Below are 55,065 nucleotides of genomic sequence, written 5' to 3' on the forward strand. Positions count from 1 at the left end.
CGGTGTCCGCAGCGCGGCGACGATCACCTCGTTCAGCCGCGCCAGCACCGGGGCGGGCGTCGCCGCCGGGGCGACGATGCCGGTCCAGGAGGTGGAGACATGCTCCGGCAGGCCCTGCTCCGCCATGGTCCGCACATCCGGCAGCATCGGGAAGCGGTTCGGGCCGCAGATGGCGATGCCGCGCAGCCGGCCCTCCCGCACATGCGCCCCCACCGTCGCCGCGTTCAGCACGGCCATGGGCACGGTGTTCTGGATGACGGAGGTCGCCGCCGCAGGGCCGCCGGCGAAGGGCACCGGCAGGGCCTCGGTCTGGGTCAGCAGCTTGAACAACTCCATGCCGAGCTGTTCAGAGGAGCCGACGCCGGAGGAGGCATAGGCCGGACCGCCCGGGACGGTCTTCATCCAGGCCACCAGCTCCGCCACATTGGTCGCGGGGATGGCGGGGTTCACCACCACCATGTTGGGCGCCGTCATCACCAGCGTCACCGGCGCGAAGTCCTTCTCCACGTCATAGCCCGGATTGCGCATCACCACCGGGTTGATGGTCAGCGTGCCGCTGGCCGCGACCAGCAGCGTGTGGCCATCCGCAGGCTGCTGCGCGACGTGGCGCGAGCCGATGGCGCCGGTCGCACCCGGGCGGTTTTCCACCACCACGGGCTGGCCGAGCGCGCTGGACATGCCCTGCTGGATGACGCGTGCGGCGAGGTCGGTCGGCCCGCCGGGCGGGAAGGGCACCACCAGGCTGATGGGACGTGTCGGCGCCCAGGGCGCCTGGGCGCCCGCCATCCGCGGCAGCAGGAAGGGCGCGGCGAGCAGCGACAGCGCATGGCGGCGAGGGAGCATGGGGAGGATCCTGTTCTTCCTGTTTGACAGGACAATACTGGCCCGAACCGCGCCGATTGCGCCACCCCCGCCCGTTGACCCGTCGGGCAAGGCGTGCGGAGGATCGCCGCATGACACGCGATCCCGACGACATCCGCGCTGCCCTCGAAGCCATCCGCGCCGCGCGCGGCTTCGTGCTGCCGCATCACGGCGCCATGGCTGCCGCCCTGCCGGAACTGCACACGAGCTATGAGGCGATGTATCGCGCGCTGACGCTGGAACAGCGCCACTTGGCGCCGCTGGAGAAGGAGGTGGTGTGGCTGGCGATCCTCGCCGCCTGCGAGGAGCCGGTGGGCACGCATCACGTGCACAAATTCAAGCAGGCCGGCGGCGGTGATGCGCTGGCCGCCGCGGTGTTCCGGCTGGCGGGTTTCGCGGCGGGCGCGCGGCGCTACGCCTGTTTCGCTGCGCATTGGCAGGCTCAATTCGTGGCGCTGCCGGCAGCGGTCGAATATCAGCAAGGCATCGATGCGCTGATCGCCGGCACGCCGCTCTCGCCCGCCTTGGCGCGGCTTGCGCTGATCGGCGTGCATACGGCGGAGGAGGAATTATGGGGTCTGCGCGTTGCGCTGGAATCAGCCTATGCGCTCGGCGTCGATGAAGCGCGCATGGCGGAGGCGATGAGCCTGGCTATCTGGCCGCGCGGCGTGAACCGCTTCGTCAAGGCGACGGCGGTGTGGCTCGACCTGCTGCAATCCGGCCGCGTCACGCCCTCTCCGGCCTTTCGCGCCTGGGCGGAGGTGGCGGGGCAGGGTGCCTTCGTGCCGCCGCCCCAGGTTTGACGCGCGCCGCGCCGCGTTCCTATCCTGCGGCGGTTGAGGAGTCCCCGATGGTCGAGGCGTTGCAGGTCCCCACGCATCTGACCGTGGCGAATGCGGATTTCAGCCGCGCGCTGGGCTTCATCGACGGCGCGGTGGTGCCGCTGGCGGAGGCCCGCATTCCCGTCCGCGACCTCGGCCTGATGTATGCCGACATGACCTATGACGTGGTGCATGTCTGGCAGGGCGGATTCTTCCGGCTGGAGGATCACCTCGACCGCTTCTTCGCCTCCCTGGCCGGGCTGCGGCTGGATGCGGGCATGGACCGCGATGCGATGCGGCGCGTGCTGGCCGATCTGGTGCGGCAGAGCGGGTTGCCCGACGCGCTGGTCTATTTCGCCTGCACCCGCGGCATGACGGTGCCCGGCACGCGCGACCCGACCAAGGCGACCAACCGCTTCTTCGCCACCGTCACCCCGCTGATCCTGCGCGGCCAGCCGGCGGAGATGGAGCGTGGCCAGAATGCGATGCTGGTGCGCGATGTGGCGCGGATTCCGGCCTCCGCCGTGAATCCCGTGTGGAAGAACACCCATTGGGGCGACTTCATCCGCGCCGCCTTCCTGGCGAAGGATGCCGGCTGCGACGTGCCGATCCTCTGCGCCACGGACGGCGCCGTGGCGGAAGCGCCGGGCTTCAACGTGGTCGCCGTGATCGATGGAGGGCTGGTGGCGCCGGAGGCCGGGGTGCTGGAGGGGATTTCCTGCCGCAGCATGTTCGAGATCGCGGCCGATCTGGGCATTCCCGCCCGCTATGGCCGGCTGATGCCGGAGGATCTGGCGGCGGCCCAGGAAGCCTTCCTGACCGCCACCTCCTGCGGCTTGTTCCCGCTGACGCGGCTGGATGGCGCGCCGATCGGGGCCGGGGTGCCGGGGCCCATCACGACGCGCTTGCTCAATACCTATTACGCCAGGAAGAATGCCGGCTGGCACATAACGCCGGTGGATGCCATTCCGCCACCCTGACACCCCGGAGACTGCCGATGCGGCGCTTTCTTGCCCCCCTCGCGGCCATGATGCTGGGCCTGTTCGCGACGCCCCTGCTGGCGCGGGACCTGACGGTTGTCGCCGGTGGCGGCGCGCTGCAGGACCATATGCGCGCCACGCTGTTTTCCACCTTCGCCAACGGGCCGGTGGTGGACACGGCCTATGACTACAATGTCGGCCCGATCCGGGCGATGGTGCAGGCGCGCAACGTCACCTGGGATGTGGTGATGGTGGAAGCGCCGGACCTGGTGCGCGGCTGCGAGGACGGAATCTTCGAGCGCATCGACTGGTCCGTGGTGAACCGCGACAAGTTCATGCCGGGCGGCGCCACCACCTGCGGCGCGGGCGCCATCGGCTGGGGCGTTTCCGTCTTTTACGACGAGGCGCGGCACCCGACGGGCCCCGCCAACTTCGTGGAATTCTGGGACACCCAGCGCTTCCCCGGCCGCCGCAGCCTGCGGCGCGGCGCGCGGATGACGCTGGAGATCGCGCTGATGGGCGATGGCGTGCCGGCGGCCGAGGTCTACAAGGTGCTGGCGACCCCCGCCGGCCAGCAGCGCGCCTTCGCGGCGCTCGACCGGCTGCGGCCCAACCTGACCTTCTGGACCGGCGGCCAGCAGCCGATCGAGCTGGTGAACAGCGGGGAGGTCGCCTATGCGGTCGCCTTCGTCGGCCGCGTCGCCAATGGCATCCGCGCCGGGCAGCGCTACGCCCTGCGCTGGCCGACCCTGCTCTACGCCTATGACAGCTGGGCGGTGGTGCGTGGTTCGGCCAATGCGGCGGCCGGCATGCAATTGATCGAGCACATCACCAATCCCGCGCCGCTTCTGGCGCTGACGCGGCTCTGGCCGATCAATCCGGTGAACCAGGCGGTGGCGGATGACCCGGATGTGCGTGCGCGCAATCCGCTGATGATGACCAACCACCAGGCCGGCGGGCTGGAGATCGACACCGAGTTCTGGCTGGAGCATGGGCCGGACCTGGAACAGCGCTTCGCCGCCTGGCTGAATCGTTGAGGCGAACCAACTGGCTGGCGGCGCTGCTGATCGCGCCGCTGCTGCTGCTGATCCTCGGCAGCTTTCTCGTGCCTGTGGGCCTGACGCTGTTCCGTGCGGTGCAGGACCGGGAGGTGGCGCAGGCGCTGCCGGAGACCAGCGCAATCCTCGCCGCATGGGATGGGCAGGGGCTGCCGCCGGAGGCCGCCTTCGCCGCCGTGGCGCGCGAGCTGGGCGCGGCGCTGGAGGCGCGGCGCATCGGCGATGTGGCGCAGCGCATGAATTTCGCTCGCACCGGTATGCGCAGCACGTTGCTGCGCACGGCCCGCGCCGCGGAGCGGCTGCGTGCGCCCTATGCGGCCTCGCTGGTGGCGCTGGATGCGCGCTGGGGGCAGGCGGAGACCTGGCTGCTGCTGCGGAGTGCCGGCGGCCCGGTGACCTCGCTGTACCTGCTGCGGGCGATGGATTTTACGCAGACGCCGGATGGAGGCGTGGTGCAGGCGCCGACGGACGAAAGACTGTACCGCACGCTGTTCCTGCGGACCTTCGGCATCAGCCTGCTGGTCACCGCCATCTGCGTGCTGCTGGCCTATCCGGTGGCCTATACGATCGCGCGGCTGCGCGCGCCCTGGTCCTCCATCGCGCTGACGCTGGTGCTGATTCCCTTCTGGTCCTCCGTGCTGGTGCGCACCACGGCCTGGTTCGTGCTGCTCCAAAGGGAGGGGCCGGTGAATGGCGCGCTGCTGGGGATGGGGTTGCTGGAGGCGCCGGCGCAGGTCATCGGCACGCGCATCGCCGTGGTGCTGGCGCTGGTGCATGTGCTGCTGCCCTTCGCCATCCTGCCGATGCACAGTGTGATGACGCGGCTGGACGCCACCTATCTGCGCGCCGCGGCCTCGCTGGGTGCCAATGGCATGCAGCGCTTCCTGCGCGTCTGGCTGCCGCTGAGCCTGCCCGGCGTGCTGGCGGGCGGCGCCATGGTCTTCCTGCTGGCGGTCGGGATGTATACGGCGCCGGCGTTGGTGGGCGGGGACCGGGACCAGATGGTGGCCTGGTTCATCGCCAACTTCCTCAATCGCGACGTGAACTGGGGCATGGCGGCCGCACTCTCCGCCTATCTGCTGGCGATGACCGGCGCCATCGTCGCGCTCGCGCGCATCCTGACCGGCGGCATGGTGGGGGCGCGGGGCTGATGCGCGAACACCCGCTCGCGCGCATCCTGCTGCGCGGCGCCACGGCGCTGGTGCTGCTGTTCCTGCTGGCGCCGATGGTGGCAGTGGTGGTGCTGTCCTTCTCCCCGACCGAGTTGATGGTGCTGCCGCCGGGCGGATTCTCGCTGCGCTGGTATGAGGATTTTCTGACCGCAGGACGCTGGGTGCTGGCCACACGCAACAGTTTTGTTGTCGCCATCGCCACCACGTTGCTGGCGACATTGCTGGGCACCATGGCGGCGATCGGGCTGCAGCTCGGGCGTTTTCGCGGCAAGGCGGTGCTGGTGACGCTGCTGACGCTGCCGATGGTCACGCCCTATATCGTCACCGCCGCCGCCATGTTCTTCGCCTATGCCATCATCGGGCTGACGGGATCGCTGCTGGGGCTGGTGCTGGCGCATACGGTGGTGGCGGTGCCCTTCGTGGTGGTGGCGGTGCTGGCCACCCTGCAGACCTTCGATGCCAATCTGCTGCGCGCCGCCGCCTCGCTGGGTGCGCCGCCGATGCTGGCCTTGCTGCGGGTGATGGTGCCGAATATCTGGCCGGGCATCGCGGCCGGCGCGGTCTTCGCCTTCGCGACATCGCTGGATGAATTCGTCATCACCCTGTTCATGGCTGGCCCCGGCCAGTTCACCCTGCCGCGCCAGATGTATGCCTCCGTGCGGGAATCGCTGACGCCCACCATCCTGGCCGCCGCCACGCTGCTGTTCCTGTGTTCCCTGCTGTTCCTGCTGGCCAGCGAGGTCTTGCGGCTGCGCGCCGCGCGGAAGCTGCGTGCATGAGCGAGATTCTGGTCAGCTTCCGCGATGTGACGAAGAGCTATGACGGCCGCGTGCCGGTTGTCGCCGCGCTGAACCTCGATGTGCATCGCGGCGAATTCCTGACGCTGCTCGGCCCCTCCGGCTCCGGCAAGACCACCACGCTGATGATGCTGGCCGGCTTCGAGGATCCCTCCTCCGGCAGCATCGCGCTGGAGGGCACGCGCATCGACACGGTGCCGCCGCACCGGCGCGGCATCGGCGTGGTGTTCCAGAACTACGCGCTGTTTCCGCATATGACGGTCGCGCAGAACCTCGCCTTCCCGCTGTCGATCCGTCGCCTGCCCAAGGCCGAGATCGCCGCCCGCATCGCCCGCGCGCTGGAGATGGTGCGCCTGCCGGCTTTCGGCGACCGCAAGCCGTCGCAGCTTTCCGGCGGCCAGCAGCAGCGCGTGGCACTCGCCCGCGCGCTGATCTTCGAGCCGAAGCTGGTGCTGCTGGACGAACCGCTGGGCGCGCTCGACAAGCAGTTGCGGGAGGAGTTGCAGGCCGAAATCCGCCACATCCACGCGCGGCTCGGCGTCACCATGGTCTATGTCACGCATGACCAGGCGGAAGCGCTGACGCTGTCCGACCGCATCGCCATTTTCCACGAAGGCCGCATCCAGCAGATCGACACGCCGGAGGCGGTGTATGAGCGTCCCGCCAATCCCTTCGTCGCCGGCTTCATCGGGGAGAGCAATCGCCTGACGGTGCAGGTCGTGGACACAACGCGGCTGCGGCTGGAGGATGGCTCGCTGCTGGCGACCCTGCCGCATGCGCTGCCGCCCGGCACCGCGGCACTGGTTTCGATTCGGCCGGAGCGTGTGGTGATCGGCGCGCAGGGTCCGGGCAATGCGGTGGTGGAGGAAGTGGTCTATCTCGGCGACCATTGCCGTCTGCGCCTCGCACATGCAGGTCGTGCGGATTTCATCGCCAAACTGCCCCGCCAGGATGCGATGGCGGTGCCCACGCCCGGCACGCGGATCACCATCGGTATCCCCGCCGATGCCGTCACGGTGTTTCCCGCCGGCTGACCATGTTTGCGCTTGACAGGAAGCGCCGTCCCGCGTGGCATCGGGGTGAAATTTGCTGTGGCGCACCCGCGAAAGGGAAAACCCATGCTCAACCTGACCCGTCGTCATCTGCTGGGCGCCGCCGCGAGCCTCGGTGCCGCGCCGCTTCTCACCAACCCGGCCCGTGCGCAGCAGCGACCTGGGGTCATCCGCATGGGCCTGTCGGCCTGGCCGCCCAACCTGCAGCCCTGGCCCTCCACCGGCGCCTCCGCCGGCACGGTGAAGATGCTGATCCACCGCCGGCTGACGCGCTTTGACGAGAAGGGTGAACTGCACGGCGAGCTGGCACGGGAATTCGCGCTGGATGCGGAAGGCGCCTGGGTCTTCAAGCTGCGGCCGGAAGCCGTGTTCCACAATGGCGAGAAGGTCACCGCCGAGGATGTGAAGTGGTGCATCGAGCAGATCGCCGGTGAACGCTCCACCGCCTATTACCGCGCCCAGATGCAGCAGATCGCGCGGGTCGAGACGCCGGATGCGACGACGGTGCGGCTGGTGATGAAGGAACCAACGGCGACGGTGCCGCTATGGTTCGCCAACTACAACATGCCGATCATCTCCCGCGCCAGCCGCGACATGAACGCCGCCATCGGCTGCGGCCCCTATCGCGTCGCTTCGCAGGAACGGGGGTCCTGGATCCAGTTGGAGAAGGCGAACAACTACTGGGTGCCCGGCCTGCCGCGCACCCACACCATCCGCATGACCATCTATGCCGATGAGAACCTGCGCCTCGCCGCGCTGCAATCCGGCGATGTGGACATGATCGAATACGTGCCCTGGGCCGGCATGGCAGCGGTGGATGCCGATCCGCGCCTGAAGCTGGATGCGCAGATGGGTCCCTTCATGGACATCCTGTTCAACGGCACGCGCCCGCCTTTCAACAACCCGCTGGTGCGCCGCGCCGTGGCGCATGCAGTGAAGCGGGAGGATATTGTGCGGGTCGCCTTCTCCGGTCGCGGCAAGCCGATCGAGGGGATGCCGATCGTCGAAGGGACGCCCTGGTACGACGCCGAGCTCGCCAAGGGCCATGCCTACAATCCGGAACGCGCCAAGGCGTTGCTGGCGGAGGCGGGCTTCCCGAACGGCTTCTCCACCACGCTGCTGGCGACATCGCAATTCGGCATGCACAAGGACAGCGCCGAGATCACCCAGCAATATCTGGCGGCCATCGGCATCCAGGCGGAGCTTCGGCTGACCGACTGGTCCACCCGCGTCTCCGCCGGCATTCGCGGGCAATATGACATCGCGGTGCATGGCGTCTCCGCCGACTTCAACGATCCGGACGGGCTGACCGTGGTGCTCGACACCTCGCTCTCCGACGCTCATGGCCGCTCCTTCCGCCTGTCCACGCCGCGCACGGTGGAGTTGTTGCGCAAGGGCCGCGCGGAATTCGATACGGCGAAGCGCATCGAGATCTACAAGGACATGCAGCGCGCGGCGCTGGAGGAAGTGCCCGTGGTTGGGCTCGCCTGGCGCGAGCAGGGCTATGGCTTCGACCGGCGCATCACCGGCTTCGCCAACCTGCCGGGGGCGCTGACCACCTCCTCAGGCGCGATGCTGGAGTTCGCGGCCTTCGGCTGATGTGGTGGCTGGCCCGGCGCATCGGGATTTCGCTGCTGCTCATGTGGGTGGTGGCGACCATCGTCTTCCTCGCGCTGCACATGGTGCCGGGCGATCCGGCGGAGATGCTGCTCTCCACCGGCGGCGCCATGCCGGATGCCTATGCGATCGCGGAACTGCGCGAACGGCTGGGGCTGAACCGGCCGATCCTGGAGCAATATGGCGCCTTCCTGATCGGGTTGAGCCAGGGCGATCTCGGCACCTCGCTGGTCGATGACTATCCGGTGGCGGAGGAAATCGCGCTGCGCCTGCCACGCACGCTGGAACTGATCGTGGCCGGCACGCTGCTGGCGGTGGCTATCGCCCTGCCGGCGGGCACCTTCGCCGCCGTGAGGCAGGGTGGCGCTTTCGACCGCGTGTCCTCGGCGCTGGCGGCGGTGTTGCAGGCCGTGCCGGTCTTCGTGCTCGGCACGCTGCTGATCCTGGTGCTGGCGCAATGGCTGCGCTGGATGCCGGCGGGCGGCTACACGCCCTTCGCGGAAGACCCCGTGCGGCATCTGGTGCTGCTGTCGCTGCCCGCCGTCGCGGTGGCCAAGGGCCTCGCCGCCACCATCTTCCGCATGACGCGCGCTTCCGTGCTGGATGCGCTGTCGCGCGACCATGTGCGCACGGCGCGCGCCAAGGGGCTGACGCCGCAGCGTGTGCTGCGCCGGCATGTGGTGCGCAATGCGCTGATCCCTGTCACCACCGTGCTCGGTCTGCAGATGGGCACGCTGCTGGGCGGCACGGTGCTGGTGGAATACGTCTTCAACTGGCCCGGCCTGTCCACGCCGCTGCTGCGCGCGGTGGAGGCGCGGGACTATCCGATGGTCGTCGGCATCGTCATCACCGTCTCCGGCCTGTTCCTGCTCATCAACCTGGCGATGGACCTGATCTATGCGGCGCTCGACCCGCGGATCACCCGGTCATGAGGAAGCTCTGGATACCTGGTGCCGTTGTCGCGCTGATCGTGCTGATCGCCATCGCCGCGCCGGTGCTGCCGCTGATGGACCCGATCCGGCAGGACGTGGCGAACCGGCTGGCCGCCTATGTGCCGGGCAGCCCGATGGGGCGGGACGAGTTCGGGCGGGATGTGTTTTCCCGGCTGATCTGGGGCGCGCGATCCTCCCTCGCTGTCGCCTTCGCCTCCGCCACCATCGCGGCGGTGATCGGCACGGCGCTGGGGCTGCTGGGCGGGTGGTTTCGCGGCGTGGTGGAGTTCCTGGCGATCCGCGGCGCCGATGTGGTGCTGTGCTTCCCGCCGGTGCTGCTGGCGCTGCTGGTGGTGACGCTGCTCGGGCCGGGCACCGCCACGCTGATCCTGGTGCTATCCGTGCTGTATCTGCCGGGCTTCATCCGGGTGAGCTTCGCGGAGGTGCTTTCGGCGCGCTCGCAGGATTATGTGGAAGCCGTGCGCGCGCTGGGCGCTCGTACGCCCCGCATCCTACTGCGCACGGTGCTGCCGAACATCGCCGGGCCGGTGCTGGTGCAGCTTTCGCTGGCCGTGGCCTCCGCCGTGGTGCTGGAAAGCGGGCTGTCCTTCCTGGGTCTCGGCGTGGTGCCGCCGACGCCGAGCTGGGGGCTGATGATCCGCGGCGCGCGCGCCACCATGGAACAGGCGCCGATGCTGCTGCTCTGGCCCTGCCTGGCGCTGACGGTGACCATCCTGGCGATGAACCTGCTGTGTGATGCCGTGCGCGACGTGGCCGACAAGCGCGGCGGCGGCGGGGCGAAGAAGCTGCGGCTGGTGGACCGGCTGCTGCCCGGCCTGTTCCCGGCACCCGCCGCGCCGCAGCCGCTGCTGGATGTGCAGGGGCTGACGGTGGAAATCGCCACGCCGGGCGGCATCATCCGCCCGGTGGAGGACATGGCCTTCCGCCTCGATGCCGGGCGCACCTTGGCGATCGTGGGCGAAAGCGGCTCCGGCAAATCCATGGCGGCCACGGCCATCATGGGCCTGCTGCCGCCCGCCGCGCGCGTGGCCGATGGCGTGGCGCGCTTCGAGGGCGACGACCTGCTGCGGATGCCGGAACCCGCGCGGCGAAAACTGCGTGGCGGTGCCATGGCGATGGTCTTCCAGGACCCGATGAGCAGCCTGAACCCGGTGCACCGCATCGGCGACCAGGTGGCGGAGGCGATCCGCGCGCATCGGGACGTGCCCGCCGGCAAGGCCGCCGCCGAGGCGGTGGAATTGCTGAAGCGCGTCGGCATCGCCGATCCCGAGCGTCGCGCCCGCGCCTATCCGCACGAATTGTCGGGCGGCATGCGCCAGCGCGTGATGATCGCCATGGCCATCGCCAACCGACCGCGCCTGCTGATCGCCGACGAGCCGACCACGGCGCTGGATGTGACGGTGCAGGCCGCCATCCTGGAACTGCTGGCGGAGCTGCGGCGGGCGGAGGGGATGGGCGTCGTGCTCATCACCCATTCGCTCGGCGTTGTGGCGGAAGTCGCGGAGGATGTGGTGGTGATGTACGCCGCGCAGGTGGTGGAAAGCGGCCCCGTCGCCGAGGTTTTTGCCAGGCCGCTGCATCCCTATACGCGGGCGCTGCTGGCCGCCGTGCCGGATGGCGATATCGAGCCGGAGGGGATTCCCGGCGTCGTGCCGCGCCCCGATGCCTGGCCGCCCGGCTGCCGCTTCGCGCCGCGCTGCGGCTTCGCGACGGAGGCCTGCGCCACGCCGCCGCCGCTGGAAGAATTCGAGAACCACGCCGTGCGCTGCATCCGCTGGCGGGAGCTGAGCGCGTGACCGAACCGCTGGTCGTCGCCGAGGCGGTGGAGATGAGCTTCGCGCCTCGCGGTATCCTGGCCCGCGGCAGACCGGTGCGCGCCGTCGCGGGCGTCGATGCGACCGTGGCGCGGGGGGAGGCGCTGGGCGTCGTCGGCGAGAGCGGCAGCGGCAAGTCCACCCTCGGCCGCGTGCTGCTCGGCCTGCTGGCGGCCACGGGCGGCGCGGTGCGCTTCGATGGCCAGCCGCTGCCAAAGCCCGGCAGCAACGCCTGGCGGGCGCTGCGCGCGCGGATGGGCATCGTCTTCCAGGACCCCTTTGGCAGCCTCGATGCGCGGCGCACCATCGGCGCGCAGGTGGAGGACGGGCTGGCGATCCACACAGACCTCTCCGCCGCGGAACGGCGCGCGAAACTGACCGAGATGTTCGTGCGGGTGGGGCTCGATCCGCAGCGGCTCGGTGCCTATCCGCATGAGTTCTCCGGCGGGCAGCGGCAGCGGCTGGGAATCGCCCGGGCGCTGGCGACCAACCCGGATTTCCTTGTGGCGGATGAGCCGGTCTCGGCGCTGGATGTCTCGATCCAGGCGCAGGTGGTGCGGCTGCTGGCCGATCTGCGGCGCGACCTGGGTCTGGCCATGCTGTTCATCAGCCATGACTTGCCGGTGGTGCGGCACCTGTGCGACCGCGTCATCGTCATGTATCTGGGGCGGGTGATGGAGGAGGGGCCGGTGGCGGAGGTGTTTGCCAGGCCCTCGCACCCCTATACGCGGGCGCTGCTTTCGGCGACGCCGCGGCTCGATCCGGCGAAGCGCCTGTCGCGGGTGATCCTGCCTGGGGAGCCGCCCAGCCCAACCAACCCGCCTTCCGGCTGCGTCTTCCGCACCCGCTGTGCCCTGGCATTGCCGGCCTGTGCGGAGGCCGTGCCCCCCCTTCGCGAAATCGGCGGAGCGGCGCATCGTGTCGCCTGCATCCGTGCCGATGAGATCAACTGAGGAACCCGCCAGCATGACCGACATATCGCCAACGAAAGTCCGCATGGGCGAGATCACGGGCGATGAGGCCCGCACGCTCTACCCGCAGAACCCGGTGATCCTGCTGCCCATGGGCAGCCATGAGGACCAGGGGCCGCATGCGCCGATGGGCGATTATTTCCTGGCCGAGAAGATGGCGGAGCTGATCGCGCTGCGCGCCACGGCGGAAGGCACGCGCACCGTGGTCGCGCCGGTGCTGCCCTTCGGCAAGGGCGACTTCTTCGGCCCGATGCCGGGCGGCATCGCCCTGTCCGCCGCCACCTTCCGCGCCGTGCTGGACGAGATGTTCGGGGAGTTGCTGCGCCACAAGCTCACGAAGCTGATCGTCATCAATGGCCATGGCGGCAACGTCAACGTCATCAACGAGGCGACGCGCGCCGTGATGCACAGGACCGGCCTGGTGATCCCGGCGCTGTATCTCTGGCGCATCGCCTATGCCGAGATGCCGAAGCTGCTGGGCGCGGAGAAGGCGAAGGCGGTGTCCAGCCATGGCGCGGACCCGCTGACCAGCCTGGGGATGCACCTGTTCCCGGAGCGCATCCGGACGGACCTGATCCCGGAACCGCGCAGCGGCAACCCGACGGCGCTGGGTCTGCCCTTCCAGGGCTGGGGCTCGCTGAGCTTCAATGGCGCCGAAGTGACGGTGCCGATCGAATACGACGCGGTCAGCCCGAACGGCCTCGGCACCGGCGATCCGCGCCTCTGCAGCGCGGAATCCGGCAAGCTGATCGCGGACCGGCTGACGGAAATCGGCGCCGGCTTCTGCCACCACTACGCCAAGCAGTAGCGGCAGAAGGGTGGGGCCGCGTCACACCACGCGGTCCTGCTCCGGAATCGGCTCGCCCTTCGAAACGCGCACCATATTGCCCAGCCAGTGCTGGATGCTGCGGCGGCTGTTCTCATAGGCCGTGCTGGCGCAGTGCGGCGTGACGATCACATTGTCCATGTGCAGCAGCGGGTGGTCGGCCGGCGGCGGTTCCTGGTCAAAGACATCTACGGCGGCGGCGCGGATGGTGCCGTTCCGCAGCGCGTCGACGAGATCCGCCTCCACCACCACGCCGCCGCGCGCGACGTTGATGATCATCGCGCTCGGCTTCATCTTGGCCAGGGCGGCAGCGTTGATCATGCCGGCGGTCTCCGGCGTCAGCGGGCAGTTCAGGGACAGGAAGTCGACCTCCGCCAGCAGGTCATCCAGCGCGCGATATTCCACGCCGAGTGCCTTGGCCTGGTCCTCCGGCAGCCGCGTGCGGGAATAGTACAGCACGCGACAGTCAAAACCCTGCAGGCGCTTGGCGACGCCCTTGCCGATGGCACCCAGCCCGATGATGCCCACGGTCTTGCCCGTCAGCATCACCGACTGCTTCCAGACCTCGTTCTTGGCCCAGCCGCCGGCGGCGGTGCTGTTATGGGCGGGCACGATGCGGCGGGCGAGGGCCAGCATCAGGCCGATGGTGAAGTCGGCGACGGGGGCGGCGTTGCTGCCGGTGGTGCGCGCCACCTGGATGCCATGGGCGCGGCAATACTCCAGGTCGATATTGTCGATGCCGACGCCCCATTTGTGCAGCAGCTTCAGCTTCGGTCCGGCGGCCAGGACCTCGGCCGGCACGGGCACGTCCCACCACAGGGCGTAGTCGGCATCGGCCACTTCGGCCTTCAGATCCTCGACGCTGCGGCCCTTCACGGCGGTGGCCGAAAAACCCTCGGGCAGAAGCGATTGGATGATCTCGGCCATCTCGCCGGCGATGGGCTGCAGCAGGGCGATTTTCTGGGTCATGCGATTGTCCTGGGGAGGGTCAAGCGGAAGGGGTTGTGGTGGCGGTTTCCAGCACGAAGCGCACGCCGGCGCGCGCCAGCCCGCCGCCGAGCGCCACCACGGAGCCATCGGCGCGCCAGCAGGCGGCGCCCGTCATCGTGCCGTCGTCGTTGAAGGCGATGCCGTTCATGCCGCCGCCAAGCGTGGCCGCGCGCTTGACGACATGGCCGCGCGCGGCCAGCGCCGCCGCGACCTCCGTCGGCACGCCGGGTTCCAGTTCCAGCGCCAGGCCTTGCGTCCAGATGCGCGGCGCCTCGACGGCCTGTTGCAACGTCATGCCGTGGTCGATCAGGTTCAGCACCGCCTGGAAGGCGGAGGGGAAGATGCGCAGCCCGCCCGGCAGGCCGAGCGCGAAGGCGGGCTTGCCACCCCGCAGCGCGATGGTCGGCGCCATGGAGGTATAGACCCGCTTGCCCGGCTGCACGGACAAGGCGAGCCCCGGCCGCGGGTCGAAATTGTGCATGTAGTTGTTGGCGATCAGCCCGGTGCCGGGGATCGCCATGCGGGCGCCGAACAGAGCGTTGATGGTCTGCGTCGTGGCGACGATATTGCCCGTCGCATCGGCCACCGTGACATGGGTGGTGCAGTTGGACTCGCCCAGCGAGGGATGCGCGGACCACGCCTTGGCGCGCGCCATGTCGATCTCCGCCCGGCGCAGATCGGCATAGCGGCGGGAGGTGAGAAGCTCGACCGGCACATGGACGAAATCCGGATCGGCGGTGGCGGCCGAACGGTCGGCGAAGGCCATCTTCAGCGCCTCCGCCACCAGGTGCCAGGACTCCACGGTGCCGAAGCCCATGGCGGCGACGTCGAACCCTTCCAGCACGTTCAGCATCTGCGCGACATGCACACCGGCGGAGGCCGGGGGCGGCGGGGCGAAGACGTCGAAGCCGCGATAGCTGCCATGGATCGGCGCACGCTCGATCGGGCGGCTGGCGGCGAGATCGGCGCGGGTGACGATGCCGCCGGCCTGCGCCAGCGCATCGGCGACCATGCCGCCGAGCGCGCCTTCGTGCAGAAGGTCCGGCCCTTCCTTGGCGATGGCGCGCAGCGTGTCGGCATAGGCGCCCTGGACGAAGCGGCTGCCGGCGGCGAGCTTGGTGCCACCCGGCAGGAAGCGCGCGGCGAGGTCGGCATCCCGCGCCAGGTCGGCCGCCGCATCACCGATGCAGTCCGACAGGTAGGGCGTGACGCGAAAACCCTCGGCGGCGAGCTGGATGGCGGGCGCCATCACATCCGCCAGCGACCAGCTTCCGAAGCGCGCCAGCGTCTCCGCCCAGGCGCGCAGGGAGGCCGGCACGGCGACGGAGAGCGCGCCGATGGCATTGGTGCGGCCCTCCACCTCCCGCTCCTCCGGCGGCACATCGGTGCGCGGGGTGTACATGGTGGGGGTGGCGGCGGCGGGGGCGGTGGACAGGCCATCCATCACCGCGTGCCGGCCATCGGCCATGCGGATATGGCCAACGCCGCCGCCGAGCACGCCGACCATCATCGGCTCCACCACGGTCAGCGCGAAGAGCGTGGCGATGGCGGCATCCACCGCATTGCCGCCTTCCAGCAGCACCCGTGCCCCGGCGGCGGAGGCCATGGGGTGGTTGCTGGCGACGACGCCGCGGGAGCCGGTGGCGGGCGCCTTCTCGCAGTTCAGCGCGAATCCGTTGCGGCCCACCTTCATCACACGGTCATCCCTGCTGCCCCGCCGCAGTTTGGGCCGGGGCGGGGCAGGGGGGAAGAGGGGGTTAGAACGCCAGTTGCACCTTCATCGCCCGGCTGCGATCGGCGGCGAGGTCGAAGGCGGCGACGGCGTCCTCCATCGGCACCACCTCCGTCAGCAGCGGCATCGGGTCGATGGCGCCGCGCGCCAGGGCGTCCACGGCCAGGGCGAATTCCGCGTGGAAGCGGAAGGTGCCGCGCAGCGTGATCTCCTTCGCCACCAGCGTGTTCAGCGGCACGGCGGCATCGCCGCCGATGCCGACCTGCACGATCGTCGCACCCGGCCGCGCGGCGGCGATGGCGCCGGCGAGCGCCAGGCCGCTGCCGGCGCATTCGAAGACCACGTCGAATTTTCCCTTGTCGGCGCCGTAGGGTGCGAGGGCCTCGGGCTTCGCCCGCAGGTCATGCGTTGCATCGGCGCCGAGTTGCCGGGCCAGGGCCAGCGGCTTCGGCGAGAGGTCCGTCATCACCACCTCCCGCGCTCCGGCATGGCGCGCCACCAAAAGACACAGCATGCCGATGGGGCCGGCGCCGGTGATGAGCACGCGGGCGCCCATCAGCGGCCCTGCCTGTCGCGCGGCATGCAGGCAGACGGCGAGCGGCTCGGCGAAGGCGGCGCGTTGCAGCGGCATGTCGGCGGGCAGCTTCACCGCCTGGGCGGCATCGCAGACCAGGTGCTGACGGAACCCGCCATCGACATGCGGCATGCGCATCGCGCTGCCGTAGAAGCGCATATCCAGGCAATGCTGCGCGGCGCCGGACAGGCAGTAGCGACAGGCACCACAGGGGCGGGAGGGATTGACGGCCACCTTGTCGCCCACCGCCAGCCCCGCGACGCCCGCGCCGAGGGCCGAAATCTCGCCGGCGATCTCATGGCCCAGCACCATGGGCTGGAGCACCCGCACCACGCCGAAGCCGCCATGCAGGTAGTAGTGCAGGTCCGACCCGCAGATGCCGCCCTGGCGGATTCGCACCGCAACCTCGCCCGGGCCGGGCGGCGCGGCCTGCTGGTCCTCCACACGCAGGTCGTGTGCGGCATGGATGACGATGGCGCGCATGATGTGGTCCTCCCCTTTGGCGCGATGCTTGTCGTTTCCGGCGCACCGATCAAGCGGGGCGCGTTGACGCTGGCCGGGCCGGGCGGCACTTTCGGGGAAAGACGCCGCCGCAGCCCCCCGAAGATCCGCATGCCAGGAGTCCGCGCCATGTCGCGTGCCGCCCTTTCCCTGTTCGCCGCCGCCCTGCTGGCTGCCATGCCAGTTGCAGCCCAGGCGCCCGACCGCGCCCGCACGCTGCGCGTGGCGCCGGAGACGCTGACCACGGTGCTGGACCCGCATTTCACCACCAGCTTCACCACCCGCGACTTCGCCTATCTGGTCTACGACACGCTGGTCGCGGTGAACGACCGGTGGGAGCCGACGCCGCAGATGCTGGAGCGCTGGGAGCGCAGCGCTGACGGCCTGACCTGGACATTTGTCCTGCGCGACGGCCTCGCCTGGCATGATGGTTCGGCGGTGACGGCGGAGGATTGCGTGGCGAGCCTGCGCCGCTGGGGCGCGCGGGATGCGCTGGGCGGGGCCATGATGCGCGCCAGCGCCAGCCTCGATGTGGTGGACGCCAAGACCTTCCGGCTGGTGCTGCGGGAGCCCTTCGGCCTGGTGCTGCAGGCATTGGGAAAACCCGGCGCGATGGTGCCGATGATGATGCCGGCGCGCCTGGCCGCCACGCCGCCGACGCAGCAGGTGACGGAGGTGATGGGCAGCGGCCCCTATCGCTTCGTGCGGGAGGAGTATCGCCCCGGCGATCGCATCGTCGTCACCCGCAACGCGGCCTATCGCCCGCGTTCGGAACCGGCGGTCTGGGCCAGTGGCGGCAAGGTGGCGCGGATGGAGCGGGTGGAACTGCTCGCCATGCCGGATGTCAGCACCCAGGTTTCGGCGCTGACCACCGGCGAGATCGACTATGTCGAGCGCCTGCCGGCCGATGTGCTGCCGATCCTGGAGCGCAACCGCGCGGTCACCGTCGCGACCGTTTCCTCCTATGGCTATCAGGGGATTCTGCGCTTCAACCACCTGCACCCGCCCTTCGACAACCCGCAGGTGCGGCGCGCGGTGATGCTGGCGGTGAACCAGGCGGATTATCTCGCGGCCGTGGCGGGCCGCCCGGAATATGCCCGCGAATGCCGTTCCATGTTCGGCTGCGGCACGCCGCTGGAGACCTCGGCAGGGATGCCGGCGGCGACCGACCTGGAGGCTGCGCGGCGCATGCTGCGCGAATCTGGCGCCGACCTGTCGCGGCCCGTCGCCATCATCCACCCCGCCGATGCGCCCGGCATTGCCGCGCTCGGGCTGGTGTCCCAGGGGCTGCTGACGCAGCTCGGCTTCCGGGTCGACCTGCAGACCATGGACCTCAACACCTATTTCGGGCGGCGCGCGCGGCAGGATGGGTGGAACCTGGCGCATACCACCAACACCGTGCCGGACATGCAGTCCCCGCTGCTCAACCCCTTCGTGAATGGCGCGGGCCGCGTGGGCGGCTTTGCGGGATGGCCGGCGAATGCGGAGGTGGAGCGGCTGCGCGTGGAATTCGCCCGCGCGCAGGATGACGCTGCCCGCAAGCGCATCTCGGACGAAATCCATCGCCTCGCCGCGGAGGATGGCTTCTACATGCCGCTCGGCCAATTCACGGCGGCCAGCGCCTGGCGGTCCGACCTGAATGGCGTGCTGCGCGGGCCGGCGATGTTCCTCTGGAACATGGAGCGCCGCTGATGCTGTCCTTCTCGGACTATCTCGACGCCGTGCCGAAGGTGGAGCTGCATCTGCACATCGCCGGCGCGATCCGGGCGGAGACGCTGGATGAACTGGCGGCGAAGAACGGCGTCCGCCTGCCGAAGCCGGCCGCCGAGATGTACCGCTTCGAGACCTTCTACGCGTTTCTCGACATCCTGCGCCTGGGTGCGCTGGCGGTACGGACGCAGGCCGAGTTTTCCCGCATCGCCTTCGAATGCATCGAGGACCTGCACCGCCACGGCAACGTCCGCCACACCGAGATCTTCTTCAACCCGCACTATTTTTCCCCGAACGGCGTCACCTATCCCGAGATCGTGGATGGGCTGCTGGAAGGCCTCGCGCGCGGGCACGCCGCCTATGGCGTTTCGGGAAAACTGATCGCCTGCATCGACCGCAGCGTCTGCCTGCCCTCCGAATCGCTGCAGATGCTGGAATGGATGGCGAAGTGGAAGCGGCCGGAGGTGATCGGCATCGGCCTGGACGGCGCCGAGCGTGCCGGGCCCGCGCATCTCTGGGTGGAGGCCTGGCGGCAGGCGGGGCGCGACGGCTACCGCCGCACCGCCCATGTCTGCGAGGACAACCAGGCGCCGTTCGAGGCGCCGCCGATGCACTTCACCCTGTGCCGGGACATGCTGGGCTGCGACCGGCTGGACCATGGCTACAACATGATGGCCGACCCCGCCGTGGTGGCGCGGGCGGTGAAGGAACAGGTGCCCTTCACCATGGCCTGCTGGTCCGGCATGGAATGGAACCGCGCCCCGCGCCGCCAGCGCATCAAGGCGATGTTCGATGCCGGGCTGAACATCAGCCTCGGCACCGACGACCCCACCATCTTCGGCACCACCATGGGCCATAGCTGGCGCACCGTATTTTCGGACCTCGGCTGGGGCGTGGCGGAGGCGCGCAGGCTGAGCCTGGCGGGGCTGGACGGGTCCTGGCTGCCGGAGCCGGAAAAGGCGGCGATGCGCGCGGAATTCAGTTCGACGCTGGATGCGCTGGAACGCGAGTTGGACCCTGCCGACCGGGTGCTGGACCTCGCCGTCACCCGTCGCTGACGGGGCGCCACCACTGATTGATGGTCTCGGCCGTGCGCTCCGCGGCCGGGCCGCTGGCGAAGGTCCGGGACAGCGGCAGCCGCCGCTGATCCGCGCCCAGCACCAGCACCGTCCGATGGGTGGCACTGCGCCGCCGACGGCCAGAGCCGGAGGCGCTGCGGCTCTCGACCTCGGCACGGCGCAGGTCGGACAGGGGAAAGCTCTCCTCCCTGGTGCCGCTGGCCTTGATCCGGCGCAGGCGGATCAGGCCCTCCGCGCGGTCGAAGTGCAGTTGGACCACCTCGATCAGCACGCAGAAGGTCAGCGCGGTCATGCCGACCGCGAGTGCCAGCGTGCCGAAGGCCGCGGAAAAGTCACCGGCCAGGGCATCCGCAATCCCCCGCCAGGCAAAGCCCAGGATGAAGACCGCCATGAAGATGCCGAGGAAGACCGGCCGGTCTTCCAAGGTCAGGCGCCCCGCCGTCCGCTCCAGGACCTTCATGCGCAGATTGGCCCCCGCCCGCAGAACAGCCGGCCCACCTGGCCACCCACCCGCGGCAGCATCCCGAAATCAGTCGGCGAACTGGCCGGCGGCCTGGATCAGGGGGCGCCATTTGGCGATGTCGGCCTGCCAGAATTCGCGATGCGCCGCCGGTGTGGCGCGGGCGACCGGAACCGGGGAGGTGCCGAGGGCGGCGAAACGGGTGCCGACATTGCTGTCCTGGAGCGCCGCGACCAACGCCTGGTTCAGCCGGGTGATGATCGGGGCGGGCGTGCCCTTGGGCGCGTAGAGGCCGTGCCAGACGCTGACCTCGAAGCCCGGCAGGCCGCCCTGGGCGGCGGTGGGCAGGTCGGGCAGGGATTCCAGGCGATCCGCCGTGGTCACGGCGAAGGCACGGATGCCGCCGGCCTTGATCTGCTCGGTGGTGTTGGTGGTCTGGTCGCACATCAGGTCGACGGTGCCGGCCAGCAGGTCGTTCATCGCCGGGCCGGTGCCGCGATAGGGCACTGTGGTCATCCTGGTGCCCATCGCCTGCATCAGCAGCAGGCCGCACAGATGGCTGGCGGCGCCGATGCCGGCATTGGCGTAGTTCAGGCGTTCGCCCTCGCGCTTCACCAGGGCCACCAGCTCCGCCATGTTCTGCGCCGGCAGGGCGTTGCGGCCAACCAGGGTCATCGGCACCTCGGTCACCAGGCCGATGGTCTCGAAGCCGTTGATCGGGTCATAGGCCAGGCGACGGTACAGGGTCGGGATCGTCGCCATGCCGATATGGTGCAGCAGCACCGTGTAGCCATCCGGCCGGGCCTGGGCGCAGCGCTGCGCGCCGAGCGTCCCGCCGGCACCGCCGACATTCTCCACAACCACGGTATGGCCGAGATTGGTGCTCATCGCCTGGGCGATCAGCCGGGCGACGGTGTCTGTCGGCCCCCCGGCGGCGAAGGGCACGATCATGCTGACGGTGCGGGTCGGGAACGTGCCTTGTGCGAAAGCAGGCGCGGCGAGGGCGGCGCCGGCGAGGCCGAGAAGGCCGCGCTTTCCAATCTCGATCATTCTTGTCTCTTCCCTCTGTCCCACGCCATCCGTCGCGGGATGGCGTCAAATCCCCCGCCTGACTCTCCCGTCTGACTCCCGGGTCAGGCGTCCATCTTCAGGGCGGCGATGAAGGCGCTTTGCGGGATTTCGACCTTGCCGAACTGCCGCATGCGCTTCTTGCCTTCCTTCTGCTTGTCGAGAAGCTTGCGCTTGCGGCTGATGTCGCCGCCATAGCACTTTGCCGTGACGTCCTTCGACATGGCGCTGATGGTCTCACGCGCGATGACGCGGCCACCGATCGCGGCCTGGATCGGAATCTTGAAGAGCTGGCGCGGGATCAGCTCCTTCAGCTTCTCGCAGATCTGCCGGCCGCGGCGATCCGCCTGGGTGCGGTGCGCCATGAAGGACAGCGCATCCACCGGCTCGGCGTTCACCAGAATGGAGATCTTCACCAGGTCGCCCGGCTGGTAGCCATCCACCGTGTAGTCGAAGCTGGCATAGCCGCGGGAGACGGACTTCAGCCGGTCGTAGAAGTCGAACACCACCTCGTTCAGCGGCAGGCGGTACACTGCCATGGGGCGCGTGCCGACATAGGTGAGCTCCACCTGTTCGCCGCGGCGTTCGTTGCAGAGCGTGAGGACGGAGCCGAGATACTCCTCCGGCACCATGATGGTGGCCTTGATCCAGGGCTCGGAGATTTCCTCGATGACGCTGGGGTCCGGCATGTCGGCCGGGTTGTGCAGCTCGGTCTCCTCGCCATTCGTCTTCTTGATCTTGTAGACGACGGAAGGCGCCGTCGCGATCAGGTCGAGGTCGAACTCGCGCGAGAGACGTTCCTGCACGATTTCCAGATGCAGCAGGCCGAGGAAGCCGCAGCGATAGCCGAGGCCGAGGGCGGCGCTGTTCTCCATCTCGTAGTGGAAGCTGCTGTCGTTCAGCCGAAGTTTCCCAACCGATTCGCGCAGCTTCTCGAAGTCATCCGCATCCACCGGATAGAGGCCGCACCAGACCACGGGGATGGAGGGCTTGAAGCCGGGCAGGGCCTCGGTGGCCGGGTTGCGGTCATCGGTCAGCGTGTCACCGACATTGGTATCGGCCACCGTCTTGATGGCCGCGGTGACATAGCCCATCTCGCCCGGGCCGAGGCTGTCCACCGCCACCATCTTGGGCGTGAAGACGCCGACCTGCTCCACCGTATGGGCGGTGCCGTTCGACATCATGCGGATCTTCATGCCCTTGCGGAGCCGCCCGTCCCGCACGCGCACCAGCACCACCACGCCGAGATAGGCGTCGTACCAGCTATCGACCAGCAGGGCGGTCAGGGTCTTTTCCGAATCGCCGGTCGGCGGCGGCAGGCGGGTGACGATGGCTTCCAGCACACCCTCGATGTTCAGGCTGGTCTTGGCCGAGATCATCACGGCGTCGGAGGCATCGAGCCCGATCACATCCTCGATCTGCTGCTTCACCCGGTCGGGCTCGGCCGCCGGCAGGTCGATCTTGTTCAGCACGGGCACGATCTCATGCCCCGCATCCAGCGCCTGGTAGACATTGGCCAGCGTCTGCGCCTCGACGCCCTGTGAGGCGTCGACCACCAGCAGCGAGCCCTCGCAGGCGGCGAGCGAACGGCTCACCTCATAGGCGAAGTCCACATGGCCGGGTGTGTCCATCAGGTTGAGGACATAGGTCTCGCCGTCATTCGCCTTGTATTGCAGGCGAACGGTCTGGGCCTTGATGGTGATCCCACGCTCCCGCTCCAGCTCCATATTGTCGAGGAGCTGTTCCTTCATCTCGCGCAGCGCGACCGTGCCGGTGGTCTGGATCAGCCGGTCGGCGAGCGTGGACTTCCCATGGTCGATATGGGCGATGATCGAGAAGTTGCGGATGCGGGAGAGGGGTGTGTCGGTCATCTGTTTCCGGGCGCCGGCCATGGCGGGAAAGGCCCGCCTGCGTTACCCGGGAGATAGGGCAGAACCGGCCGAAGTCCAAACCTTTCCGGGCCGGGGGTGGCCGGCTATTCGATCCGGGCGCCGCTGATCTGCACCATTTCCTGCCAGCGCGGCCGGTCGGCCAGTATGCGGGCGCGGGTGCCGGCGGCATCGAGCGGCGGCAGGGCCAGCAGGCCATTGGCGCGCAGCCGGTCCTCCAGCCCCGGATGGGCGGCGGCGCGGCGCAGCAGGTCCTGGGTGCGGGCGGCGAGTTCGGGGGGCAGGCTGCCGGGGCCGCTCAGGATGTTCCAGCTCTGCAGGTCGATATCGGCGATGCCCTGCGCCGGGAAATCGCCCATGCCGGGGACGTCCGGCAGGAAGGGCACCCGTTCCTTCGACCCCACCGCCATGGCCTTCAGCGTGCCGGCGGCGACATGCGGCAGCAGGGCCGGCATGAAGTCGAAGGCCATGTCGATATTGCCGGCGAGCAGGTCGTTCAGCGCCGGGGCGCCGCCGCGATAGGGCACCACGGTGATCGCGGCCCCGCTGCGCCGGGCGATGGTGGCGGTCAGAAGGTGGGAGGCGCCGCCGCTGCTGGCCGCGCCATTGGTCAGCTCGTTCCCCGGCCGCTTCGCCCATTCCAGCATGGCGCCGAGATCGGTCCAGCCGCGCTGTTGCGCCCGGTCGGCGCGCACGCAGCAGAGGGTGGTGGAGGTGACGACGCTGGTGATCGGCGTGACATCGCGGTCCACATCCAGCGGCATCCGCGCCATCATGGCGGGCAGGGAGGTGAACATGGTGATGCTGAACAGCTCCGTGGTCAGCCCGTCCGGCGCCGCCTTGGCGACCACGTCCATGGCGATCAAGCCATTGGCGCCGCTGCGGTTTTCCACCACCACGGCCTGGCCGGAGGTGGCCTGGATCGCCTCCCCGTACAGCCGGGCGATGGTATCGGACTGCCCGCCGGGCGGGTTCGGCACGATCAGCCGGAGCGGGCGGGAGGTGGAGATCTGGGCGAGAGCCGGGGCGGCCAGGGGGACGGCAGCGGCGACAAGCAGGGTGCGGCGTGCGATCATGACGGGCAGGTTACGCGGGTCTTTCGCAGATGCGAAAGAGGAAATATCCGGACATTTGCAACATCTCACATGGAGATCACACCCATGCCGAAGCGCGCTATTTTCTCGCCCAAGGTGTTCAAGAGCAGCCGCCCCTTCGCCCAGGCGACCGTGGCTGGCGGCTTCATGTTCGTCTGCTCCACCGGGCGCGACGTGGAGGGTAAGTTCGTGGTGGGTGACGTCCGCGCGCAGACACAGCAGACGCTCGACAATATCCGCGCCCTGATCGAGGAGGCCGGCGGCACCATGGACGACGTGGTGAAGTGCACCGTCTATGTGACGGACCGCGCGAATTGGGAGCCGATGAACGAGGTCTATTTCGCCAATTTCGTCGAGAACCCGCCCCACCGCGTGTCCTGCATCGTCAGCGGATTGGGCTCGGTCGACTGCCTGGTGGAGATCGACGCCACGGTCTATCTCGGCGAGGGTTGATCAGCGGATCAGCCGGACCTCCACCGCCAGGCCGAGCGTCGCCCAGACCCGGTCGGCGGTGAGTACCGGCAGCGCCTGCCGCGCGGCGGTGGCCAGGCAGGCGCAATCGCCGAGCGAGAGAATGCCGCGATGGGCGGCGAGGAGGCGGGCGGCGTCCAGTGCCGTCGCCGCATCGTAATCAAGCACCGGGATCTGCAAGGCCTCCCAGGCCTCCATCCGCTCGGGCGGGCCGGGCAGCAGCTTGGCTGCGACCTCGGTCCAATTCACCGCGGAGATGACGGCGGCCGGAAGCGCGGCAGCGGTGACATCCGCACCCGGCTCCCGACGCAGCAGGGCGAGGACTGCCGAGGCGTCCAGCAGCATGTCAGCTACTCTGCGAGGGGCCGACCTGGCCTTCGGCGAGATCGCGTGCCGCCTCGGCCCTGCGTTCCGCGATGAGCTCATCCGACCATAAGGGATCGCCCGGCTTCCAGGCCGGCACCATCGCCTGGAGCTTGCGGAGGGCCGTCTGGCGCGTGGTGGCGCGCAACTCCTGCTCCGTCACCTGGAGCAGAAGTTCGCCACCGCCCTGCACCCCGAGCGAGACGCGGACTTCCTCCGGCAAAACCAGCCGGCCCTCCGCATCCACCCGCACCGAAACGACCCGGCCCATCGAAAGCCTCCTGTCGCCTATCCTCGTAGCACCGCGCCGGTCGCCTTCGCCACCGCGGCGACGATCCTGGCGGTCACGGCCTCGATCTCCGCATCGGTCAGGGTGCGTTCGCGCGGTTGCAGGGTGGCCTGGATGGCCAGACTGATTTTTCCTTCCGCCATGCGGTCGCCTGCATAGCGGTCGAACAGCGTGACGTCGGTGACCAGCGTCTTGTCGGCATTGCGGGCGGCGCGCAGAACTTGCTCGGCCGGCACGCTGGCATCCACCACGAAGGCGAAATCGCGCTTCAGCGGCTGGAAGGCGGGCAGGTCCGGCAGGCCCTTCTTGCGGCGCTTCGGCTCGGCGATGGCGTCCAGGAACACCTCGAAGGCCACCACTGGCCCGGCCAGGCCGAGCGCCTTCGCCACCCGCGGATGCAGCTCGCCAAAGGTCGCCAGCACCGTCTTCGGCCCCTGGCGCAGCACGCCGGAGCGGCCCGGGTGGTAGAAGCCCGGCGCATCCGTGGTCAGCATCACCGCCGCCATCGGCACGCCGAGCGCCGTCAGCACCGCCAGCGCATCGCCCTTCGCATCCAGCGCATCGACGGGCCGCGCGGGCGCCGCCCAGTTCGCCGCCGTCTGCCCGGCGCGGAGGCCGGCCGCCACGGCCAACTGGCTGAGGCCGGCCGCCGGGTCGCGATAGGCGCCGCCGATCTCGCCCAGCGCGACATCGCCGAAACCGCGCGCGGCGTTGCGGGCAGCGGCCATGGCCAGGGAAGCGACCGGCGTCGGCCGCATCTGGTCCAGGTCGCTGGCGATCGGGTTTTCCAGGTGCAGCGCATCCGGGGTCTCGCCGAACAGCGCGGCGGTCGCGCGGTCGAGGAAGCCGTAGGTCACGCAGTCCTGCATGCCACGCGCCGCCAGCACCCGCCGCGCCAGCGCCGCCCGCACCTGCTTCGGCGACAGCGCGGGCCGCGGCACGGCGGAGGTCACGGGCAGCGACACCGCCGGCACCGCATCCAACCCACCGAGGCGCAGCACCTCCTCCACCAGGTCGCATTCCGGCTCGATCTCGGCACAGCCTTCGGCCGCGATGCGGGCGCGGTCGGCGGGCAAAGACGGGTCCTGCGCCAGCGCGCCATGGCCGGCGATGTCGTTGCGCCAGGACGGAACGGCGACCGTCACCGCCTCCGCCGTGCGCCGCGCCACGGTGAAGCCGAGCCGTTCCAGACGGCCGACCACCTCGGCCTCATCCAGTTCCAGCCCGCCGAGGTCGCGCACCCGGGCGAAGCGCAGCGTCGCCTCCCGCTGCCAGGCGGGCTCCGCGCCAGCTTCCGAAATTTCCGAGGCCTCGCCGCCGCAGAGGTCCAAAATCATCCGCGTCGCGGCTTCCAGCGCCTTCGGCAGCAGCGCGGGGTCGATGCCGCGCTCGAAGCGCGACCGCGCATCGGTGCGCACATCATGCCGGCGGCCCGACAGCGCGATGCGCACCGGATCGAACAGCGCGCATTCGATGAAGCACTCGCTGGTATTCTCGTCGCAGCCGGAATGCTCGCCACCGATGATGCCGCCCAGCGCCTCCGCGCCGCGCGCATCGGCGATCACACTGTCCTCCTCCGTCAGCGTGTACGTCTTGCCATTCAGCGCGAGCAGTTCCTCGCCCGGCTGCGCCATGCGCATGGTCAACTCGGCGCCCGCGACCTTGGACACGTCGAAGACATGCAGCGGCCGCCCGACGGCGAAGGTGAAGTAGTTGGTGATGTCGACCAGCGCGCTGATCGGCCGCAGCCCGATCGCCACCAGCCGGTCCTGCAGCCACTTTGGGGATGGCCCGTTCTTCACCCCGCGCACCGCGCGGCCCAGCACCCATTGGCAGGCGCGCGGATCGGCGATTCGCCAGGCGAGCGGTGAGGGGTAGCTGCCGGCAACCGGCGCCACCTCCCAGGCCTTCAGCGTGCCCAGGCCCGCCGCCGCCAGATCCCGGGCGATGCCGCGCACCGACAGCGCATCGCCGCGATTCGGCGTGACCTTGATCTCGATCACCGGATCGTCGAGGCCGGCCCATTTCACATAGCTCTCGCCGAGTGGCGCATCCTCCGGCAGGTCGACGATGCCGGAATGGTCGTCACCCAGGCCCATCTCGCGGGACGACAGCATCATCGCCTCGGATTTCACGCCGCGAATCTCGCCGAGCTTGAGCGTGATGCCGGTGCCCGGAATGAAGTCGCCCGGCACCGCCAGCACGCCCTTCATGCCGGTCCGCGCATTCGGCGCGCCGCACACGACCGAAAGCTCGCGGCCATCACCCACATCGACGCGCAACTGCCGCAGCCGGTCGGCATTGGGGTGCTGCACCGCCTCGATCACCCGCGCGATCCGAAAACTGCCGAGTTTCGCGGCCGGGTCCTCGATGCCCTCGACCTCGATGCCGATGGCGGAGAGGGTGGTGCTGATCGCCGCCAGCGTCGCATCGGTGTCCAGATGCTCGCGCAGCCAGCTCAGGGGGAATTTCATGGGATCAGATTCCCTCGTGCAGGCTGGCCGGCGCCAGCGGCTCGGCGGCCCAGTGGCGCAGCCAGCGCAGGTCGCTTTCGTAGAAGGGGCGTAGGTCGGGCATGCCGTGCTTCAGCATGGTGATGCGCTCGATCCCCATGCCGAAGGCAAAGCCCTGCCACTCGCGCGGATCCAGCCCGCAATTCGCCAGCACCTTCGGATGCACCATCCCGCTGCCCAGGATCTCCAGCCAATCGCCGCCGCCACCCAGCTCACCGGTCTTCCTGTTCCAGCCGATATCCACTTCCATCGAAGGCTCGGTGAAGGGGAAATAGGAGGACCGGAACCGCACCGGCAGGTCGCTGATGCCGAAGAACGCTCGGAGAAAATCGGTCAGGCAGCCTTTCAGATGGCCGAGGGTGATGCCGCGGTCGATCACCAGCCCCTCCACCTGGTGGAACATCGGGCTATGCGTCGCGTCATGGTCGGCGCGATAGGTGCGGCCGGGGGCGATGATGCGGATCGGCGGCGCCTCGCCCAGCATGGTGCGGATCTGAAGGGGGGAGGTCTGGGTGCGCAGCACCAGGCGCTGCCCGGCGGCATCCGTGCCCGGCATGTAGAAGGTGTCGTGGTCCTGCCGCGCCGGGTGGTGGTCCGGGATGTTCAGCGCGCCGAAATTGTACCAGTCGCCTTCGATATCCGGCCCCTCGACGACCCGGAAGCCCATGCTGCCGAAGATCGCCGTCAGCTCCTCAATGGTCCGGCTGATCGGGTGGATGCCGCCATCGGCGGCCGTGCCGGGGGCGAAGGGGCGGGGGGGCAGGGAGACGTCGAGGCGTTCCGCCTTCAGCCGGGCGTCCAGCGCCTCCGCCTCCAGCGTGGCCTTGCGGGCCTCCAGCAGCGCCTCGATCTCGCCCTTGAGGCGGTTCAGCGCGGCGCCACGCTCCTTGCGCGCCTCCGCCGGCACCGCGCCCAGGCCCTTGAGCAGCCCGCTCAGGCTGCCGGACTTGCCCAGCACCGCCACCCGCACCGCATCGAGCGCCCGGAGATCAGCGGCGCCGGCCAGCGCCGCCTCCGTCTCCTGCCGCAGGGTCGCCAAATCGTCCGTCATCATGCCAGCATCCGGATACGGAAAAGGCCGCCCCTTGCGGGACGGCCCTCCTGTTTGGTCTGAAGTCCGAACCCGAGGGGTTCAGGCCTGCGCGGGGAGGGCGCCCTTCGCCTTTTCGACGATGGCCGCAAAACCCGTGGCGTCCTCATAGGCCAGCGTCGCCAGCACCTTGCGGTCGATTTCGATATTCGCCGCCTTGATGCCCGCCATGAAGCGGGAATAGGTGATGCCGTGCTCGCGGACCGCGGCGTTGATGCGCTGGATCCACAGGCCGCGGAAGTCGCGCTTCTTGTTGCGACGGTCGCGATAGGCATATTGCAGCGCCTTCTCGACCCGCTCCAAAGCGGGCCGATAGGCGGTGGACGACCGACCGACATAGCCCTTGGCGAGCTTGAGGATCTTCTTGTGACGGGCGTGCTTGGTTACGCCCCGCTTCACACGTGCCATATCTCAGATCCTCCCTTACCGGCTCGAACCGTAAGGCATCCACTGCTTCACCGTGTCACTGTCCTGCTTCGGCAGCAGGAAGGTGCCACGGTTCTGCCGCTTCATCTTGTTCGTCTTCGCCGTCAGCATGTGGCGCTTGTTGCCCGCACCGGCCTTGACGCGGCCGGAAGCGGTCAAGGTGAAGCGCTTCTTCACGCTCGACTTGGTCTTCATCTTGGGCATTTGGACCTCCAGACGGTCTTGGCGGTCCCACCTTGCACCCGCCCCCCTTGCGAAGGGCCGGACCGCACCATGCGGCAGGGACACGTTCCCGCGGCCAGGCATGCCCATCAGAGGCCATGACACGCGGAGCGCGGCTTGTAGCGGCGCGCGGGCGGCCTTGCAAGCGACCGGGTTACCGTCCGTCCGCCCCCACCGGCGACAGGGCATCCAGCAGCCTCGACCCCGTATTGGTCGCATCGAAGGCATGCAGCCCGAGATCCTCGGACAAAAGCTCGCAGGCCCGCATTCCCCGCAGCGGATTGCCATGGGCATCCAGCCGGGGCGAGAAGGTGCCGATGCCGAGCTGGCGGTTGACCACGGCGACGATGCCACCGCCGACGCCGCTTTTCGCCGGCAGGCCGACACGGCAGGCCCAGTCGCCGGCGCCGTCATAGAAGCCGCAGGTGAACATCACCGCCAGCGTGTCCCGCACCGCATCCACCCCGAAGACCTCCGCCCCCGTCAACGGGTTGGTGCCGATGGCGGCCAGGGTGCCGCCCATCACCGCCAGGTCGCGGGCGGTGACACGCAGGGCGCATTGCCGGAAATAGGTGTCCACGACCCGGTCCGGATGGCAGTGGAAGGTGCCGGCGGCGCGCAGCAGATAGGCGATGGCACGGTTGCGGTCCCCGGTCTCGGCCTCGGAACGGTAGACCTCCTCATCCAGCATCAGCGTCGCCCCGGCGGCCAGGGACAGGCGGGCGCGCAGCGATTCGAAGGCCTGGTCGCCCAGCGCCTCGGTCAGCAGGCCCGCCACGGCGATGGCGCCGGCATTGATCATCGGATTGAAGGGGCGGCGGGTCTGCGGATTCAGCTCGATGGAATTGAAGGGGTCGCCCACCGGCTGCACGCCCACGCCCTGTCGCACCACGCGGCGCCCGAGCAGGTCAAGCGCCAGCGCATAGGCGAAGGGCTTGCTGACGGACTGGATGGTGAAGGGGTGGCGGCTGTCGCCCACCTCCACCAGCGTGCCGCCGCGGGTCAGCGCCGCCAGGCCGAACAGGTCCGGCGGCATGGCGGCCAGGGCCGGGATGTAGTTGGCAACCGCGCCGGACGTCTGGTCTGCCAATTGGGCATGGGCGTGGTCGAGGGCGCGCTGAAGCAAGGCCGCGCCGGCTCTGCTGGTCATGATCCGGGTGTCCCACCTGGCAGGGGGGTGGGCCGTGCATGCGCTTCCCTTGGCGCGGACCATAGGCAGGCCGCCCAGGGGCCGCAACCGGGAGATTTGAGATCGACTCTCAGTCGCGAGTGCTTGCGAACGACTCTCAGTTGCGGTAGGTCTGCGGCACACGCCACGTCCAAAAGGCTCCCAGCAATGCGCCGTCGCCATCTGCTCTCGATGCTTCCCGCCCTTGGCCTGCTCGCCGGCTTCGGCTCCTCCGCCTTCGCGCAGGGCGGGGAGCTGAACCTTTACTCCTCGCGCCACTACGATACGGATCGCGAGCTGTATGACGCCTTCACGCGGGAAACGGGAATTCGCGTCAGGCTGATCGAGGGCGATGCCGACCAGCTGATCCAGCGCATCCGGACGGAGGGTGCGAACAGCCCGGCCGACGTTCTGATCACCGTCGATGCGGCGCGACTGGCCCGCGCGAAGGAGGCTGGCATCCTCCAGCCGATCCGCAGCCAGGTGCTGGAATCGCGCATCCCGGCCAATCTGCGCGATGCGGAGGGCTTCTGGTTCGGCGTCTCCAAGCGCGCCCGGGTCATCATGTATGACCGCCAGGCCGGCCGGCCGGAGGGGCTGAACCGCTTCGAGGACCTGGCCGATCCGCGCTTCCGTGGCCAGATCTGCGTCCGTTCCGCCTCCCACCCCTACAACACCTCGCTGACCGGTTCCGTGCTGGCCGCCAATGGGCCGGAGGCGACGGAGGCCTGGGCGCGTGGCCTGGCCGCCAACATGGCGCGTCCGCCGCAGGGTGGCGACCGCGACCAGTTCCGGGCGATCCCGTCCGGCCAGTGCAAGCTGGCGATCTCCAACACCTACTACCTCGGCAATATGATGACCTCCGCCCGCGCCGAGGATCGCGCCCTCGCGGAGCGAATCGGGGTGATCTTCCCGAACCAGGGTGAGGGTGACCGCGGCGCGCATGTGAACATCTCCGGCGCCGGTGTGGTCCGTACCGCGCCGAATGCGGCGGCGGCTCAGCGCTTCATCGAATACCTGACCAGCCCGCGGGCGCAGGAAATCTTCGCGGTCGGCAACATGGAATACCCCGTGGTGGCCGACGCCCCGGTGCACCCGGTGCTCGCCGGCTTCGGCGCCTTCCGCGAGGACCAGCTGAACGCCGGCACCTACGGCGCCAACGCCGCGGAAGCCCTGCGGATCATGCAGCGCGCCGGCTGGCGCTGAGGCAGGCTTCCACCTGGGCGGGAAGAATCCCGCCCAGAGAGACATTCTGAAGATAAGCAAACCAGGGCTGCAAAGGGCCAAAGCTGGATGTATATCTGCATCTGCAATGCGCTGACGGATAAGCAGATCGCCGCCGCCTTGGCGTCGGGTGCCGACCGTCCGCATGATGTCTATGCGGCTTGCGGCTGCCGCGCCCAATGCGGCGGCTGCACGGGGACCATCCTGTCGATGGTCCGCGCGGGGTGCGACAGCGGCGGGAAGTGACCCGCCGCGCCGCATCCCCGGGCCGGTCAGCCGGTGCGGAGGGGATGCGGCCATGCGTGACGCCAAGGTTATCGAATATCTGAACATGCAGCTCACCAATGAGCTGACCGCGATCAACCAGTATTTCCTGCATTCCCGGACGCTGCGGCACTGGGGCGTGACCAAGCTGGCACGCAAGGAATACGAGGAATCGATCGAGGAGATGAAGCACGCCGACTGGCTGATCGAGCGGATCCTGTTCCTCGGCGGCCTGCCCAATGTGCAGCGCATGAACCAGGTGCTGATCGGCCAGAACGTCCAGGAAATCCTGGAATGCGACCTGAAGCTGGAAGAGAAGGCGCTGGTCGACCTGCGCGACGGCATCGCCCATTGCGAATCGGTGCGCGACTACGTCTCCCGCGACCTGATGCTCAAGATCCTGGCGAATGAGGAGGAGCATGAGGACTTCCTCGATCGCCAGTTCGACCTGATCCGCCAGATCGGCATCGAGCGCTACATCATGCTGAACAGCGACGCGGCGCCCGACCAGGAATAGGGCGGTTTGGGGGGGCTGCCCTGGCGGCCCTCCTCTGCGTTCAGCGCATGTTGCTGATGATGCCGCTGCCGGTGTCGAAGAGATTCCCTGACGCGTTGCTCAGCTGCATGCCCATCTGGGACATTTCCAAGGCCATGGCCATCAGCCGCTGCCAGTCGGCCGCGGCTTCCGCGGTCATCAGCTCCAGCCGCTCCTGCACCGATTCCATGAGCGTGCCGAACTGGCTGCCCGACCAGGTGCCATCGGCCTCCGGCTCCGGCGCGATGCCCTGCGCGGTCAGCCATTCCTGGACACCCATTTGCCGGCCCTGGCCATCGACGAAGCTGCCGAGCGGCACCTCGCCATGATCGCCGGGATTGGCCTGGGCCAAGCTTTCCAGCACCCGGCCGAAATCGGCCATCAGCGCCTTGTCCTGGGATACCTCGTTCGCGAAGGCATTCACGCTGGCATGCATCGCCTCGTAATCCGCCATGGTCACGCCACCGGTGACCAAAGCCAGGGCTGCGTCGTCGAGAGGGACGGGGCGGTCGACCATGCGGCTCATCTCCTGTTTTCATTGTACAATGTCCGAAATGGCGGCAGAGAGACAAGCTCCGTCCTGGCGGTCATCCCGCCGCGCGTCACCCGGCGTGCCGTGCCCAAAGCTGCGGCGGCATGCCCACCAACTGCCGAAACATCGCGGTGAAGGCGGCCGGGCTGGCATAGCCGAGGTCGAGTGCCACCGCCGTCACCCTGTCCCCCGCCGCCAGCCGGGGCAGGGCGGCCTGGAGGCAGGCGCGGCGCTGCCATTCCCGGAAGCTCAGCCCGGTCTCGGCGCGGAACAGCCGGGTGAAGCCGCGCCGACTCATCCCCAGGGCGCCGCACCAATCCGCCGTCTCCTCGCCGATATCGGGCCGGGCGCAGAAGCGCCGGCAGGCGGCGGCAAGGCGCGGCTCGGCGGGGGCGGGCAGGCAGAAGGGCAAAGGCGGCGCCTGCGCCAGCTCCGCCAGCAGCAGCCCGACCAGATGCGCGGCGCGACCCTCCGGCGGATATTCCAGCGGCAGGTCCACCGCCGCGATCAGCAATTGCCGCAGCAGCGGCGCGACGCCGAGCACCTGGCAGGCCGCCGGCAGCCGGGTCGCCGCCTCCGGCTCCAGATAGACGCTGCGGGTGGCGACGGCGCCGAGCATGCGGATGGAATGGGCGATGCCGCCCGGAATCCAGACGCCCGCCTGGGGGGGCACCACCCAGCCGCCGGTCTCCGTGGCGACCATCATGATGCCGTGCTCGGCATGCAGGAACTGGCCGCGCCGGTGGCTGTGACTGGGGTGCAGATGGCCATCCGGATAGTCATTCCCCACGGCGATCAGCGGCCGTGGCGTCGCCTCATGCGCCGCCGCGCGGGTCCGACGCACCATGCCCACCCCCGATCATGCCTGGCCTGCACGCGAAAGCGGGCCGCGCCTGACTGGGTAGGATGGGGCGGCCTTCGCCACAAGCCGGACCCCGCCGCATGAACCCCGCCGACATCGCCTTCCTCGCCGGCGCCGCCTTCTTCACCTCCGCGCTGACGGCCGTGGTGGGGGCGGGGGGCGGCACGGCGCTGATCGCCATCATGCTGCAGGTGATGCCGCCGGTGGCCGCGATTCCGGTGCATGGCGCGGTGCAGCTCGCCTCCAACATCTGGCGGGTGATCCTGCTGCGGGACCGGCTGGTCTGGCCGATCATCTGGCGCTTCGCACTGCTGATGCCGGCGGGGGTCGCGCTCGGGCTCTGGCTGTTCCAGGGCCTGCCGACCGAGGCAGTGCAGATGCTGATCGGGTTCTTCGTGCTGCTGTCGCTGTTCACCCGGCAGATGAAGCGCTTCCACGATCGCGACCTGCCGCTCTGGGCCTTCGTGCCCGTGGGCTTCGTGACCGGCGCGCTGAACATGGTGGTGGGCGTGATCGCGCCGATCCTGGGCGTGCTGGTGATCCGCCGCGACCTGGCCAAGGAACAGGTTGTCGGCACGCTCGGCGTCTTCGGGGTGGTGGGCAACCTGTTGAAGGTGGCGGGCTTCACCCTGGTCGGGTTCAGCTTCGCCGAATATGGCACCACCATCCTCTGGATGATCCCGGCCGCGCTGGTCGGCACGACGGTGGGGCAGGTGGCGCTAAGCCGGATGGAGGAACGCCATTTCCTGCCGATCTTCCGGCTGGTGCTGGCGGTGCTGGCACTCAAGCTGATCGTCTGGGACGGCCTGGCCCGACTGCTTTAACCCAAGGCCCGCGCGATCGCCTCCCCTTCCGCCGCCGTATCGCCGCGCCCCGGCTGGCGCCCGGCGCGGTGGTACCAGTAGCCGGCATTGGCCTCGTCGCCCTCGATCCGGTGCAGCCAGCCATGCACCCAGGCGGCGTCCTTCCCCGGATCGGCCTGGGCGATGGCATGCGCCGCCTCCCAATCCCCGTCCAAAGCGAGGCGGATGGCGCGCAACAATGGCCTGGTCTCCGTCATCCCCGCCGCATCCCCCGCACCAGGGCCGCCACCGGCAGCAGCCCCACCAGCACGATCAGCAGCGCGGCCGTCGAAGCCTCCGCCAGCCTTTCGTCGGAGGCGAGATTGTGCACGCGCACCGCCAGCGTGTCGAAGTCGAAGGGCCTTACGATCAGCGTCGCCGGAAGTTCCTTCATCGTATCGACGAAGACCAGCACGCCGGCCGTCATCAGCGCCCCGCGCGCCAGCGGCAGTTCGACGGCCCGCACCGCCTGGCCCGGCGTGCGCCCCAGCACGCGCGCCGCGCCGAACAGGCTGGGCCGAATGCGGGAAAGCCCAGATTCCACAGCCGAGAGCGCGACACCCAGAAAGCGCACCAGATAGGCAAAGACCAGCGCCGCGATGCTGCCCGACAGCAGCAGCCCGGTGGAGACGCCGAAACGCGCCCGCATCCAGGCATCGAGCGCATTGTCGAAGATCGCGAAGGGCACCAGCGCCCCCACCGCGATCACCGATCCCGGCAGCGCATAGCCCAGCGACGCCACCCGGTTGGCCGAGGCCCGGAGGCGGGAGGGATAGAGCCGCTGCCCCCAGGCCAGCAGCGCCGCCAGCGCCACGGCCAGCACGGCGGTCAGCCCGGCCAGGGTGATGCTGTTGCGCGCGAAGGGCAGAGTGCGCTGCGGGTCGAAGGGGTCGCCCGCTTCCAGCATCAGCCCGAACAGCGCGGCGCCCGGGATGAGGAAGCCGATCAGCACCGGCAGCAGGCAGACCAGGATCGCCACAACCTGCTTCCAGCCATGCAGCACCACCGGCCGCAGCGGCGGGTTGCGCGTGGTGGTGGGATGAAAACGCCGCCCGCCGCGGGAGGCCCGTTCCAGCAGCAGCAGCATCGCCACCAGCCCCATCAGCGCGGTGGCGAGCTGCGCCGCCGCAGGCCGGTCCGCCAGGCCGAACCAGGCATCGTAGATGCCGGTGGTGAAGGTGCGGACGGCGAAATGCTGCACCGTGCCGAAATCCGCCAGCGTCTCCATCAGCACCAGCGCCAGCCCGCCGGCGAGCGCCGGGCGCGCCATCGGCAGCGCCACATGCAGGAAGGTGCGCGGCAGGCCGTGGCCCAGGGTGCGCGATGCCTCCAGCAGGCAGACGCTCTGTTGCAGGAAGGCGGCGCGGCACAGCAGGTAGACGTAAGGATACAGCACCGCGGCCAACATCAGCGCGGCCCCCGGCAGGCTGCGGATTTCGGGGAACCAGTATTCCCCCCAGCGCAGCCCCGTCACCTCCCGCAATGTGGTCTGCACCGGCCCTGCGACATCCAGCAGCCAGACATAGGTATAGCCGCAGACGTAGGCCGGCATGGCCAGCGGCAGCAGCAGCGCCACCTCGATCACGCCACGGCCGCGAAAGGCGCAGGTGGCGACCAGCCAGGCGGTGACCGCGCCCATCACGGCGGCCAGCAGCCCGACCAGCACCGAGAGCAGCACCGAATTGACCAGCAGTTCGGGCAGCAGGGTCCGCAGCAGGTAGGACCAGTCCTGCGATTGCGGGGTTGCCGCCGTGACCAGAACCGCGAAAAGCGGCGCCGCGATCAGCCCCGCGGCCAGCAGCGAGGCCCAGGCCCAGGCAGGCGCCATCCGCCGGCCGCGCGGCGCACCCGGGCGTTGGCGTTCGGCCGGAAAGCCGGCGAGCGACATCGCTCCGCTCAGGCCCCCGTCTTTTCCTTGCGCGCCGCCAGTTCGGCGGCGCTCACCCGCTTCACCTCCAGGCGGTCGCCGGTGCGCGTGTACCAGCCCGCGCCATGCATGCGGCCGACCAAGCCGAGGGCCGTGCTGTCGATGTAGCAGCGTTCCGGGTCCATCACCGCCGCATCGGCGATGTGCATGGCCCGCACCAGGCCCAGCACCAGGGAATGGCTGCCCATCTCCACCGTCTTGAACAGGGTGCATTCCAGCGCCACCGGGCTCGCGGCGAGTCGCGGCGGGCCGACCTTGGTGGAGGCGATGGTGGCGAGGTCGGCCTCGGCCAGTTCATCCACCCCGGCGGGGAAGTCGGCGGCGGTGATGTTCATCGCCGGCAGCGCATCCTCCGGCACCAGGCAGACGGTGAATTCGCCGGTGGCCGCGATATTGGCGCCGGTGTCCTTGGCCGCACCGCTCGGCCGGTTGCCGATGCCCAGCGCCACGATCGGCGGGTCGGAGCCGAAGACGTTGAAGAAGGAATAGGGTGCCGCGTTCAGCACCCCGGCCGCATCCTGCGTCACCACCCAGGCGATGGGGCGCGGCACCACCGTGGAGGTCAGCAGCTTGTAGCGGCTCGCGACCGGCAGGGCATCGAGGTCGAACAGCATGGGGCGGGCTCCGGCGGCTATGGGGGCTTACTGCCGCCGCGGGTCCGCCCTGTCGAGGGGGAGCTAGCTCTGGCGGTCCTTCGGCACCTGCATGGCGCGCAGCTCCCCCTCCGCCACCAGCTCTGCCGATTCGGCCAACGCCGCGGTCAGCGGCAGGCCGAGGGAGCGTGCCGCCCGCACCAGCGCCGCGCCGCACAGCCGCAGCGTGTCGATGGATGTGCAATCCGGCGCCTGGCTGGCCCGGATTCGCGCCTCATCCGGATCGACCATGTCGAAGACGAAGGTGCGGCTGCCATCCTCATGGCGCGTGACCAGCGGCGTTTCCTGAAGCAGCGCGCGCAGCAGATCCTGGTCGGGCAGCGTTTCCAGCCGCCCGGCGCGGTCGTGAACGAACAAGGTGATCCTGGCGACCTGGCTCATGACCCTCCTCGGCCGTTCCGGCACGACGCGGCTTCGCACCGGCATGGGCGAAACAGACGCAACACAATCCGTATCGAAACCACCCCTGGTTGAATGTCAAGCTGGAACAGTCGGAATGTGTCAGCCAACACCATCCGGTGCAGCCGATCCGTGCAGCAGCACGGCATCCACATTGTCCAGCGCGCGGCGGCCCATGGCATCGCGCGTCTCGATGGTGGCGCTGCCGAGATGCGGCAGCAGCGCGACATTCTCGAGTCCCAGATAGCCCGGGAACACCTTCGGCTCCCCGTCATAGACATCGAGGCCGGCGGCGCGGATATGGCCGGAGGTCAACGCCGCGACCAGGGCCGCATCATCGACCGACCCGCCACGGCCGGTATTGATGACCAGCGCCCCCTTCGGCATCCAGGAGAGCCGCTCCGGATTCAGCCACTTACGAGTTGCCTCGCCGCCCGGCATATGCATCGACAGGACGTCGATGGAGGACAGGAAGTCCCGGTCGTCGTCGTGGAAGGTGGCGCCCTGTTCCAGCTCGGGCGGGGCGCGGCGCAGGTCGCGGTAGTGGATTTCCATGCGGAAGCCGCGCGCCATGGCGGCCAGTTCGCGGCCGATGCGGCCGAAGCCGGCGATGCCGAGGCGCTTGCCCTCCAGCGTCACGCCCATGAGCTGGGTCGGCGCCCAGCCGTCCCATTTGCCGGCGCGGACCATGCGCTCGCCCTCTCCGGCGCGGCGGGCAGCCATCAGCATCAGGGTGAAGGCGGTCTCGGCGGTGGCGAAGGACAGCACCTCGGGCGTATTGGCCACGGTGATGCCGCGGGCCTTCGCACTGGCGACGTCGATATGGTCGGTGCCGACCGAGAAGGTGGCGACGATCTTCACGCTGTCCGGCAGGGCGGCTATGGTGGCAGCCCCCATCGGGTCGCCGGCGGCGCAGAGAATGCCGGCGGCGCCAACCTCCGCCGCACGGCGGGCAATTTCCGCCCCATCGCGGTACCAGGGCGCATCCGCGCTGTTCAGCCGGGCGTCGTAGTCGCGCGCGGCGCGGGCCTCGATGGCCTCGGGCAGGCGGCGGGTCAGCAGCAGGATGGGCTTCGGCATGGTGGAACGGCTCCCCGGTCAGTTTCCCATCTTGGTAGCAGAGACCGCCTGGCTTGCCAGCCGGGGCCTGCGGTAGCAGGTTCCCGCCAACCGCCGCAGAAGGAATGACAAGATGGATCTGGGTCTCAAGGGCAAGCGCGCCCTGGTGATGGGTGCCTCCAAGGGTCTCGGCCGCGCGATCGCGGACAGCCTGGCGGCCGAGGGCGCCGCCGTGGTGGTCAGCGGCCGCGACCAGGCGACGCTGGATAAGGTGGCGGGTGAGCTGAAGGCCGCCGGCGCCCCGCAGGCCTTTGGTGTGCCGGCGGATGTGGCCAGCGGCGCGGATATGGACCGGCTGGCGGATGAGGCCGCGCGGCTGATGGGCGGCGTCGATATCCTGGTGCTGAACCATGGCGGCCCGCCGCCCTGCATCGCCTCCGAGATCACAGATGCCTCGCTGCACACCTGGTTCGAGCAGATGGTCGCCTCGCCGATCCGCATCTGCAACCGGCTGATGCCGGCGATGCGCAAGCAGGGCTGGGGCCGCGTGATCGTGGTGGGCAGCACCGGCATGCAGCACCCGATTCCGAACCTCGCGCTGTCCAACACGCTGCGCGCCGCGATCTGGGGCTGGCTGAAGACGTTTTCGGGCGAGGTCGCGCAGGATGGCGTGACGATGAACGTTCTGGCACCCGGCAGCATCATGACCGGCCGCATCACCCAAAACGCCGAATCGCGCGCGGCCAAGGCGGGCACCACGGCGGAGGCGGAGATCGCGCAGATGGCCGCCGAGATTCCGGCGAAGCGCATCGGCATGCCCGACGAGTTCGGCCCGATGGGCGCCTTCCTTGCCAGCGAGCGTGGCGGCTACATCACCGGCAGCATGATTCGTGTGGACGGCGGCCGCGTCCGCAGCATGCTGTAAGGAATAGCTGCCGTGATCCCGAACCTCTCCCCCGATGTCGAGCTGGCCGCGAAGCTGTTCGACGCGTTGCGCGACGCCAGCTTCGACGGCGTCGGCATCACCCGCGACGCCTATGGCGCTGGTGAGCGACGCGCGCATGAGATCGTGTGCGCGGCGGCGGAGGGGATCGGGCTGGAATGCCGCGCGGACCCGGTGGGCAATCTGCTGATGACCCTGCCGGGCAGCGACCGCGCCGCGAAGCGCGTGCTGCTCGGCAGCCATCTGGACAGCGTGGCGGAAGGCGGCAATTTCGATGGCGCCGCCGGCGTGCTCTGCGGCCTGTCCGCGGTGGCCGGCATGAAGCGCGCCGGCTTCGTGCCGGGGCGCGACGTGACGGTGGTGGCGGTGCGGGCGGAGGAGGCGGGAAGCTGGTTTCCCATCTCCTACCCCGGTTCGCGCGGCGCGCTCGGCCTGCTGAAGCCGGAAGAACTCCAGGCGAAGCGGCAGGACAATGGCCGCTCGCTGGCCGACCATATGCGCGACGAAGGCTTCGATCCGGGCTTCGTCGAGGCCGGTGGCAAGACCTTCTCGCCCGACGACACCGCAGCCTTTCTCGAATTGCATATCGAGCAGGGGCCGGTGCTGGAAGGGCAGGGGGTGCCGGTCGGCATCGTCACCGGCATTCCCGGCAGCCGGCGCCTGCGCGCCGCGCGCGTGCTGGGCGAATACAACCATTCCGGCGCGACACCGCGAAAATACCGGCGCGACGCGGCGATTGCCCTCGCCGAACTGGCGCATCGCGTCGATGACCGCTGGGTGGAGCTGGAGGCGCGGGGCCATGTGCTGGTCGTCACCTTCTGCGTCATGGGCACGACCGAGGATGCCGGCTTCACCAAGATCGCCGGCGAGGCGCGCTTCCAGCTCGACGTGCGCAGCGTGAATCCGCGCAGCTGCGACCTGCTGATGGAAGCGCTGTACGACGCGGTGCCGGAGATCGAGGCGCGGCGCGGCGTGCGCTTCGAACTCGGCGCCGAGACCACGAGCCGCGCCGCGCCGATGGATGCGGAGATCCAGTCCGGCCTGGTGCGCGCGGCCGATGCGCTGGGCATCAGGCATCTGGCGATGGCGAGCGGCGCCGGCCATGATGCGGCAGCCTTTGCCATGGCGGGCATCCCGGCCGGGATGATCTTCGTCCGCAATCAGAATGGCAGCCACAATCCGAAGGAAGCGATGCGGATGGACGATTTTGCCGAGGCCTGTGCCGTCGTGACGCGCTGGGCGAGCGAGGCTTCGCAGTGAGCGTTGGGGCACGCCTCGCCGTCGATATCGGCGGCACCTTCACCGATGTGGCCGTCGAGCGTGATGGCGAACGCTGGACCGGCAAGGTCCTGACCACGCCACATGCTCCGGAACTCGGCGTGCTCAACGGCGTGAAGCTGGTGATGGAGAAGGCGGGGCTGACGCCGGCTGATATCGCCCTCGTCATTCACGGCACCACGCTGGCCACCAATGCGATCATCGAGCGCAAGGGTGCCAAGACCGCGCTGCTGACCACGGACGGGTTTCGGGACGTGCTCGCGCTGGGCAATGAGTCCCGCTACGACCAGTACGACCTCAACATCGACCTGCCGCAGCCGCTGATCCCGCGCCGCTGGCGCCTGACGGTGCCGGAGCGGCTGGACAATGAGGGGCGCATCCTGCTGGCGCTGGATGAGGCCGCGGTGCGGGCGCAGGTCGCTGTGATGCGCGCCGAGGGCATCGAGAGCCTGGCCATCGGCTTCCTGCATGCCTTCGTGAACCCGGCGCATGAAAAGCGCGCCGCCGCCATCGCGCACGAGATGTGGCCGGAACTGCCGATCTCGCTGTCTTCCGAAGTCTCGCCCGAGATGCGGGAGTGGGAGCGGTTTTCGACCACCGCGGCGAATGCCTATGTGCAGCCGCTGATGGCGAGCTATCTGCGGCGGCTGGAGACGGGCCTGAAGGAAGGCGGCTTCGGCTGCCCGCTGTTCATGATGCTGTCGGGTGGCGGGCTGACGACGCTCGACACCGCAGCGCGCTTCCCGATCCGCCTGGTCGAATCCGGCCCGGCCGGTGGCGCGATCTTCTCGGCGCATGTGGCCAAGCAGCGCGGATGGTCGAAGGTGCTGTCCTTCGACATGGGCGGCACCACCGCGAAGGTCTGCCTGATCGACGATTTCGCGCCGCAGGCGTCGCGTACCTTCGAGGTCGCGCGCGTCGGCCGCTTCAAGAAGGGTTCTGGGCTGCCGCTGCGGATTCCGGTGATCGAGATGGTGGAGATCGGCGCCGGCGGCGGCTCCATCGCGCATCTCGATGCGCTGGGTCGCATCCAGGTCGGGCCGGAAAGCGCGGGCGCCGATCCGGGGCCGGCCTGCTATGGCCGCGGCGGCGACAAGCCGGCGGTGACGGATGCGAACCTGTCCCTCGGCCGCTACGAGCCGGACCTTTTTGCGGGCGGCGCGCTGAAGCTGCATGTGCAGCCGGCGCTCGACGCGCTGGAGGCGCATGTGGGCCGTGGGCTCGGGCTGGCGCCGGAGATGGCCGGGCTCGGCGTGGTCGAGATGGTGGACGAGAACATGGCCAATGCGGCGCGTGTCCATGCCATCGAGTCTGGAAAAGGCTATGGCGGCCGCGGCATCATCGCCTTCGGTGGCGGCGGCCCGGTGCATGGCTATCGCGTGGCGGAGAAGATCGGCGTGGATCGCGTGCTGGTGCCGTCAGGGGCCGGCGTCGGCTCCGCCATCGGCTTTCTGCGCGCGCCGGTGGGCTATGAGGTGGTGAAGTCCCTGTACCAGCGGTTCCGCACCTTCGACGTCAGCGCGGTGAATGCGCTGCTGGCCGAGATGTCGGCCGAAGCGTCCCGCGTCGTGGCCGAAGGCTCCTTCGGCGCGCCGACCGAGGAGCATCGCATCGCCTTCATGCGCTATGTCGGCCAGGGGCATGAGATCAACGTGGCACTGCCCGCGCGCCCACTGACCGTGCAGGACGTGGCCGCGATCCGCGCGGCCTACGACGCCGAATACACGCGCTTCTACGACCGGCCGGTGCCGGGCAGCGATGTCGAAATCCTGTCCTTCGCGGTCACGGTCGCGACGGTGGCGGATGCGGTGGAGCCGGTCGCCCCCGTCGCCGATGCGCCCGCCCCGGCGCCGATCCGCGTGCAGCAGGTGCGCGACACGGCCACGGGGCAGGTGGCGCCCTGGCAGGTCTATGACCGCGCCGAAATGCCGCCTGGCGCCACGGTGCCCGGGCCGTGCATCGTCTCCGAAGCCGAGACCAGCACGCTGGTCGGGCCGGGCTGGCGCTGCCGCGTCGATGGGCTGGGGTATCTGGAACTGACGAGAGGTGCGGGGCGATGAGTTGGCTCAAGCGCTTACTTGGCGCTCCGCAAACACCAACGCAGCCTGCAAGCACGACTCCCGAGCTGCCGACCGCTGAGGAGATGAACTTCGTCATCCCCGCGTTCGGTCAGCTAATGGAGAGGAATGCAGGTCAACTCGGAACTGTTTTCGACGAGGCGATGTTGCCTAAATCGAAAGCACGTCTCGAATTTGTCCTGTTTTGTGCGATTGGCGTCGTTGAGAGCGAAGATGAAGCGCAGCAGTTGGCCGCCGGCTTGCTGCATATTGCTGACTACCAGCCGAACGTTGGGACGGTACCGGTCACGCAGTTACCCGCATTGCCAACTCTCGGCTCGCCCTCAAGCCCTGAGGCAATCCGCGCCGCTGCCGAGGCAGTTTCTGCGCATGCGGTCACGTCGAGGTATTCGGCCTTCGAGATGCGAGTGCAGCAGGATCTCGAGCGCCTGAACGGAATGGCCGATAAGGCGCTGGCTGCGCGAGCGGCCCGACTCAAGCACCGGAGTGGACGATGATCGGCGCCGACGCACTGACAAAGATTCAGCAGCAGATCCAGTGGAATCGCCTGATCGCGGTGGTGGAGGAACAGGCGCAGATCATGATCCGCACCGCCTTCTCCACCACGGTGCGGGAAGCCGGTGACCTCTCGGCCGGCGTCTTCGACCTGCAGGGCCGCATGCTGGCGCAGGCCGTCACCGGCACGCCGGGGCACGTCAATTCCATGATGGAATCGGTCGGCCATTTCCTCGCGAAATTCCCGGCGGAGACGATGAAGCCGGGCGACCACTACATCACCAACGACCCCTGGCTCGGCACCGGGCACCTGCACGACCTCACCGTCGTCACGCCCGCCTTCCAGCGCGGCCGGATCGTCGGCCTGTTTGCCAACACGGCCCACGTCATCGATGTCGGCGGCCTCGGCATGGGCCCCGAGGGTCGCAGCGTCTTCGAGGAGGGGCTCTATATCCCCATCGTGAAGTGCTTCGATCAGGGGAAGCCGAACGAGACGCTGTTCGACTTCGTCCGCGTCGGCACCCGCACCCCGGTGGAGCTCGAGGGCGATATCTACTCCCTCTGTGCCTGCAACGATGCCGGCGCCAAGCGTCTGGTCGAGATGCTGGACGAGTTCGGCATGGACAGCCTGGACCCCTTGGCCGCCTACATCTTCGACAGCTCGCTGAAGGCGACGCTCGAGGAAATCGCGAAGATTCCTCAGGGCAGCTACAGCGCCCAGATTACCTCCGATGGCTACGAGGCCCCCGTCACGCTGAAGGCCGCGATGACGGTGAAGGCGGATGAGATCGTGGTGGACTATGCCGGCACCTCCGGCCTCTCCGGGCGGGGGATCAACGTGCCGGCCTCCTACTGCCGCGCCTATTCCTGCTTCGGCATCAAGGTGGTGGTGGCGCCCGAAATCCCGAACAACTGGGCCTCGCTGGCGCCCTTCCGGATGGAGATCCCGGAGGGCTGCATCCTGAATGCGCCGCGGCCCTACCCGGTCTCGGTCCGCCATGTGGTCGGCCAGTTGCTGCCCGACCTGATGATGGGCTGCCTGCACCAGGCGGTGCCGGATCGCGTGACGGCGGAGGGCTCCTCCGCCCTCTGGAACCCGCCGCTGCGGGGCGGCGCGCAGGTCTCGGGCTCCGCGGCGGAGCTGCCGGATTTCGAGATCATCACCTTCAACTCCGGCGGCACCGGCGCGCGCCGCACCAAGGACGGCATGGACGGCACCGCCTTCCCGTCCGGCGTGCGCACCATGCCGGTGGAGGCGACGGAAAACGTCGCGCCGGTGATCTTCTGGCAGAACCAGATCCGCGAGGGCTCGGCCGGCGCCGGCCGCACCCGTGGCGGCTTCGGCAAGGTCATGGAGATCGGCACCAAGGGCGAGGCCGAATTCGCCGTGAACGCCATCTTCGACCGCGTGGCGAATGCGCCGAAAGGCCGGGACGGCGGCGGCGATGGCGCGGCCGGATGGGTCGGCCACACCGATGGCACCACCATCCGCACCAAGGGGTTCCAGATTGTCCCCAAGGGCAAGCGCCTGGTGCTGAACCTGCCCGGCGGCGGCGGCATGGGCGACCCGAAGCAGCGCGACCGCGCGCTGGTCGAGCGTGACGTGGCGGATGGGCTGATCAGCCCCGAACAGGCCAAGGCGCTGTACGGCGCCTGAACCCGTTGCGCGCACGAAGCCTTTTCAACGTGTAACCGCTGCCTCCGCCGCCCTTGGGCCGGCGGAGGCAGCACCCAACTCTGGGGCATGAACGCAACCACCCGACGCGCCGCACTTGCCGGCGGCCTTTTGGTGCTGGCGGCCCCGGCGCTGCGGGCCCAGCCTCGTGCTCCGGCGGGGCGCCTTGCCGCCGGACTCGATCGTGCGGCGGAAACCCCCGGCCTACGCAGCCTGATCGTCGTCCAGAACGGCGTGCCGTTGGCGGAGCGGGTGTTTCGCGGGCCGGCGCTGGACCGGCCGACCAATGTCAAATCCGCCTCCAAGACCATCCTCGCCATGCTCGCCGGCATCGCCATCGAGCGTGGCGTGCTGCGCGGGCTGGACCAGCCCGTGGCGCCGATCCTCGGCAACCGAATCCCGCGCGGCGCCGACCCGGCGGTGCGCGACATCACGCTGAACCACCTGCTGTCGATGCGCGCGGGGCTGGAGCCGACTTCCGGCGCCAATTACGGCCGCTGGGTCAGCAGCCGGGACTGGGTGGGCTTCGCGCTGGGGCGGCCGATGGTGGATGAGCCGGGCGGGCGGATGCTCTATTCCACCGGCACCTCCCACATCCTGGCCGCCGTGCTGGCCCGCGCCAGCGGCCGCAGCATCCGCGAACTGGCGACGGAGTGGCTGTTCCGCCCGCTCGGCCATCCGGTGCCGGAATGGACGCGGGACCCGCAGGGGCTGCATTTCGGCGGCAACGAGATGGCGCTGTCCCCGCGCGCGCTGCTGGCCTTCGGCGAATGCTGCCGCAATGGCGGGCGGCATGAGGGACGGCAGGTGATCCCGGAGGCCTTTCTACGCCAGGCCTGGTTGCCCCTGGGGCGCTCCGCCTGGTCCGGGCAGCAATACGGCCTCGGCTGGTGGATCGCGGAGGCGCGGGGCCAGCCGGTCTTCTACGCCTGGGGCTATGGCGGGCAGATGGTCTATCTGCTGCCGGGGCTGGGGCTGACCGTGGTCATGACCTCCGACCCCGACGTGCCGCGCGTGCGCGGCCAGGTGCAGACGCGCCATGCGCTGCTGACCGAGGGCATCTTGCCGGCGTTTCTGGCTGCCTAATCATCCGGCCCACCCTTGGTCTGATCCGTCACCCCCGGCGGGTCCGGGTATAGGTCCGATGGCACCTTGGCATCCGGATTCCGGGTGGTTCCGCCTTGCTGGACTTTCGCCTGGGTGGTCTTGCTGGTGGGGTCGGCGCTGTTCATGCGCTCGGCGGCGCCGGTGGGAAGCTTGGTTTTATCCTGGGTCATTCTCCCTCAACGCGCCGCCGGGGCGCTGGCTCCCTATCGGAACGCCCCGCGGCTTGGCATGATCGCGCAGGCCTGACCCGAGGGATCCCAAGAATGGCGCTCCGCTGCGACCTCATCATCCGTGACGCGACCCTGATCGACGGTACTGGCGCGCCGCGCCGCATCGGTGACCTCGGCGTGAAGGGTGACCGCATCGCGGCCATCGGCGACCTGGGCGGCGCGACCGGGGATCGGGAGGTGATCGCCACGAGCAAGGCGCTCGCCCCCGGCTTCATCGATGCCCATACACATGACGACCGCGCGGTGCTCTGTGGCCCGCAATGCACCACCTGCAAGACCAGCCAGGGCGTCACCACCGTCGTCGTCGGCTGCTGCGGCGTCTCGCTCTCCCCGGCGCGGTTCAAGCGCACCCCGCCGCCGCCGCTCGACCTGATCGGCGCGGAGGGATGGTGGCGCTTCGGCGATTTCGGCGACTACGCCGAGGCGCTGCGCAGGCAGGGGTCGGAGGTCAACACCTACGCCCTGGCCGGCCACCAGACCATGCGGGTGGAGGCGATGGATGGCGACGTGTCCCGCCCTGCCAATGACCGCGAAATCCACCACATGCACCAGCGGCTGAAGCAGGCGCTGGCGGAAGGCGCCTCCGGCTTCTCCACCGGCCTTTACTACGACCCCAACAAGCATGCGACGACCGAGGAGGTCATCGCGGTGGCGGAGGCCCTGCGCACCACCGGCGGCCTCTATTCCACCCATATGCGCGACGAGGCCGATAAGGTCCTGGCCTCGATCGAGGAGACGATGAAGATCGGCAAGAAGGCCGGCGTCGGCGTGCAGATCAGCCACCACAAATGCTCGCTGCCGGAGAATTTCGGCCGCTCCACCCAGACCCTGCCGCTGATCGCCGAATATGCGCGGACGCAGGAAGTGGCCTATGACGTCTATCCCTATCCGGCCGGCTCCACCGTGCTGATGCCGGACCGGCTGCGCGACGATGTGAAGGTGATGATCACCTGGTCTGTCCCGCACCCGGAAATGGCGGGCAAGTATCTGCATGAGATCGCGCGCGGCTGGAACAGCGACATCAAGGCCGCCGCCGAACGCCTGACCCCCGCCGGGCAGATCAGCTTCCAGATGGATGAGGAGGATGTGCGCCGCATCATGGCGCATCCGCTGTCGATGATCGGCAGCGACGGCATCCCGCACGACGCCCATCCGCATCCGCGCCTCTGGGGCACCTTTCCGCGCGTGCTGGGGCACTACGTGCGCGATGTCGGCCTGTTCTCGCTGGAGACGGCCGTCCACAAGATGACCGGCCGCTGCGCGGAGGCCTATGGCATCGTCGATCGCGGCGTACTGGTGGAAGGCGCCTATGCCGACCTCTGCCTGTTCGACCCGGCGACGGTGATCGACGCGGCGACCTTCGAAACACCGACCCTGCCGAGCCTCGGCATCGAGGAGGTCTGGGCCAATGGCCGGCCCACCTTCCGTGCCGGCTATGGCGAGCAGGGTGGGGCCACCGGGGAAAAGCCGGGCCGGCTGGTGACACGCCATCGCGCTTGAACCCGCTCCGCCGGAGCCGCCACCTCGGGCCCGCGCCTGGTACCAGCCAGCGCCGGCGCCGGCCAATGACGTCGTGCCGGCGGCTGCTGCGCCAGATCCGAAGCCCCGCACGGCGCGCAATGCGCTGATCGCGGGGGTGCTGCTGCTGGGCGCGCTGGCGCTCGGCACGCAGATCTTCAGCGGTGGCTTCACCACCCGCCCGGGGATGGAGGTCTATGTGAAGGCCGGCCCCCGGGTCGGGGCGGAACGTCTGGCGCGGGACCTGCTGGCGGCGCATCCGCCGGGCAGCAATCTCGGCCCCTTGCTGGTGCAGTTGCAGAGCTACGGCTTCGAATGCCGGCCGGTTCGGCAGGATGGCGTCGCCGAATCCTGCCGCTACCGCGCGCGCTGGGGCAGCACGCAGTTGCTGACCGCGGTGGTGGAGCTGGGGCATGATGACCTTGTGGTGCAGACCATCACCGCCCGCATGGCGCTCTCCGCCCCCTGAGCTTCACAAGGTCAGCATAGCTGTCATTATAGGCGCATGGATTGGTTGCCCCTCCTCGGTTTCGCCATCGCCTCCTCGGTCACACCGGGGCCGAATGTTCTGATGGTCGCCGCGTCGGCCGCCGCGCATGGGCTGCGGCGGGTGCTGCCGCATATGCTGGGCGTCACCTTCGGCTTCGGCGGCATGATCCTGCTGGTCGGGCTGGGCCTCGCCGGGCCGCTGCTGGCCAGCCGCACGCTGCATGAGGTGCTGCGCTGGGCCGGCGCGCTCTGGCTGCTGTGGCTGGCCTGGAAGATCGCCACGGCGTCGCCGCCACGCGGCGCCTCAGCCTCGGCGCCGCCACGCGGCGCCTCAGCCTCGGCGCCGCCCAGCGGTGCTTCCGGCCCGGTGAAGCCACCGCTGGGCTTTGTCGGCGGCGCGCTGTTCCAGTGGGTGAACCCCAAGGCCTGGATGATCGCCGCGGCCGTGGTGCCGGCCTTCACCCGGCCGGGGGAGCCGATGCTGCCACAGGTCCTGGCGATCTCGCTGGTCTTCGTGGCGATCACCATGCCCTGCCTGCTGGTCTGGGCCGGCATCGGCGTGGGCACCGGCCGGCTGCTGCGCAAGCCCGCCCATCTGCGCGCCTTCAACATCGCCATGGCGCTGCTGCTGGTGGCCAGCCTGGTGCCGATGCTGCGGTAGACCCGCACCGGTAGACTTTGGGCCTTTCGCGCCCTAATCCCGGTGGCCAGACCGGGGAGACATCCGATGGACATCCAGCAGCCCACCGCCGATCCGCATGCCGAGATCCGCGAGGAAGTCCGGAAACTCTGCGCGCGTTTCCCGGGCGAATACTGGCGGGAGCTGGATGCGCGGCGTGGCTACCCCACCGAATTCGTCAATGCCCTGACCGAGAGCGGCTACCTGGCCGCGCTGATCCCGGAGGAATTCGGCGGGGCCGGCCTGCCGCTGGCCGGTGCGGCGGCGATCCTGGAGGAGATCCAGGCCAGCGGCTGCAATGGTGCCGCCTGCCACGCGCAGATGTACATCATGGGCACCATCCTGCGGCATGGCAGCCCGGCCCAGAAGGCGCAGTACCTGCCCGCGATCGCCGAGGGCAAGCTGCGCCTTCAGGCCTTCGGCGTGACGGAGCCGACCAGCGGCACCGACACCACCGCGCTGCGCACCACGGCCCGTCGCGAAGGCGACAAGTACATCATCAACGGCCAGAAGATCTGGACCAGCCGGGCGGAGCATTCCGACCTGATGCTGCTGCTGGCCCGCACCACCCCGCGCGACCAGGTGGCGAAGAAGACCGAGGGCCTGTCCACCTTCATCGTCGACATGCGGACGGCCAAGGGCCTCACCATCCGCCCGATCCGCACCATGATGAACCACAATTCCTGCGAGGTCTTCTTCGACAACATGGAGGTGCCGGCGGAGAACCTGCTGGGTGTCGAGGGCAAGGGCTTCCGCTACATCCTGGACGGCATGAATGCCGAGCGCCTGCTGATCGCGGCGGAGTGCATCGGCGATGCCAAGTGGTTCATCGCCAAGGCCAGTGCCTATGCCAAGGAACGCGTTTTGTTCGGCCGCCCGATCGGCCAGAACCAGGGCGTGCAGTTCCCCATCGCCAAGGCCTATGCCCAGATGCGCGCGGCGGAGGCCATTGTCGAAAAGGGCCTGGCCAAATTCGCCGCCGGCCAGAACTGCGGCGAGGAGGCCAATATGGGCAAGATGCTCGCGGCGGAAGCGAGCTGGGCCGCCGGCGAGGCCTGCGTGAACACCCATGGCGGCTTCGGCTTCGCCGAGGAATACGACATCGAGCGCAAGTTCCGCGAGACGCGGCTGTACCAGGTGGCGCCGATCAGCACGAACCTGATTTTGTCGTATATTGGCGAGCATGTGCTGGGGATGCCGCGGAGCTATTGAGCTCTGCAGGCCATTGAGAAGCACAGATGGCAAATGGAAAGCGTCGATTTCGCATACGGGAAAATATCCCATCGTGGGCAGACCTTCGGGCGCTGGGCGAAATCCGCGCTATCAACAACATATCATATGCGTTACTCCTGATGGTTCCTGTTCTGGCAGCGGTTTGGCCAGTTGGACGCTCTCTACTCGCAGATTTTGATGTTAATATGCCACATCTACCATCTGGATTGGTTTCTGCGTTTTTTGCCTCGCTGGGTATCTTTCTGGCTCATATCATATACCAGTGGCGGTGCCCGGCGGTTATCAAAAATCTTAGCTTGCAAGATTATCAGGTCAGGCAGGTCTCGTTTTATGATGCGGTAACGACTGATGGCTTCATAGAGACGTACTGCGATCAGGTGTCCACGCTGTCGGCTACGGTCGATAGAGATAAAGTTGGTGGTGATCTTTTTGATCTTGTGTGGGAGCTACCGCTAGTAAGGCGACAGATCGAGCATCAAAAAGGCCTTCAGGTGTCACAATCGGTGGCAGTATCGAAGGCCGCCAAAGCTGATATTGTGCGGCGCCTTGCAAATGTAGAATATTTGGTGCTAAGTAACAAGCAGCCGAATTTTCGTTTGGTTTGTGCGATGTTTTACGGAATGTCGGTGATTTTGGTGGCAGCTATAGTGTTTCGGCAGGTCTATTTCGTGGCGCGTGAGGGCGGTTTGCTTTGACAGAGCGATCTAATAAAACCGATTTGGAGTTCGGCTCTCACAAGCCCCTCTCCGGCCTCCTGGTCGTCGCCATGGAACAGGCCGTCGCCGCGCCCACCTGCTCCGTGAAACTTGCCGATGCCGGCGCCCGCGTCATCAAGATTGAGCGGGCGGAGGGCGACTTCGCGCGCGGCTACGACAAGGCCGCCGCCGGCCAGTCCAGCTATTTCGTCTGGCTCAACCGGGGCAAGGAATCCCTGACCCTCGACATCAAGAAAGCCGAGGACAAGGCGCTTCTCGCGCGAATCCTGGCGAAGGCGGATGTCTTCATCCAGAACCTCGCCCCGGGTGCCATGGCCCGCGCAGGCTTCGGCAGCGCCGCGCTGCGCGAGAAGCATCAGCGCCTCATCACGGTCGATATCTCCGGCTATGGCGAGGAGGGCGATTACGCCGCGATGAAGGCCTATGACCTTTTGGTGCAGGCGGAATCGGGCCTCGCGGCCATCACCGGCCATCCGGCCGGGCCGGGCAGGGTGGGGGTCTCGGTCGCCGACATCGCCTGCGGCATGAACGCCCATGCCGCCGTATTGGAGGCGTTGATCGCACGCGGCATCACCGGCCGGGGCACCGGCATCGCGGTGTCGCTGTTCGATGGCATCGCGGACTGGATGAACGTGCCGCTGCTGTATTTCGAGGGCACCGGCCGGGCGCCGGAGCGGGTGGGCCTCGCCCATCCCTCCATCTGCCCCTACGGCGCCTTCGCCACCTCCGATGGCGCACTGGTGCTGATCTCGATCCAGAATGAGCGGGAATGGGCGGCGCTCTGCACCGGCTTCCTGGATGCGCCGGAACTGCCCGCCGAGTCCGGATGGCGCAGCAACAATGAACGCGTGGCGAACCGCCCGGTGGTCGATGCGCGGGTCGGCCAGGCCTTCGCGAGGCTGACGCGGGATGCGGCGGCGGCGCGGCTCAACGCGGCCGGCATCGCCTATGGCTTCGTGAACGGCGTGCCGGAACTGGCGGCCCATCCGGCCCTGCGCCGCCTGGTGGTGGAGACGCCGCAGGGTCCGGTCGCCATGGCCGCCCCCGCCGCGCGCCTGGCGCAGACCGACCGCGCCTATGGCCGAGTCCCGGCCCTTGGCGAGCACAGCTCAGCCATCCGCGCCGAGTTTTCAGCGGCCTGAGCTATGCAATGGCCGAATAGCTGCACCGCAACATTTCGGACATGCTGCACTGCAAAAAACCCCTTGCGGGACCCTTTGCTTCCGACTAGATTGTGCATCGCAGCAACACGGCGTTGCCGGGTTGTCTGTCTTTCTTGGACGTTTCCTCCCTAAACTCGGCGGAGCCGCAAGGCTCCGCCTTTTTTTTCGTCCAGGGACCGGGCGCAGAATTCCCGAAGCGCCAGGGGGAAGTCAAGCGAAAGTCGTATACGTCGGCTTCAGCGCAAGCCGTTCCAATCCGCCTTGGCCAGCACCCCGATCAGCCGGCTGATGTCCCGCGTCAGGGACTGCATGCCCGGCGCCCGTTCCAGCCGCGCCTCGTTCATATACAGGCTGCGCGCGATCTCGATCTGAAGCGCATGCACCCCCTCCCGCGGCCGGCCGTAATGGCGGGTGATATAGCCGCCGGCATAGGGGTCGTTGCGCCGCACCCGGTAGCCAAGGCCGCCCAGCGTCTCCTCCACCAGCCTGGTCGCGCGCGGGGCGCAGGCGGTGCCATGCGCATCGCCCAGCACGAAGTCGGAGGGGTTGTGGCCATGCGCCGGATGCGCCGGCATTGAATGGCAATCGATCAGCAGGCAGAAGCCGAATTCGGCGCGGGTCTCGGCGATCAGCTCGGCCAGCGCCGTGTGATAGGGCTGCCAGTACTGCCGCACCCGCGCCTCCGCCTCGGTGAAGGCCAGCTTGTGGCGATAGACCGGCTCGCCGCTGGCCACCACGCGGGCGATGGTGCCGAGGCCGGCGCCGACGCGCGGGCTGGCGCTGTTCACCCAGGCGGGCAGGGGGCCATCGAACATGCCCGGATCCAGCTCCCAGGGCTCGCGATTCGCATCGCAGAAGACGCGGGGGAAGGTGGCCGTCAGCAGCGGCGCGCCGAATTCGGGGGCGGCGGCGAACAGCTCATCGACGAAGCAATCCTCGCTGCGCCGCAACGCCCTCGGATCCAGCCGCGAATCAGCCAGGAAGGCGGCGCTGTAATGGCTGCCGGAATGCGGCGAGCAGAAGACCAGCGGCACACTCTGCCGTACCGGCCGCGCCACCTCGAAGGGCGGCGGCTCGGGTGGCAGGGTGGTGGCGGGGAGTGGCATGTCCATCGGTGCCGCGATCAAGCCACAGGCGGGGGCGCATTGTCATCCCCGCTCGGTTCTTCCCCGCATCGGGCGGGGTTGCACTGTGCCGCAGGCTTGGCTATTGCAGCGCCTCGCTGGATGGGCGCGTAGCTCAGCGGTAGAGCATCGCCTTGACACGGCGGGGGTCACAGGTTCAATCCCTGTCGCGCCCACCATCCAGCGCTCTCCCCCCTCGGTTGCTTTATGGCTGCGACTTCTTCGGAAGTGCGGGGTTTTGCCGGTTCCGCCGGGCTTGCCGGCGGCCCTCCGCGGCGGCAGTTTCGCGCCGGAACCGTCGGAGACAACGCCATGACCCGCAAGACCCATCGAATCGCCGTGCTGCCCGGCGATGGCATCGGCAAGGAAACCGTGCCGGAAGGCCTGCGGGTGCTGGATGCGGCGGCGCGGCGCTTCGGCTTCGACCTTGAGCTCAGCCATTTCGACTGGTCCTGCGAGACCTATGCCCAGACCGGCAAGATGATGCCGGAGGATGGCCTGGACCAGCTGGCGAAGTCGGACAGCGTCTTCCTCGGCGCCGTGGGCTGGCCCGGCGTGCCGGACCATATCTCCCTCTGGGGCCTGCTGATCCCCATCCGCCGTGGCTTCGACCAGTATATCAGCCTGCGCCCCTGCAAGCTGATGCCCGGCGCCCGCACCCCGCTGGCCGACCGCACCCCCGCCGATATCGACTTCTACGTGGTGCGCGAGAACACCGAGGGCGAGTATTCCTCCACCGGCGGCAAGATGTTCCCGGGCACGGAGCGTGAATTCGTTACCCAGGACAGCGTCTTCACCCGAGTCGGCGTCGACCGCGTGCTGAAATACGCCTTCGAGCTGGCGATGACCCGCCCGCGCCGGAAGCTGACCAGCGCCACCAAGTCCAACGGCATCACCTTCACCATGCCCTACTGGGACGAGCGATTCGCCGAGATGGCGAAGAACTACCCGGGCGTGACGACGGACCAGTTCCACATCGACATCCTCTGCGCCCATTTCGTGCAGCATCCGGACTGGTTCGACGTGGTGGTCGGCTCCAACCTGTTCGGCGACATCCTGTCCGACCTCGGCCCGGCCGTGGCGGGGTCCATCGGCATCGCGCCCTCGGCCAATATCAATCCGGAGAAGAAATTCCCGAGCATGTTCGAACCGGTGCATGGCAGCGCGCCGGACATCGCCGGCAAGTGGATCTGCAACCCGATCGGCCAGATCTGGTCCGGCGCCATGATGCTGGAACACCTGGGCGAGAAGGCGGCGGCGGATTGCATCGTCAAGGCGATCGAGACGCTGCTGGCCGAAGGTGGCCCACGCACCCGTGACATGGGTGGCAATGCGGGCACCGTGGATGTGGGCAAGGCGCTGGCCGAGGCGGTTTCCCAGGGCTGAAATCCTGCCCCCCGAAGGCGCGGGGGGCGGCTGATCGAAGCCGCCCCGCCGAATGATGCAGCGCGTCACTTGAATTCCAGGCGCGGCGCGTCG

55 protein-coding genes and 1 tRNA gene (1 of these 56 running past the window's edge) are annotated in these 55,065 nt (G+C 68.9%); 32 read left to right on the plus strand and 24 right to left on the minus strand.

Translation table 11 applies throughout. From position 1 onward, the window contains the following. A protein-coding gene (locus JJQ90_RS18475) for a Bug family tripartite tricarboxylate transporter substrate binding protein (RefSeq protein WP_216877713.1) crosses the window boundary here: on the minus strand, nt 1-843 show its 5' portion. It extends 135 nt beyond the left edge of the window; only the first 843 of its 978 coding nucleotides appear in the window; its start codon is at nt 841-843; the stop codon falls past the left edge of the window. 110 nt (nt 844-953) lie between these two features. On the opposite strand from JJQ90_RS18475, the gene JJQ90_RS18480 reads away from it, so the two are divergent. The 11 genes from JJQ90_RS18480 (at nt 954) to JJQ90_RS18530 (ending at nt 12,904) form a co-directional block, all read left to right on the plus strand. After that, on the plus strand, nt 954-1,664 hold the full coding sequence (locus tag JJQ90_RS18480) for a hypothetical protein (protein WP_216877714.1): 711 nt from the start codon (nt 954-956) through the stop codon (nt 1,662-1,664). Between the two features lie 47 nt (nt 1,665-1,711). Beyond that, nucleotides 1,712-2,662, plus strand: coding sequence for an aminotransferase class IV (locus JJQ90_RS18485; RefSeq protein WP_216877715.1), 951 nt, complete (start codon nt 1,712-1,714; stop codon nt 2,660-2,662). A 17-nt stretch (nt 2,663-2,679) separates the two neighbouring features. After that, nucleotides 2,680-3,699, plus strand: a complete 1,020-nt coding sequence (locus tag JJQ90_RS18490) for an extracellular solute-binding protein (RefSeq protein ID WP_216877716.1) — start codon at nt 2,680-2,682, stop codon at nt 3,697-3,699. Then, nucleotides 3,696-4,871 carry an ABC transporter permease gene (locus tag JJQ90_RS18495; RefSeq protein WP_216877717.1) on the plus strand — a complete coding sequence of 392 codons (1,176 nt, stop codon included), beginning with the start codon at nt 3,696-3,698 and terminating at the stop codon, nt 4,869-4,871. The genes JJQ90_RS18490 and JJQ90_RS18495 overlap by 4 nt, the downstream gene beginning before the upstream one ends. Further along, nucleotides 4,871-5,671: an ABC transporter permease gene (locus tag JJQ90_RS18500; protein WP_216877718.1), complete on the plus strand. Its 801-nt coding sequence runs from the start codon at nt 4,871-4,873 to the stop codon at nt 5,669-5,671. The genes JJQ90_RS18495 and JJQ90_RS18500 overlap by 1 nt, the downstream gene beginning before the upstream one ends. Beyond that, the gene (locus tag JJQ90_RS18505; protein WP_216877719.1) at nt 5,668-6,723 is read left to right on the plus strand and encodes an ABC transporter ATP-binding protein; all 1,056 of its coding nucleotides are present in this window, start codon (nt 5,668-5,670) and stop codon (nt 6,721-6,723) included. The genes JJQ90_RS18500 and JJQ90_RS18505 overlap by 4 nt, the downstream gene beginning before the upstream one ends. An 84-nt stretch (nt 6,724-6,807) precedes the next feature. After that, a complete protein-coding gene (locus tag JJQ90_RS18510; RefSeq protein WP_216877720.1) occupies nt 6,808-8,340 on the plus strand; it encodes an ABC transporter substrate-binding protein in 1,533 nt (510 codons plus the stop codon). After that, nucleotides 8,340-9,290: an ABC transporter permease gene (locus JJQ90_RS18515; RefSeq protein WP_216877721.1), complete on the plus strand. Its 951-nt coding sequence runs from the start codon at nt 8,340-8,342 to the stop codon at nt 9,288-9,290. The genes JJQ90_RS18510 and JJQ90_RS18515 overlap by 1 nt, the downstream gene beginning before the upstream one ends. Further along, nucleotides 9,287-11,107: a dipeptide/oligopeptide/nickel ABC transporter permease/ATP-binding protein gene (locus tag JJQ90_RS18520; RefSeq protein WP_216877722.1), complete on the plus strand. Its 1,821-nt coding sequence runs from the start codon at nt 9,287-9,289 to the stop codon at nt 11,105-11,107. Before JJQ90_RS18515 ends, JJQ90_RS18520 begins: the two co-directional genes overlap by 4 nt. After that, nucleotides 11,104-12,078 carry an ABC transporter ATP-binding protein gene (locus tag JJQ90_RS18525; RefSeq protein ID WP_329959475.1) on the plus strand — a complete coding sequence of 325 codons (975 nt, stop codon included), beginning with the start codon at nt 11,104-11,106 and terminating at the stop codon, nt 12,076-12,078. The genes JJQ90_RS18520 and JJQ90_RS18525 overlap by 4 nt, the downstream gene beginning before the upstream one ends. 13 nt (nt 12,079-12,091) lie before the next feature. Further along, nucleotides 12,092-12,904 carry a creatininase family protein gene (locus tag JJQ90_RS18530; protein WP_230410782.1) on the plus strand — a complete coding sequence of 271 codons (813 nt, stop codon included), beginning with the start codon at nt 12,092-12,094 and terminating at the stop codon, nt 12,902-12,904. Nucleotides 12,905-12,925: 21 nt separating this feature from the next. Here JJQ90_RS18530 and JJQ90_RS18535 read toward each other — a convergent pair whose 3' ends face one another. The 3 genes from JJQ90_RS18535 to JJQ90_RS18545 form a co-directional block, all read right to left on the minus strand. Beyond that, the gene (locus JJQ90_RS18535) at nt 12,926-13,891 is read right to left on the minus strand and encodes a 2-hydroxyacid dehydrogenase (RefSeq protein WP_216877723.1); all 966 of its coding nucleotides are present in this window, start codon (nt 13,889-13,891) and stop codon (nt 12,926-12,928) included. 19 nt (nt 13,892-13,910) lie between these two features. Then, nucleotides 13,911-15,605 carry a gamma-glutamyltransferase gene (gene ggt / locus JJQ90_RS18540; RefSeq protein WP_216877724.1) on the minus strand — a complete coding sequence of 565 codons (1,695 nt, stop codon included), beginning with the start codon at nt 15,603-15,605 and terminating at the stop codon, nt 13,911-13,913. Between the two features lie 64 nt (nt 15,606-15,669). After that, complete coding sequence (locus tag JJQ90_RS18545; RefSeq protein WP_216877725.1) at nt 15,670-16,701, minus strand: L-idonate 5-dehydrogenase; 1,032 nt, start codon at nt 16,699-16,701, stop codon at nt 15,670-15,672. A 147-nt stretch (nt 16,702-16,848) separates the two neighbouring features. Between JJQ90_RS18545 and JJQ90_RS18550 the strand changes: the two genes are divergently transcribed. Together JJQ90_RS18550 and add are read left to right on the plus strand one after the other, a co-directional pair. Then, complete coding sequence (locus JJQ90_RS18550) at nt 16,849-18,411, plus strand: ABC transporter substrate-binding protein (RefSeq protein WP_216877726.1); 1,563 nt, start codon at nt 16,849-16,851, stop codon at nt 18,409-18,411. Then, nucleotides 18,411-19,487: an adenosine deaminase gene (gene add, locus JJQ90_RS18555; protein WP_216877727.1), complete on the plus strand. Its 1,077-nt coding sequence runs from the start codon at nt 18,411-18,413 to the stop codon at nt 19,485-19,487. The genes JJQ90_RS18550 and add overlap by 1 nt, the downstream gene beginning before the upstream one ends. On the opposite strand, the gene JJQ90_RS18560 is transcribed toward add, so the two are convergent. The 4 genes from JJQ90_RS18560 to JJQ90_RS18575 form a co-directional block, all read right to left on the minus strand. After that, nucleotides 19,474-19,968 (minus strand): hypothetical protein, encoded by a 495-nt coding sequence (locus tag JJQ90_RS18560; protein ID WP_216877728.1) that lies wholly within the window; start codon nt 19,966-19,968, stop codon nt 19,474-19,476. The genes add and JJQ90_RS18560 overlap by 14 nt on opposite strands. Before the next feature lie 69 nt (nt 19,969-20,037). Continuing rightward, the gene (locus JJQ90_RS18565; RefSeq protein ID WP_216877729.1) at nt 20,038-21,018 is read right to left on the minus strand and encodes a tripartite tricarboxylate transporter substrate-binding protein; all 981 of its coding nucleotides are present in this window, start codon (nt 21,016-21,018) and stop codon (nt 20,038-20,040) included. An 83-nt stretch (nt 21,019-21,101) separates the two neighbouring features. Continuing rightward, nucleotides 21,102-22,907, minus strand: coding sequence for a translation elongation factor 4 (gene lepA / locus JJQ90_RS18570; RefSeq protein WP_216877730.1), 1,806 nt, complete (start codon nt 22,905-22,907; stop codon nt 21,102-21,104). A gap of 104 nt (nt 22,908-23,011) precedes the next feature. Continuing rightward, a complete protein-coding gene (locus JJQ90_RS18575; protein WP_216877731.1) occupies nt 23,012-24,001 on the minus strand; it encodes a Bug family tripartite tricarboxylate transporter substrate binding protein in 990 nt (329 codons plus the stop codon). 84 nt (nt 24,002-24,085) lie between these two features. Here JJQ90_RS18575 and JJQ90_RS18580 point away from each other — a divergent pair, with 84 nt between their 5' ends. Then, nucleotides 24,086-24,472 carry a RidA family protein gene (locus JJQ90_RS18580; RefSeq protein ID WP_216877732.1) on the plus strand — a complete coding sequence of 129 codons (387 nt, stop codon included), beginning with the start codon at nt 24,086-24,088 and terminating at the stop codon, nt 24,470-24,472. Here the strand turns inward: JJQ90_RS18580 and JJQ90_RS18585 are convergent, their stop codons facing one another. The 7 genes from JJQ90_RS18585 to glsA all read right to left on the minus strand — a co-directional run bounded on the left by JJQ90_RS18585 (nt 24,473) and on the right by glsA (nt 30,543). Then, on the minus strand, nt 24,473-24,835 hold the full coding sequence (locus tag JJQ90_RS18585; RefSeq protein ID WP_216877733.1) for a PIN domain-containing protein: 363 nt from the start codon (nt 24,833-24,835) through the stop codon (nt 24,473-24,475). Between the two features lies 1 nt (nt 24,836). Then, the gene (locus tag JJQ90_RS18590) at nt 24,837-25,124 is read right to left on the minus strand and encodes an AbrB/MazE/SpoVT family DNA-binding domain-containing protein (RefSeq protein WP_216877734.1); all 288 of its coding nucleotides are present in this window, start codon (nt 25,122-25,124) and stop codon (nt 24,837-24,839) included. Nucleotides 25,125-25,141: 17 nt separating this feature from the next. After that, nucleotides 25,142-27,616, minus strand: coding sequence for a phenylalanine--tRNA ligase subunit beta (gene pheT / locus JJQ90_RS18595; RefSeq protein WP_216877735.1), 2,475 nt, complete (start codon nt 27,614-27,616; stop codon nt 25,142-25,144). A 4-nt stretch (nt 27,617-27,620) separates the two neighbouring features. Then, nucleotides 27,621-28,706, minus strand: a complete 1,086-nt coding sequence (gene pheS / locus JJQ90_RS18600; protein ID WP_216877736.1) for a phenylalanine--tRNA ligase subunit alpha — start codon at nt 28,704-28,706, stop codon at nt 27,621-27,623. Between the two features lie 81 nt (nt 28,707-28,787). Next, the gene (gene rplT, locus JJQ90_RS18605; protein ID WP_216877737.1) at nt 28,788-29,153 is read right to left on the minus strand and encodes a 50S ribosomal protein L20; all 366 of its coding nucleotides are present in this window, start codon (nt 29,151-29,153) and stop codon (nt 28,788-28,790) included. 15 nt (nt 29,154-29,168) lie between these two features. Further along, nucleotides 29,169-29,375 carry a 50S ribosomal protein L35 gene (gene rpmI, locus JJQ90_RS18610; protein ID WP_168027274.1) on the minus strand — a complete coding sequence of 69 codons (207 nt, stop codon included), beginning with the start codon at nt 29,373-29,375 and terminating at the stop codon, nt 29,169-29,171. A gap of 172 nt (nt 29,376-29,547) precedes the next feature. Next, on the minus strand, nt 29,548-30,543 hold the full coding sequence (gene glsA, locus JJQ90_RS18615) for a glutaminase A (RefSeq protein WP_216877738.1): 996 nt from the start codon (nt 30,541-30,543) through the stop codon (nt 29,548-29,550). Between the two features lie 186 nt (nt 30,544-30,729). Here glsA and JJQ90_RS18620 point away from each other — a divergent pair, with 186 nt between their 5' ends. From JJQ90_RS18620 to bfr, 3 genes are all read left to right on the plus strand, one after another. Continuing rightward, nucleotides 30,730-31,767: a Fe(3+) ABC transporter substrate-binding protein gene (locus JJQ90_RS18620; protein WP_216877739.1), complete on the plus strand. Its 1,038-nt coding sequence runs from the start codon at nt 30,730-30,732 to the stop codon at nt 31,765-31,767. Between the two features lie 87 nt (nt 31,768-31,854). Beyond that, nucleotides 31,855-32,031, plus strand: coding sequence for a (2Fe-2S)-binding protein (locus JJQ90_RS18625; RefSeq protein WP_216877740.1), 177 nt, complete (start codon nt 31,855-31,857; stop codon nt 32,029-32,031). A gap of 52 nt (nt 32,032-32,083) precedes the next feature. Continuing rightward, complete coding sequence (gene bfr, locus JJQ90_RS18630) at nt 32,084-32,566, plus strand: bacterioferritin (RefSeq protein WP_216877741.1); 483 nt, start codon at nt 32,084-32,086, stop codon at nt 32,564-32,566. Between the two features lie 40 nt (nt 32,567-32,606). Here bfr and JJQ90_RS18635 read toward each other — a convergent pair whose 3' ends face one another. Both JJQ90_RS18635 and JJQ90_RS18640 read right to left on the minus strand, forming a co-directional pair. Continuing rightward, entirely contained in the window at nt 32,607-33,110 is a 504-nt protein-coding gene (locus tag JJQ90_RS18635; protein ID WP_216877742.1) for a hypothetical protein, read from the minus strand. A gap of 76 nt (nt 33,111-33,186) precedes the next feature. After that, nucleotides 33,187-33,963, minus strand: coding sequence for an AraC family transcriptional regulator (locus tag JJQ90_RS18640; RefSeq protein ID WP_216877743.1), 777 nt, complete (start codon nt 33,961-33,963; stop codon nt 33,187-33,189). 95 nt (nt 33,964-34,058) lie between these two features. Here JJQ90_RS18640 and JJQ90_RS18645 point away from each other — a divergent pair, with 95 nt between their 5' ends. Next, a complete protein-coding gene (locus JJQ90_RS18645; protein WP_216877744.1) occupies nt 34,059-34,802 on the plus strand; it encodes a sulfite exporter TauE/SafE family protein in 744 nt (247 codons plus the stop codon). Here the strand turns inward: JJQ90_RS18645 and JJQ90_RS18650 are convergent. From JJQ90_RS18650 to JJQ90_RS18670, 5 genes are all read right to left on the minus strand, one after another. Then, complete coding sequence (locus JJQ90_RS18650; RefSeq protein WP_216877745.1) at nt 34,799-35,038, minus strand: hypothetical protein; 240 nt, start codon at nt 35,036-35,038, stop codon at nt 34,799-34,801. The genes JJQ90_RS18645 and JJQ90_RS18650 overlap by 4 nt on opposite strands. Then, nucleotides 35,035-36,708 carry an ABC transporter permease gene (locus JJQ90_RS18655; protein WP_216877746.1) on the minus strand — a complete coding sequence of 558 codons (1,674 nt, stop codon included), beginning with the start codon at nt 36,706-36,708 and terminating at the stop codon, nt 35,035-35,037. Before JJQ90_RS18655 ends, JJQ90_RS18650 begins: the two co-directional genes overlap by 4 nt. 8 nt (nt 36,709-36,716) lie before the next feature. Continuing rightward, a complete protein-coding gene (locus JJQ90_RS18660; RefSeq protein ID WP_216877747.1) occupies nt 36,717-37,361 on the minus strand; it encodes a flavin reductase family protein in 645 nt (214 codons plus the stop codon). Between the two features lie 63 nt (nt 37,362-37,424). Then, complete coding sequence (locus JJQ90_RS18665) at nt 37,425-37,781, minus strand: hypothetical protein (RefSeq protein WP_216877748.1); 357 nt, start codon at nt 37,779-37,781, stop codon at nt 37,425-37,427. A gap of 120 nt (nt 37,782-37,901) precedes the next feature. Next, nucleotides 37,902-38,879: a 2-hydroxyacid dehydrogenase gene (locus JJQ90_RS18670; protein WP_216877749.1), complete on the minus strand. Its 978-nt coding sequence runs from the start codon at nt 38,877-38,879 to the stop codon at nt 37,902-37,904. 112 nt (nt 38,880-38,991) lie between these two features. On the opposite strand from JJQ90_RS18670, the gene JJQ90_RS18675 reads away from it, so the two are divergent. The 6 genes from JJQ90_RS18675 to JJQ90_RS18700 all read left to right on the plus strand — a co-directional run bounded on the left by JJQ90_RS18675 (nt 38,992) and on the right by JJQ90_RS18700 (nt 46,413). Further along, the gene (locus JJQ90_RS18675) at nt 38,992-39,783 is read left to right on the plus strand and encodes an SDR family oxidoreductase (protein ID WP_216877750.1); all 792 of its coding nucleotides are present in this window, start codon (nt 38,992-38,994) and stop codon (nt 39,781-39,783) included. A 12-nt stretch (nt 39,784-39,795) separates the two neighbouring features. Continuing rightward, a complete protein-coding gene (locus JJQ90_RS18680) occupies nt 39,796-41,061 on the plus strand; it encodes a Zn-dependent hydrolase (RefSeq protein ID WP_216877751.1) in 1,266 nt (421 codons plus the stop codon). Further along, the gene (locus JJQ90_RS18685; RefSeq protein ID WP_216877752.1) at nt 41,058-43,139 is read left to right on the plus strand and encodes a hydantoinase/oxoprolinase family protein; all 2,082 of its coding nucleotides are present in this window, start codon (nt 41,058-41,060) and stop codon (nt 43,137-43,139) included. The genes JJQ90_RS18680 and JJQ90_RS18685 overlap by 4 nt, the downstream gene beginning before the upstream one ends. Further along, nucleotides 43,136-43,654 carry a hypothetical protein gene (locus tag JJQ90_RS18690; protein ID WP_216877753.1) on the plus strand — a complete coding sequence of 173 codons (519 nt, stop codon included), beginning with the start codon at nt 43,136-43,138 and terminating at the stop codon, nt 43,652-43,654. The genes JJQ90_RS18685 and JJQ90_RS18690 overlap by 4 nt, the downstream gene beginning before the upstream one ends. Beyond that, complete coding sequence (locus tag JJQ90_RS18695; protein WP_216877754.1) at nt 43,651-45,309, plus strand: hydantoinase B/oxoprolinase family protein; 1,659 nt, start codon at nt 43,651-43,653, stop codon at nt 45,307-45,309. The genes JJQ90_RS18690 and JJQ90_RS18695 overlap by 4 nt, the downstream gene beginning before the upstream one ends. 87 nt (nt 45,310-45,396) lie before the next feature. Further along, entirely contained in the window at nt 45,397-46,413 is a 1,017-nt protein-coding gene (locus JJQ90_RS18700; protein ID WP_216877755.1) for a serine hydrolase domain-containing protein, read from the plus strand. Here the strand turns inward: JJQ90_RS18700 and JJQ90_RS18705 are convergent. Beyond that, nucleotides 46,410-46,604: a hypothetical protein gene (locus JJQ90_RS18705; RefSeq protein ID WP_216877756.1), complete on the minus strand. Its 195-nt coding sequence runs from the start codon at nt 46,602-46,604 to the stop codon at nt 46,410-46,412. The genes JJQ90_RS18700 and JJQ90_RS18705 overlap by 4 nt on opposite strands. Nucleotides 46,605-46,697: 93 nt before the next feature. On the opposite strand from JJQ90_RS18705, the gene JJQ90_RS18710 reads away from it, so the two are divergent. The 6 genes from JJQ90_RS18710 to JJQ90_RS18735 all read left to right on the plus strand — a co-directional run bounded on the left by JJQ90_RS18710 (nt 46,698) and on the right by JJQ90_RS18735 (nt 52,441). Then, on the plus strand, nt 46,698-48,164 hold the full coding sequence (locus tag JJQ90_RS18710; RefSeq protein ID WP_216877757.1) for an N-acyl-D-amino-acid deacylase family protein: 1,467 nt from the start codon (nt 46,698-46,700) through the stop codon (nt 48,162-48,164). 73 nt (nt 48,165-48,237) lie between these two features. Next, entirely contained in the window at nt 48,238-48,651 is a 414-nt protein-coding gene (locus tag JJQ90_RS18715) for a hypothetical protein (protein ID WP_216877758.1), read from the plus strand. Between the two features lie 36 nt (nt 48,652-48,687). Then, nucleotides 48,688-49,332, plus strand: a complete 645-nt coding sequence (locus tag JJQ90_RS18720; RefSeq protein WP_216877759.1) for a LysE family translocator — start codon at nt 48,688-48,690, stop codon at nt 49,330-49,332. A gap of 66 nt (nt 49,333-49,398) precedes the next feature. Beyond that, nucleotides 49,399-50,562, plus strand: a complete 1,164-nt coding sequence (locus JJQ90_RS18725; protein ID WP_216877760.1) for an acyl-CoA dehydrogenase family protein — start codon at nt 49,399-49,401, stop codon at nt 50,560-50,562. A 26-nt stretch (nt 50,563-50,588) separates the two neighbouring features. Then, nucleotides 50,589-51,278 (plus strand): hypothetical protein, encoded by a 690-nt coding sequence (locus JJQ90_RS18730; protein WP_216877761.1) that lies wholly within the window; start codon nt 50,589-50,591, stop codon nt 51,276-51,278. Nucleotides 51,279-51,301: 23 nt separating this feature from the next. Beyond that, complete coding sequence (locus tag JJQ90_RS18735; RefSeq protein ID WP_268958665.1) at nt 51,302-52,441, plus strand: CaiB/BaiF CoA transferase family protein; 1,140 nt, start codon at nt 51,302-51,304, stop codon at nt 52,439-52,441. 257 nt (nt 52,442-52,698) lie between these two features. Here JJQ90_RS18735 and JJQ90_RS18740 read toward each other — a convergent pair whose 3' ends face one another. Further along, nucleotides 52,699-53,574 carry an N-formylglutamate amidohydrolase gene (locus JJQ90_RS18740; protein WP_216877762.1) on the minus strand — a complete coding sequence of 292 codons (876 nt, stop codon included), beginning with the start codon at nt 53,572-53,574 and terminating at the stop codon, nt 52,699-52,701. A gap of 116 nt (nt 53,575-53,690) precedes the next feature. Between JJQ90_RS18740 and JJQ90_RS18745 the strand changes: the two genes are divergently transcribed. After that, nucleotides 53,691-53,765, plus strand: a tRNA-Val gene (locus tag JJQ90_RS18745). Between the two features lie 133 nt (nt 53,766-53,898). Beyond that, on the plus strand, nt 53,899-54,972 hold the full coding sequence (locus tag JJQ90_RS18750) for a tartrate dehydrogenase (RefSeq protein WP_216877763.1): 1,074 nt from the start codon (nt 53,899-53,901) through the stop codon (nt 54,970-54,972). Nucleotides 54,973-55,065 lie beyond the last annotated feature (93 nt).

Origin of the sequence: Falsiroseomonas oleicola, from assembly GCF_019029495.1 — a bacterium.
Lineage (GTDB): Bacteria > Pseudomonadota > Alphaproteobacteria > Acetobacterales > Acetobacteraceae > Falsiroseomonas > Falsiroseomonas oleicola.

Bases quoted from the DNA above. Each gene is read 5' to 3' on its own strand.
- JJQ90_RS18480 (WP_216877714.1), top strand. From the start codon at position 954: ATGACACGCGATCCCGACGACATCCGCGCTGCCCTCGAAGCCATCCGC.
- JJQ90_RS18485 (WP_216877715.1), top strand. From the start codon at position 1,712: ATGGTCGAGGCGTTGCAGGTCCCCACGCATCTGACCGTGGCGAATGCG.
- JJQ90_RS18490 (WP_216877716.1), top strand. From the start codon at position 2,680: ATGCGGCGCTTTCTTGCCCCCCTCGCGGCCATGATGCTGGGCCTGTTC.
- JJQ90_RS18500 (WP_216877718.1), top strand. From the start codon at position 4,871: ATGCGCGAACACCCGCTCGCGCGCATCCTGCTGCGCGGCGCCACGGCG.
- JJQ90_RS18505 (WP_216877719.1), top strand. From the start codon at position 5,668: ATGAGCGAGATTCTGGTCAGCTTCCGCGATGTGACGAAGAGCTATGAC.
- JJQ90_RS18510 (WP_216877720.1), top strand. From the start codon at position 6,808: ATGCTCAACCTGACCCGTCGTCATCTGCTGGGCGCCGCCGCGAGCCTC.
- JJQ90_RS18515 (WP_216877721.1), top strand. From the start codon at position 8,340: ATGTGGTGGCTGGCCCGGCGCATCGGGATTTCGCTGCTGCTCATGTGG.
- JJQ90_RS18520 (WP_216877722.1), top strand. From the start codon at position 9,287: ATGAGGAAGCTCTGGATACCTGGTGCCGTTGTCGCGCTGATCGTGCTG.
- JJQ90_RS18530 (WP_230410782.1), top strand. From the start codon at position 12,092: ATGACCGACATATCGCCAACGAAAGTCCGCATGGGCGAGATCACGGGC.
- JJQ90_RS18535 (WP_216877723.1), bottom strand. From the start codon at position 13,891: ATGACCCAGAAAATCGCCCTGCTGCAGCCCATCGCCGGCGAGATGGCC.
- ggt (WP_216877724.1), bottom strand. From the start codon at position 15,605: ATGAAGGTGGGCCGCAACGGATTCGCGCTGAACTGCGAGAAGGCGCCC.
- JJQ90_RS18545 (WP_216877725.1), bottom strand. From the start codon at position 16,701: ATGCGCGCCATCGTCATCCATGCCGCACACGACCTGCGTGTGGAGGAC.
- JJQ90_RS18550 (WP_216877726.1), top strand. From the start codon at position 16,849: ATGTCGCGTGCCGCCCTTTCCCTGTTCGCCGCCGCCCTGCTGGCTGCC.
- add (WP_216877727.1), top strand. From the start codon at position 18,411: ATGCTGTCCTTCTCGGACTATCTCGACGCCGTGCCGAAGGTGGAGCTG.
- JJQ90_RS18560 (WP_216877728.1), bottom strand. From the start codon at position 19,968: ATGAAGGTCCTGGAGCGGACGGCGGGGCGCCTGACCTTGGAAGACCGG.
- JJQ90_RS18565 (WP_216877729.1), bottom strand. From the start codon at position 21,018: ATGATCGAGATTGGAAAGCGCGGCCTTCTCGGCCTCGCCGGCGCCGCC.
- lepA (WP_216877730.1), bottom strand. From the start codon at position 22,907: ATGACCGACACACCCCTCTCCCGCATCCGCAACTTCTCGATCATCGCC.
- JJQ90_RS18575 (WP_216877731.1), bottom strand. From the start codon at position 24,001: ATGATCGCACGCCGCACCCTGCTTGTCGCCGCTGCCGTCCCCCTGGCC.
- JJQ90_RS18580 (WP_216877732.1), top strand. From the start codon at position 24,086: ATGCCGAAGCGCGCTATTTTCTCGCCCAAGGTGTTCAAGAGCAGCCGC.
- JJQ90_RS18585 (WP_216877733.1), bottom strand. From the start codon at position 24,835: ATGCTGCTGGACGCCTCGGCAGTCCTCGCCCTGCTGCGTCGGGAGCCG.
- JJQ90_RS18590 (WP_216877734.1), bottom strand. From the start codon at position 25,124: ATGGGCCGGGTCGTTTCGGTGCGGGTGGATGCGGAGGGCCGGCTGGTT.
- pheT (WP_216877735.1), bottom strand. From the start codon at position 27,616: ATGAAATTCCCCCTGAGCTGGCTGCGCGAGCATCTGGACACCGATGCG.
- pheS (WP_216877736.1), bottom strand. From the start codon at position 28,706: ATGACGGACGATTTGGCGACCCTGCGGCAGGAGACGGAGGCGGCGCTG.
- rplT (WP_216877737.1), bottom strand. From the start codon at position 29,153: ATGGCACGTGTGAAGCGGGGCGTAACCAAGCACGCCCGTCACAAGAAG.
- rpmI (WP_168027274.1), bottom strand. From the start codon at position 29,375: ATGCCCAAGATGAAGACCAAGTCGAGCGTGAAGAAGCGCTTCACCTTG.
- glsA (WP_216877738.1), bottom strand. From the start codon at position 30,543: ATGACCAGCAGAGCCGGCGCGGCCTTGCTTCAGCGCGCCCTCGACCAC.
- JJQ90_RS18620 (WP_216877739.1), top strand. From the start codon at position 30,730: ATGCGCCGTCGCCATCTGCTCTCGATGCTTCCCGCCCTTGGCCTGCTC.
- JJQ90_RS18625 (WP_216877740.1), top strand. From the start codon at position 31,855: ATGTATATCTGCATCTGCAATGCGCTGACGGATAAGCAGATCGCCGCC.
- bfr (WP_216877741.1), top strand. From the start codon at position 32,084: ATGCGTGACGCCAAGGTTATCGAATATCTGAACATGCAGCTCACCAAT.
- JJQ90_RS18635 (WP_216877742.1), bottom strand. From the start codon at position 33,110: ATGAGCCGCATGGTCGACCGCCCCGTCCCTCTCGACGACGCAGCCCTG.
- JJQ90_RS18640 (WP_216877743.1), bottom strand. From the start codon at position 33,963: ATGGTGCGTCGGACCCGCGCGGCGGCGCATGAGGCGACGCCACGGCCG.
- JJQ90_RS18645 (WP_216877744.1), top strand. From the start codon at position 34,059: ATGAACCCCGCCGACATCGCCTTCCTCGCCGGCGCCGCCTTCTTCACC.
- JJQ90_RS18650 (WP_216877745.1), bottom strand. From the start codon at position 35,038: ATGACGGAGACCAGGCCATTGTTGCGCGCCATCCGCCTCGCTTTGGAC.
- JJQ90_RS18655 (WP_216877746.1), bottom strand. From the start codon at position 36,708: ATGTCGCTCGCCGGCTTTCCGGCCGAACGCCAACGCCCGGGTGCGCCG.
- JJQ90_RS18660 (WP_216877747.1), bottom strand. From the start codon at position 37,361: ATGCTGTTCGACCTCGATGCCCTGCCGGTCGCGAGCCGCTACAAGCTG.
- JJQ90_RS18665 (WP_216877748.1), bottom strand. From the start codon at position 37,781: ATGAGCCAGGTCGCCAGGATCACCTTGTTCGTTCACGACCGCGCCGGG.
- JJQ90_RS18670 (WP_216877749.1), bottom strand. From the start codon at position 38,879: ATGCCGAAGCCCATCCTGCTGCTGACCCGCCGCCTGCCCGAGGCCATC.
- JJQ90_RS18675 (WP_216877750.1), top strand. From the start codon at position 38,992: ATGGATCTGGGTCTCAAGGGCAAGCGCGCCCTGGTGATGGGTGCCTCC.
- JJQ90_RS18690 (WP_216877753.1), top strand. From the start codon at position 43,136: ATGAGTTGGCTCAAGCGCTTACTTGGCGCTCCGCAAACACCAACGCAG.
- JJQ90_RS18695 (WP_216877754.1), top strand. From the start codon at position 43,651: ATGATCGGCGCCGACGCACTGACAAAGATTCAGCAGCAGATCCAGTGG.
- JJQ90_RS18700 (WP_216877755.1), top strand. From the start codon at position 45,397: ATGAACGCAACCACCCGACGCGCCGCACTTGCCGGCGGCCTTTTGGTG.
- JJQ90_RS18705 (WP_216877756.1), bottom strand. From the start codon at position 46,604: ATGACCCAGGATAAAACCAAGCTTCCCACCGGCGCCGCCGAGCGCATG.
- JJQ90_RS18710 (WP_216877757.1), top strand. From the start codon at position 46,698: ATGGCGCTCCGCTGCGACCTCATCATCCGTGACGCGACCCTGATCGAC.
- JJQ90_RS18720 (WP_216877759.1), top strand. From the start codon at position 48,688: ATGGATTGGTTGCCCCTCCTCGGTTTCGCCATCGCCTCCTCGGTCACA.
- JJQ90_RS18725 (WP_216877760.1), top strand. From the start codon at position 49,399: ATGGACATCCAGCAGCCCACCGCCGATCCGCATGCCGAGATCCGCGAG.
- JJQ90_RS18730 (WP_216877761.1), top strand. From the start codon at position 50,589: ATGGCAAATGGAAAGCGTCGATTTCGCATACGGGAAAATATCCCATCG.
- JJQ90_RS18740 (WP_216877762.1), bottom strand. From the start codon at position 53,574: ATGGACATGCCACTCCCCGCCACCACCCTGCCACCCGAGCCGCCGCCC.
- JJQ90_RS18750 (WP_216877763.1), top strand. From the start codon at position 53,899: ATGACCCGCAAGACCCATCGAATCGCCGTGCTGCCCGGCGATGGCATC.